Genomic DNA, 55,104 nt, shown 5'->3' with positions numbered 1-55,104 from the left:
ACCTCGTACAGCAGTTGCTCCTTCACGCTGGCCAGGTTCACCAGGCCGCCGGTGCCCTCGGCCTTGCCGATGATGCAGCCGCCGCGGGCATCAATCTCCGCCACCGGAAAGCCCACCTGGGCCAGCTCCGGCACGTCCTTGTAGCCGGGGTCGGCAAAGTAGCCGCCGCAGACCTGGGCGCCGCACTCCAGCAGGTGGCCGGCCATGGTGGCGCCGGCGATGGCATCCCAGTCGTCAGCGCGCCAGCCGTAGTGCGCCAGTGCCGGCCCCAGGGCCAGCGATGGGTCGGCCACGCGCCCGGCCACCACGATCTGTGCGCCGGCACGCAGCGCGGCGGCAATCGGCTCGGCGCCGATGTAGGCGTTGGCGCTTACCACCTGGAGGGCATCAACCGCTTCGCCCAGGTGCGTGCGCAGCAGGGCGCGCTGGGCCGGGGCCGACAGGTCGTCGCCGTGGACCACGGCGATCCGGGGCGTCGGTAACCCGAGCTCCTGCGCCATGCGCTGGATGTGCCGGGCGGCGGCGGCCGGGTTGGCGGCGCCGAAGTTGCTCACGATGCGGATGCCGTGCTGCAGGCAACGCGCCAGCACCGAGCGCAGCATCAAGTCCAGCAGCGGCTCGTAGCCGGCCTGCGGGTCGGCGCGGCGGCGCAGCTGGGCCAGCGCCAGCGTGCGCTCCGCCAGCGTCTCGAAGATCAGGCAGGCACTGCCGCCACACTCGGCCAGGCGGGCGATGAGCGTGTCCACCACCGGGCCGGCGGCGTCCACGCGGTCGCCAGAGAAGCCGGCGGCACAGCCGATGAAGAGCGGGGCAGGGGTGGGCGTTGTCATGCGTTCGGGTGGTTCTGGCTTGCACTGTAGGTCAGGGCTTTTGATTTGTGAAATTGAAAATTAGAATCAATTGATCTGTAAAACAAATCAATTGCCCGAATTCATTCCCATGAGCCAACCCGACCTTTCCACCCGCCAGCTGCGCGCCTTCCTGGCGCTGGCCGAGCAGCGCAGCTTCACGCGCGCGGCGCAGCAGGTGCATCTGTCGCAGCCGGCCTTCAGCGCGCTCATTCGTGCGCTGGAGGCGGCACTGGACGCGCGCCTGTTCGACCGCAGCACGCGCAGCGTGGAACTCACCGCCGAGGGCCGGCTGTTCGAGACCTCAGCGCGCCAGCTGCTGGGAGACTTCGGTGCCGCCGTCGGCCACCTGCGCGATCACCTGCAGTTGCGTACCGGCCGTGTGAGCTTGGCCGCACTGCCCTCGCTCGCCGCCGGCTGGCTGCCAGCGATCCTGGCCGAGTACAAGGCGCAGTGGCCGGGGGTGGAGCTAAGCCTGCATGACAGCCTGTCGGACGACTGTCTCGACCTGCTGCGCGGTGGTGTGGTCGAGTTCGCGCTGGCCTCCACCGGGGCCCAAAGTGTCGGCCTGTTGACCGAGGTGCTGTGCTCGGATGGTTTTCACCTGGTGTGCCGCAAGGACCACCCGCTGGCCAAACGCAAGGCGGCGGAACTCAAGCTGAAAGACCTGACGCCCTACCCCTTCGTGCACCTGGCGCGCAACAGCAGCGTGCGCCAGCGGCTCGACGCCGCGCTGCACCCGATGCAACTGAACACGGTGTTGGAGGTGGAGCACCTGGCTACCGTGGCCGGCATGGTGGAAGCCGGGCTGGGCATCAGCGTGGTGCCGGCGCTCACGCTGTTTCATTTCCAGCGTCCGGCGCTGGTGACGCGTGCGCTCAAGCTGGCGGGGCTGAAGCGTAGGATTTACGTGGTGCAACGCGAGGGAGAGAGCCTGTCGGTGGCGACGCAGGCGCTAAGGCAGTTGATTGTCAAGCGGTTGAAACAGAGTACCTGATGTGTTGACATGCAGGTGCATCTGGTCAATGACGGACCGGTGACGCCGCCGATGCGGACTACCTCGGAGTGATGACCGAGAGCTATAAATAGACGCTGGTGTCGGTTAGTCAGGGCATGCTTAGCCAGCGCAGCAGAATCCGCCATGGCACTTGGTCGTTTGCCAGCAGAAGGAGTGCGGCGATTGCTACATAACGTAGGTCTCTGGAAATCAGAGCCTTGAGACGATGACCGTCGTCTTTGAAAACTGAGTACGGGTCCGAGGGTGGGAGTTTCGTCGCCATAGCTGCCTAGCCGTAAATTTGGTATCCCAATCCTAGGTGAGCGTCAACGCGTCAAGGGTACGGGGGCAGCAGACCAGCCATACATTTGTGGATAACCCGCTCAATGGAAGACGAATATTCCAATGCAATCAATGACTTGGCGATGATGTTGTCGAAGGGCTACATCGTTTTTGGCGTCGTACAGGATGTCGTCGACTTGACGTACTCGACAGGCGATCTTGCCGATGTCTTTGGGGTGCTCTTCGGTGCTTCTATTCGTACGGATTCCCGTACCCCAGCGACTCCATCAACAGCACTTCCAGCGACTCCATCTCCAGCGCATCGCGCTCGTTCGTCTCATGCTCGTAGCCCTGCGCGTGCAGGGTGCCGTGCACCAGCAGGTGGGCGTAGTGCTCTTCCAGCGTCTTGCCCTGTTCTTTCGCTTCGCGTTCCACCACCGGGGCGCACAGCACCAGGTCGGCCAGCACCACGGGTTCCTGCGCGTAGTCGAAGGTCAGCACGTTGGTGGCGTAGTCCTTGTGGCGGTAGCTGCGGTTCAGGGCCTGGCCTTCTTCGGCGTCGACGATGCGCACCGTGAGTTCGGCGTCGCGCAGCAGGGCGTGGCGGATCCAGCGCGCTACCTTGGCGCGCGTCAGCACGGCACGGTGGCGCGCCATGCCGGAGGGGCTGCCGAACTGCAGCGAGAGTGAGAGTGAATTAGTGGTCATTTTGGTCTCTGGACCTTGTCAAATATGCGCCAACAGCTATTCTTTTGATAGCGTCCGGCTGGTGCGCGGCTTGTCGTAGGCGTCGACAATGCGGGCCACCAGCGGGTGGCGCACCACGTCGGCGCTGGTGAAGCGGCAGATGGCAATGCCTTTCACGCGCTTGAGCACGCGCTCGGCGTCGATCAGGCCGCTCAGCTGCGTCTTGGGCAGGTCGATCTGGCTCACGTCGCCGGTCACCACGGCGCGCGAGCCGAAGCCGATGCGGGTGAGGAACATCTTCATCTGTTCGGGTGTGGTGTTCTGCGCTTCGTCCAGGATGACAAAGGCGTTGTTCAGCGTGCGCCCGCGCATGAAGGCCAGCGGCGCGATCTCCAGCGCATTGCGTTCGAAGGCCTTCTGCACCTTCTCGAAGCCCATCAGGTCGTACAGCGCGTCGTACAGCGGGCGCAGGTAGGGGTCGACCTTCTGCGTCAGGTCGCCGGGCAGGAAACCCAGGCGCTCGCCGGCTTCCACCGCCGGGCGCGTGAGCACGATGCGTTGCACCACGCTGCGCTCCAGCGCGTCCACCGCGGCGGCCACGGCCAGGTAGGTCTTGCCGGTGCCGGCCGGGCCGATGCCGATGGTGATGTCGTGGCTGGCAATGCTGTCCAGGTAGAGGGCCTGGTTGGGGGTGCGTGCGCGCAGGTTGCTGCGCCGGGTCTGCAGGGTCTCGGCGTCTTCGGTCGCCATGGCCGAGTCGCCGGCCAGCATCAGTTGCACGGTGGCGGCGTCGATCGGGCGCGCCGCCATTTCGTACAGCGCCTGCAGCACTTCCATGCCGCGCTTGGCCTTGACCTTGGGGCCGTCGACCTTGAACTGCTCGTGACGGTGGGCGATCTTGACCTGCAGCGCGGTCTCGATGGTGCGCAGGTGCTCGTCCATGGGGCCGCACAGATGGGCCAGGCGGGTGTTGTTGGGCGGAGAGAAGAGGTGGCGGAGAATCAAGCTGATAATTCCTGTAAGCGGGCCGCCATGACGGCGGGCCCAAACCGCAATCATAGTCACTGACAACAAAACGGATACCCCATGATCGGCAGGCTCACCGGCACTCTTCTCGAAAAAAATCCACCCGAGGTGCTGGTGGACTGCCATGGCGTGGGCTACGAAGTCCAGGTGTCCATGAGCACCTTCTACAACCTGCCCAACCTGGGCGAGAAGGTCAGCCTGCTGACGCACTTCATCGTGCGCGAGGACGCGCAGCTGCTCTATGGCTTCGGCACGCCCACTGAACGTGAAGCGTTTCGCCAGCTCATCAAGATTTCAGGCGTCGGCCCGCGCACCGCGCTGGCCGTGCTGTCGGGCATGAGCGTGGCCGAACTGGCGCAGGCGGTGAGCCTGCAGGAGGCCGGCCGCCTGGTCAAGGTGCCGGGCATCGGCAAGAAGACTGCCGAGCGCCTGCTGCTGGAACTCAAGGGCAAGCTGGGCGCCGACATCGGTGCCGTGGGTGGCCCGGTCAACGACGCGCAGGGCGACATCCTGCAGGCGCTGCTGGCCCTAGGCTACAGCGACAAGGAAGCTGCCGCCGCGCTGAAGGCACTGCCGGCCGACGTCGGCGTGAGCGAGGGCATCAAGCTCGCGCTCAAGGCGTTGGCCAGGTAAGGGCGGCCCCGTGGCCTGGCTGGCTCGGCTCAAGCAGCGCGCCAAGGCGCTCAAGGGCGAGACCTATGTGCTGTACCTGGCGGCGCGCCACCCGGGCACGCCCTGGTATGCCAAGCTGCTGGTGGCCGTCATCGTGGCTTATGCTTTCAGCCCGATCGACCTCATTCCTGACTTCGTGCCGGTGCTGGGTTACCTGGACGACCTGGTGCTGATCCCGCTGGGCATTGCGCTGGCCATCAAGCTGGTGCCGCAGGCGGTGCTGGACGAGTGCCATGCCAAGGTGCGAGCCGCCCGGCAGGGCAGCAAACCGACCAGCCGCACGGCGGCGGTCGTCATCGTACTGATCTGGCTGGCCATCGCCGCCTTGGGCGTGGCCTGGGGCTGGCGCCTTGTGGCTGGCTAGACCAGTGCCCTGGCCGGTTTTTACTGTGCGTCGCGGATCGGGCGGTTGTTGACCGGCTGCACCGGGCGTGCATTGTTGGGGTAGAGCTGGCTGAAGAGCTTGAGCTGCTCCGCACTGACCGTGCTGGGCTGTTTGAGCACCAGCCACAGCACACCTTCGGTGCAGGGTGGTGTGGTGAGCGAGCCGAGGAACTGGTAATAACGCTGGTCTTTCGGCAGCAGTTCGTTCAGGTCCAGCAGGCCGTCGGGCATGCGCACGCTGTCACCACTGTCGAGCGGCATGTAGGTCCAGACCTTGTTGATCAGGCTGTTGGCGGCACCCGGGTCGAGCAGCACGGCTACCACGGCGAGCTGGCCTTCGGCATTGCGGTGCACCAAGTGCGCCACCATGGAATACACCTTGTGGTTGATGCGCTCTTCCGACGGATGGTGGAAGTGGAACTGCAGCAACCGGTAGCTGGAGCCGCGCACCGTGATGCTGTTGTTGCCAATCACATCCACCTGGATGGTGTGGCCGTTGTTCACCACCGTGCCCTGGCTGGGCTGGTAGCTGAACTGGATCGCCTCGGCCGGGCCTTGCAGCGTGTTCGATTCCTGGATGTGAATCGGCGACTGGCGTTTGCCCACGGCGCAGGTCTTGAATTCCGATTTCAGCTGGCCCCAGGCTTCAGGGCCGCCTTCGCCTTCGTAGGCCCAGTGCACGTCATGGCCATGGCCGTCTTTTTTCGGGGTTGCGGTCGGGGCGGTGTGGCCGGTCAGGGCTGCGGTGCGGGCGCGCTGGTACTGCGAGACGGGGGCCGGCTTGTGGGCCTGCACCGCGGGGGCGGCTGGTTCTGCGGGCTCGGCTTCGGCGGTGGCCTTGCTGGCCCCGGCCGGTTTGGTGGGCGCCACCGGCTTGGCCGGTTTGGGGATGGTCGTGATGCCGGTGCTTTTGGCCTCGGTGCCGTTGACGATCACGGTGAGCTGTTTTTGCGACAGGTTGCCCTTGGCTGCCTGGCGCAGCTGCTCGGCAATGTCCTTGCCGACGGCGGTGTCGGGTGTCGGTTTGGCAGCGGGCTCGGCCGCGCGCAAGGGCGGAACAGACAGCAGGCAGGCCAAGCCAAGCCCTGTCATGGCGACAAGGCGGGAGCGGGACATCCAGGGGGTGAGCAGCAGGCGATCAGACATGGTTTCTAAGGTATCGGCACGGGTGGTGCCTGGCTTGAGAAGATGAAGAAAGAGGCCGGGCCCGCGAGGAAGCCCAGGGGGTATAGTCGTGCATCATGGCGTAAAACGCCAGCGTTTTGTGTGACATCTCCCCCGATTTTTGCCGTGAGCATCCAGACCGACGATTTCGCCCCCTCTCCTGCCACCCGTGTGGTTTCCGCCGCGCCAACTTCGCCCGGCGAGGAGGCGATCGAGCGCGCGTTGCGGCCCAAGCTGCTGGACGAGTACGTCGGCCAGGCCAAGGTGCGCGAGCAGCTGGAGATCTTCATTGGCGCGGCGCGCAAGCGCGAGGAGGCGCTCGACCACGTGCTGCTGTTCGGCCCGCCTGGTCTGGGCAAGACCACGCTGTCGCACATCATCGCGGCCGAGCTGGGCGTCAACCTGCGCCAGACCAGCGGCCCGGTGCTGGAAAAGCCGAAAGACCTGGCGGCGCTGCTGACCAACCTCGAGAAGAACGACGTGCTCTTCATCGACGAGATCCATCGCCTGTCGCCGGTGGTGGAGGAAATCCTCTACCCGGCGCTGGAGGACTACCAGATCGATATCATGATCGGCGAAGGGCCGGCGGCGCGCAGCATCAAGCTCGACCTGCAGCCCTTCACACTGGTGGGCGCCACCACCCGCGCCGGCATGCTGACCAACCCGCTGCGCGACCGTTTCGGCATCGTGGCGCGGCTGGAGTTCTATTCGGCCGAAGAACTGGGCCGCATCGTCACGCGCAGTGCCGGACTGCTCAATGCGCCGATGGACGAGGAGGGCGGTTTCGAGATCGCGCGCCGCTCGCGCGGCACACCGCGCATTGCCAACCGCCTGCTGCGCCGCGTGCGCGACTATGCCGAGGTCAAGGGTACTGGCCGCATCACAAAAGACATTGCGCAAAAGGCGCTGGCCATGCTGGACGTCGACCCGCAGGGCTTCGACCTGATGGACCGCAAGCTGCTGGAAGCGGTGATTCACCGCTTCGATGGCGGCCCGGTGGGACTGGACAACATCGCCGCCAGCATTGGCGAAGAACGCGACACCATCGAGGACGTGATCGAGCCGTACCTCATCCAGCAGGGCTTTTTGCAGCGCACGCCGCGCGGACGCATCGCCACGCTGGCGGCCTACCGCCACTTGGGCGTGACGCCGCCCAAGACCGAGGGCGGCCTGTTCGAGGGATGACATGAAACACCCCCAGGCTTCGCGCACTTCGTGTCGCCCCGCCACCCCCCTTGCAGGGGGCAACGCCAGTGGCCCGGCAAAGCCGGTTCCACGGCGTTCCCCGTTTAACTCGTTCCATGTGTCGCTGGTGGAGCAACCGAGATGATCAAACTTTCTGCCGGCAAAACCCGTTGGATCGTTATCGCCGTGTTGCTCGCGCTGGCACTGGCCGGCCTGGCGGCTTTTGCCTTGCGCGCACCGCGCGCCGAGGCGCTGCTGGTGCAGTCCGGGCCGCTGGTGCGCACCCTGCAGTTTTCCGCCCGCGTGGCCACGCTGTCGCGCGTTGATGTCGGCAGCACTTTGACCGGCCGCGTGGCACAGGTGCTGGTGCGCGAAGGGGCGCAGGTGCGTGCCGACGAGGTGCTGATCCGGCTCGAAACCGATGAATTGAATGCTGCACTGGCGCAGGCAGTGGCCGCCGAGCGCCAAGCCGACGCCACCCTGCAGGCGGCCCAGGCCACGCTGCAGCGCGGGCGGCAACTGGTGGCGCAGGGTTTTTACAGTGCGGCGCAACTTGACGAGGCGCAGCGTGCGGTCGACGTGGCGGTGGCGCAGCGCGGCTCGGCCCGTGCCGCCGTGGCCGCAGCCCGGGCCCGGCTGACGCAGGCGGTGCTGGTGGCGCCGGCCGATGCGCGCGTGCTGTCACGCCAGGTCGAGCCGGGTCAGATCGTGCAGCCGGGCAAGGCCCTGTTGAGCCTGGCCTTGAGCGGTCCTTTGCTGCTGGTGGCGCAGGTGGACGAGCGCTTTTTGGACCAGTTGCAGACGGGCCAGCAGGCCGCAGTGGTGGCCGATGCCTTTGCCGGCCAGCGCTTCGCAGCGAAGATCCTGTCCATTGCGCCGGTGGTAGACGCCCAGCGCGGTGCCATCGAGATCAAGTTCACCCTGCTGCAGGAGCCGCCCGCGTTTCTGCGTGAAGACATGACGCTGTCGGTTGAAGTTGAAACCGGCCGCCGCGAACAGGCGCTGGCCTTGCCCCTGAGCGCGCTGCGGCAGGCCCAGGGTGACACGGCCCAGGTGCTGGTCGCCGTGGACGGCCTCGCACAGGAACGCAAGCTGCGGCTGGGCCTGCGCACCCTGGCGGCGGTGGAAGTGCTCGACGGACTGCGCGCAGGTGATGCCGTGCTGACCGGCAGCACGCTGAAGGCCGGCCAGCGTGTCAGCGCCACGCCCGTGGCCTGGCAGCCGGGCGCTGCCACAGCGCCATCGGCGCAGCGCGCCGATGGCGCGGGCAGTGCCGGCTCGGCGCTGAGCAACGCCATGGGGCGCTGAGCGGAGTCGCCATGCGAGGCTGGCTCGGCTTCGAACTTCGCGTGGCGCTGCGCTTCCTGCGCGAAGGCCGCATGCAGACCCTGCTCATCATCGTCGGTGTGGCGGCCGGGGTGGCGGTGGTGGCCTATATCTCCGCGTTGATTTCCGGCCTGCAGGGCAGCACCCTGACCAAGACCCTGGGTGCCCAGGCCCACATCAGCCTGCGCGCGCTCGACGATGCCGTGACGCCGGCGCGCGCTGTCGACGAGGCGCTGGCGCTGACCGAAACCCAGCCACGCGTGCAGCGCCTGCGTTCGGTCGCCAACTGGCAGGCCTTGCTGCCGCTGCTGGAGCAGATGGGGCCGATTGCGGCCGTGTCGCCCATGGTCTCGGGCTCGGGCCTGGCGCTGCGCGGCGAGGCGACACAGGCCATTGCGCTCATGGGCGTGGAGCTGGACCGCTACGACCGCATCGTCGGTCTGCGCAGCAAGGTGGTGAGTGGCGTGGCGCGGCTGGATCCGGGCGAAGCCATCCTGGGCCGCGACCTTGCGGCCGACCTCGGCGTACGCGTGGGCGACCGCGTCACGCTGCAGACCACGGTAGGCAGCCGCAGCGTGAGTGACGCCGTGCGTGTGACCGCGCTGGTGGACCTGGGCGTGCGCGACCTGAACCGCCGCACCGTCATCGTGCCCCTGCGCGCGGCGCAAAGCCTGCTCGGCCTGCCCGGTGGTGCCACCGTGCTGGACATGACACTCAAGGATGTGTGGACCGCCAACGAACTGGCGCAGGCGCTGCGGCAGCGCTACCCCTACAAGGTAGAGAGCTGGCAGGAGAACAATGCGCAACTGGTGTCGGCCCTCAATGCCCAGTCGGTCAGCACCGCGCTGATCCGCGGCGTGGTGATGATCGTGGTGGTGCTGGGTATCGCCAGCGTGCTGGTGGTGTCGGTGGTGCAGAAGCGACGCGAGATCGGCATCCTGCGCGCCATGGGCGCCACGCGCGGCCAGGTGCTGCGCGTATTCCTGGTGCAGGGCGCGGTGGTTGGCGCACTCGGGTCGGCGCTGGGCATCGTGCTGGCGGTGGCGCTGATCTGGGCCTTCACGCACTTCGTCAAAGGCTCCGACGGTTTGCCCCTGTTTGCCATCACCCTGCCGCTGGCAACCGCCTTGAAAGTGGCCGGCATCGCCACGGTCTGCGGTGTGCTGGCGGCCATCGCCCCCGCGCGCCGCGCTGCCGCCATGGACCCAGCACAGGCAATACGGATATGAGCGCCAGCGACTACCTGATCGAGCTGGACAACGTCCGCAAGCGCTACAACCTGGGCCAGCCCAACGAGGCCGAGGTGCTGCACGGTGTGGACCTGAACGTGGCGCGTGGCGACTTCATGGCGTTGATCGGGCCTTCCGGTTCGGGCAAGAGCACGCTGCTCAACATCATCGGCCTGCTGGAGCGCATGACCACGGGCCGTTATCTGCTGCAGGGCGAGGAGGTGCAGGCGCTGGACGATGGCGAGCTGACGCTGCGCCGGCGCAGCACGCTGGGTTTCGTGTTCCAGTTCCACCACCTGCTGCCGGCCTTCAGCGCGGTGGAAAACGTCACGCTGCCGGTGCTGATGGCCGAGGGCCGGGTGAGTCGCCAGCACGAACAGCATGCCCGCGAACTGCTGGCGGCGGTCGGCCTGAGCCATGCCATGGACAAACGGCCTTCCGAGTTGTCGGGCGGCATGCAGCAGCGCGTGGCGATTGCGCGCGCGCTGGTGATGTCCCCGGCGCTGGTGTTGGCCGATGAGCCGACCGGCAACCTCGACACCGCTTCGTCCGACGAGGTGTTCGCGCTGTTGCGCCGCATGCATGCCGAGCGCGGCATTTCCTTTGTGGTGGTGACGCACGACCCGCGCCTGGCGGCGCGCTGCGACCGCATCGTGGAACTGGTGGACGGCCGCATCGCGCGCGACGAGGCGCAGGCACACCCGGTGCCGGCCTGATGTCTCGTCAGGTCGGGCGCGCGTGGCGCACGATCAGGAGCTGTGCCGCGTAGTAGGTGGACAGCACCCACAGCGGCGCCAGCGGCAGCGGGGCGACGAACCTGTTGAGCGCCAGCAGCGTGTCGCTGAGCATGAAGAAGACGGCACCGATGGCCACGCCCCAGGCCGCTTTGTCACGCAGCACCGTGGCACGGCCGATGGCCTGTGCGGCCATCAGCGTGATCACCAGCACATAAGCGGCCACCGGCGCGCGCAGCGCGGGCGGCAAGCCGCCAACCCAGAGCACGGCATACATGACAGCGCCAAAGCCCAGCGTGGCAAGGAGGGCACGCCGGCTCGCAAACCAAGCCTGGCCCTGCTTCAGCAGGGCGATGTAACTCAGGTGGGCCAGCAGGAAGGCCACCAGGCCGGGGATGAAATAACCCGGAAACATCAGGGCCACGTCACCGGCCAGCGAGCAGGCCAGGGCAATCAGCAGCCAAGTCTTGAATCGTGATTCAAATCGGCCTCTGAGGTTTGATTGATCTACGCGAGAAGCTATGAAAATAATAGCAAAAACCATGGCCAACGGTTTGGCAAGGCGGTGCAATTCGACCAGTCCGGCTGCGGCCGTGCCGGTGGATGCGGCAGCGGCCGCGATCAGCAGCAGAAAAAGCGGGCCGGAAGGCGCGCTGGTCGAGTGGGATGTCATGCACGCATTGTCGCCACGGGCGGGCCGGTGCGCTCCTCGCATTAACCCGCATGCCGCGCGCGCAGTGGCGTGGCGCCGCTCAGCTGGTGATTTCGTCGAGCGATTCGTCGTCGAGGTGGGTGGTGTCGGCCCAGCCGACGAGGGACAGGCCTTGCGGCGTCCACAGCAGGCGGTTGACGGCGGTGTTGGTCAGCTGCCAGGTGCGCGGGGCCTGCAGGTCCTGCCCTGTGGCGGCGCGGTAGAGCTGGTCCATCACGCCGCCGTGGGCCACCAGCACGATCTGTTCGCCGGGATGGCGCGAGGCCAGTTCGTGCAGCGTGCGTGTGATGCGCTCGCGTACCTGCAGCAGCGATTCGCCGCCGCCCAGCGGTGTCCAGTGCGGGTCGCGTTTGCGCCAGCGCTCGGACTCTTCCGGCCAGGTCTGCTCGATCTCGACGTAGGTCTTGCCTTCGAAGAGGCCGAAGCCGCGTTCGCGCAGGCCGGTGTGTGTGGTCAGCGGTGCCCCGGTGGCCTCGGCAATGGCGCGTGCGGTTTCATGGGCGCGCGACAGGTCGCTGCTGTAGATGGCCTGCAGGCTGTCGCGTGTTGCCAGCGCGCGGGCCAGCCGTTGGGCTTGCCAGCGGCCGCGTTCGTTGAGTGGAATGTCGAGGTGGCCTTGGATGCGGGTGTCGACGTTCCAGGCGGTTTCACCGTGCCGGATGGCCAGAATGCGGGTGGCGTCCATCAATGTTTGTGCGCGACTCAGCGCGGAATTTCGATATTGACCTGGCGTGTGCCGGCCGGGGGGTGGGGGAAGTCCTTCAGCGCTGCTTCGAACAGGGCAGGCAGGATGTTGGCGTTGTCGGCCCAGGGGCCGTTGTGCGTGGCGCGTGTTTCATAGACCACCTGGCCGCTTTGCAGGTCGCGCAGCAGCAGGCTGATCTCGTAGCGGTAGTAGGTGGGCGGTGGGAAGCGCATGCCCCAGCCGACCATGCTGCCGGCGCTGCCGGTACCGATCACGACCTGGCCGTAAGGTCCGCCCCCGGGAGAGCGGCCCCATGGGTCGCCCCAGTAGTCGGCCGTGTAGGGCTGAACGCGTGCGCCCGGCAGCACGCTGTAGCGTGCGGCGCTGTCGTTGCGCACCAGGCCCACCTGGGCCAGGGCCACCTGGGTGATGGCCTCGACCTGCGCGGTCAGGGGCTGGTCGGCCTGCGAAGGCAGGCGTTCGAAGCGGTAACGCCCGCCTTTGTCGATCGTGGCGTTGGTGGCGGTGGCCTGCACCTGCGCGTCCACCAGCCGCATGCCGCCGCAGCCGGACAGCAGCAGGGTCAGGGTGAACAGGGCAAGCAGGCGTTTCATGGGCGTGTGGCCTACAGCGATACCACCTGCACGCCCGGCAGGGCCGGCGTGGTGGGGAATTCCTCTTCGTCGAACACGATGTCGCCGTTTTCGTCCGGCACGCCGTTGGCCTTGAGGTTCTTGAAGTCGTGCAGTTTGGCGTCCATCAGGTGCGAGGGCACGACGTTCTGCAGCGCGGTGAACATGGTCTCCAGCCGGCCGGGGAATTTTTTGTCCCACTCGCGCAGCAGGTTGCCGATCTGCTTGCGCTGCAGGTTCTCCTGGCTGCCGCACAGGGTGCAGGGGATGATGGGGAACTGCTTGTGCTCGGCCCAGCGGATCAGGTCCTTCTCGGCCACATTGGCCAGCGGGCGGATGACGATGAATTCGCCGTTGTCGCTGGTGAGCTTGGGCGGCATGCCCTTCAGCTTGCCGCCAAAGAACATGTTGAGGAAGAAGGTCTGCAGCATGTCGTCGCGGTGGTGGCCCAGCGCCAGCTTGTTGCACTTGAGTTCGCGTGCCACCTTGTACAGGATGCCGCGGCGCAGCCGGCTGCACAGGCTGCACATGGTCTTGCCTTCGGGGACCTTCTCCTTGACGATGGAGTAGGTGTCCTGCGTCTCGATGTGGAACTCGATGCCCAGGTTCTTCAGGTACTCAGGCAGGATGTGGTCGGGGAAACCGGGCTGCTTCTGGTCGAGGTTGACGGCCACCAGCGTGAAGTCAATCGGCGCGCGGGCCTTCAGCTTCATCAGGATGTCGAGCATGCCGTAGCTGTCCTTGCCGCCCGACAGGCAGACCATGACGCGGTCGCCTTCTTCGATCATGTTGTAGTCGACGATGGCCTGGCCGACCTGGCGGCACAGGCGCTTTTCGAGCTTGTGCGTTTCGCGCTCGATCTTCAGCGACTTGGCGTCGCTGACCGCAGGTTCGTTGTCAATCCAGACTGCACTCATGTTGCTTCTCAATTCATTTCAATCAGTGAGGATCAGAGCCCCGTTTCACGGCGGGGTTCCCGCCCCGGCCAATGAGCCGTCCTGTGGGGATGGCACTCTTCAATTGTTCATTACCACTGGCCGGTTTCGGCGCGGATGGCGACTTCGCAGTCGTCAAAGATTTCCAGCTTGACGATCTTCACGCGCACACCCACCACGCCGGGCAGCAGCAGCAGACGGTTGGCCAGTTTGCCGATCATGCTTTCTAGCAGGTTCACGTGCTCGGCCGTGCATTCGTTGATGATGATCTGGCGCACCTTGCGGTAGTCCAGCACATGGTTGATGTCATCGTCGTGCGGCAGCAGCGCCTGCGGGCCGAGGTTGAGCTCGGCATCCACCTGGATCGGCTGCGGCGCGGTTTTCTCATGGTCGAGGATGCCCAGGTTGGCATCGAAGCGCAAGCCGGTGAGCGTGAGGATCTGGGTACTTGTGTTGTTGGACATCTAGGGCCTGCCAATACCGATTTCGCAAGTGCGAACATGGATAAAACCGCGCCAATCTAGGCGCGCGACGACGCCCAGGCTGACTGCCTGGGCTAGGAGTGCAACAACGAGTGGCTCGGTTTTATCCATGTTCCCTCCGGGTTGCGGCCAGAAAAACCATGCGGGGTGTTGCGTCGTCTTGCCGGAGATTACTCCGGCTGCGACGACGCGCCTACCGCATGACTTTTCTGATCCGCAACGCATTTTGTGAAATCGGTGTTGTCAGGCCCTGGCCTCACATCATCGAAAAATCACGCTCGAAGCGCATCAGGTGCTGGCCGCCGTCCACCAGCAACGTGGTGCCGGTGATGGAGGAATTCTCCAGCGCAAACTTCACCGCCGCGGCCACGTCGTCCGGTGTGGACGAGCGGCCCAGCGGCGACAGCTTGTGCAGCGCCTCGAACTTTTCCGGCGTCAGGAATTCACTGGTCAGGGTCAGGCCGGGGGCCACGCCCACCACCCGCACATCGGGGGCCAGTGCCTGGGCCAGCATGGTGTTGGCGGCCTCCAGCGCCGCCTTGGACAGGGTGTAGCTGATGAAGTCCGGGTTCTGGTTCCACAGCTTCTGGTCCAGCAGGTTGACCACCACGCCGTCACCGGCACGTTCATGCACATGGGCATGCAGTGCCTGGGCCAGGAGGATGGCGGCACCGGTGTTGCAGCGCAGGTGCCGCTCCATGGCTGCAAAGCTGAAACTCTGCGCGCTGTCGTGCTCGAAAATGGCTGCACAGTTGACCACGGCATCCACCTGGCCGAAGTGGGCGATCACCCGCGGCAGCAGGGCGCGCACTGCCGCCTCGTCCGCCAAGTCGGCATCAAAAGCGGCTGCAGCCCCCGTGAATTGTTCGCAATCAGCTACTGTTTTGATAGCGTCTTCATCCGAGTCGCGGTAATGGATGGCCACCTGCCAGCCGGCGCGGGCCAGGGTGAGCGCGATCTCGCGGCCCAGCCGTTTGGCCGAGCCGGTGACGAGAACCGTGCGTTCAGGATGGGAGGGCGACATTCGGGGACAATCCGGGGGCGATGACAACACCCGACAGTTTAACGACCGCCCTGACATCCCGCATTGTGCAAGCCATCCAGGCGGCCGGCGGCTGGCTCGGTTTTGACGACTTCATGGCCCAGGCCCTGTACACCCCGGGCCTGGGCTATTACGCCAACGACTTGCGCAAACTCGGCCTCATGCCCGGCTCCGGCAGCGACTTCGTGACCGCACCCGAGCTGTCGCCGCTGTTCGGCCGCGCGCTGGCGGCGCAGGTCGGTCAGGCGCTGCAGCAGACGCAGACACACGAGCTGTGGGAGTTCGGCGCCGGCTCCGGCGCGCTGGCGCAGCAGCTGCTTGACACCCTGGGCGAGCAGGTGACGCGTTACACCATTGTCGACCTCTCGGGCGCCCTGCGCGCGCGCCAACAACAGACCTTGCAGAAATTCGGTGACAAGGTGCACTGGGCCAGCGAGCTGCCGACAGAGATGCAGGGTGTGGTGGTGGGCAACGAGGTGCTGGACGCCATGCCGGTCAAGCTGCTGGCGCGGCTGGGCGGCGTCTGGCATGAGCGCGGCGTGGCCGTTGATGCCGCGACGCAGGCTTTCGCCTGGCAGGACCGCGCCACCGACCTGCGCCCGCCGCTCGAGGTGGACGGGGCACACGACTACCTGACCGAAATCCACCCGCAGGCCGAGGCCTTTATGCGCACGCTGGCCGACCGTCTCAAGGTCGGCGCCGCCTTCTTTCTCGACTACGGCTTTCCCGAGCGCGAGTACTACCACCCGCAGCGCCACATGGGCACCGTGATGTGCCACCGCGCCCACCAGGCCGACCCCGACCCCTTGTGCGATGTGGGGCTGAAGGACATCACGGCCCACGTCAACTTCACCGGTGTGGCGCTGGCGGCACAGGAAGCCGGGCTGGCGGTGCTGGGCTATGGCTCGCAGGCGCGCTTCCTGCTGAACTGCGGCCTGGCCCAGCTGATGGAGCAGACCGACCTGGCCGCACGCGCCCAGGCCAGCAAGCTCATCATGGAACATGAAATGGGCGAACTGTTCAAGGTCATCGGCTTCACCATCGGCGAGCCTTGGGCGGCGCTGGGTTTCACCGCGGGTGACCGCACCCATACCCTGTAAACAAGGCCCGATCCATGTTCCGCTGGCTCATTGTCATCTTCATCGCGCTGCTGATCATCAACGCCTTCACACCCTGGTTCAAGAAGATCGGCTTCGGCCGCCTGCCGGGTGACCTGAACTTCACCCTCTTCGGGCGCGAGTTCAACCTGCCGGTCACCACCACCATCATCCTGAGCCTGGTGGCGGCCGGTGTGGCCAAGGTGCTCTGAGTGCCCTCTTGAACTGACATACCCCTGCCCCCATTCTGGGAGGTAGAAGAAAGGGTTCACCATGAGCGATACGCGCCACATCGTCTGTCCGCACTGCCACACCACCAACCGGGTCCAGGTGGCCGACCTGGGGCATGCGCCCGATTGCGGCAAGTGCCACCAGCCGCTGTTCACCGGGCATCCGCTGGAGCTGGATGACGCCTCGTTCGAGCGCCACATCGGCCGCAACGAGATCCCGGTGCTGGTGGACTTCTGGGCCCCCTGGTGCGGGCCGTGCCGCATGATGGCGCCGGCCTACGAACAGGCAGCCGGCCAGCTTGAGCCGCAAGTGCGCGTGGCCAAGGTGAATACCGAAGCGGCACAGAGTCTGGCGGCACGCTTCAACATCCGCAGCATCCCGACGTTGGCGCTGTTTGTCGGCGGGCGTGAGGTGGCGCGCCAGCCGGGCGCCATGACCTCGCCGGCGCAGATTGCCGCCTGGGTGCGCAGCCAGCTGCGCTGAGCCGGGCTGCTCAGCGGCTGGTGTCGTAGGGCAGCTGCGGCGCGCTGCCGGCCGGCAGGGCCTCGCCGGCGACCGCAGTCACGGCTGCCACCTCCAGCTTGAAGGTGCGCACCACCTGTTCCAGGTGGCCGGCCTGCTCCTGCAGCGAACGTGCATTGAAGGCCGCTTGCTCCACCATGGCGGCGTTCTGCTGTGTGGCGCTGTTCATGCCGTCGATGTCCTGGTTGACGCGCGCGATGCCCGAGATCTGCTCGGCACTGGCGGTGGCAATGCCGCTCATGATCTGCGTTACGTGCTGGATGCTCTCGACGATTTCCTTCATCGTGGCGCCGGCCTGGTGCACCAGGGCACTGCCGGTCTGCACGCGCGCGGCTGAATCGTCGATCAGCGTCTTGATTTCCTTGGCCGCTTCGGCCGAGCGCTGGGCCAGGCTGCGTACCTCGGCCGCCACGACGGCAAAACCGCGTCCCTGCTCACCGGCCCGCGCGGCTTCCACCGCGGCGTTCAGGGCCAGGATATTGGTCTGGAAGGCGATGCCGTCGATGACACCGATGATGTCCACGATGCGCTTGGAGGAACTGTCGATCGACTCCATGGTCTTCACCACCTGTGTCACCACACCGCCGCCGCGGGTGGCCACCTCGGAGGCGTCGAGCACCAGCCGGTTGGCGCGCTGCGCGTCCTCGGCATTGCGGGTGACCATGGTGGTGAACTGGTGCATGGACTGGGCGGTGCGTTCCAGCGTGCCTACCTGCTCTTCGGTGCGGCCGGCCAGGTCGGCATTGCGCTGCGAGATTTCGTTCGAGGCGGCGTAGATCTCGTCGGTGACCGAGCGTACCTGGCCGACGATGCGGATCAGGCTGTCGTTCATGTCGCGCAGCGACTGCTGCAGGTCGCCCACCTCGTTGCTGGAGGTGACTTCGATCTTCTGCGTCAGGTCGCCGGTGGCGATGGCGCGCGCCGCCGTCACGCCGCCGGCCAGCGGGGCCGTGACGACGCGGCGGATGAAGGGGTAGATCAGCAGCAGCACCGGAATGCTGGTGAGGAAGGCCGCCAGGATGGACTTGTAGCGCTGCTCCACCAGGCCCTGGTTCACATGGTCAAGCGAGACCTTCATGCTCACGGCGCCCAGTACCGTGCCTTCAGGCACCTGGTGGCACACCGTGCAGTCCTTGCCAAGGTAGTTCTTGCTGGCGATGGCCGGGCGGATGGCGCGCATGTACTCGCCCTTGTCGTCGCTCTCGGTCCAGATCTGTTCCTTGCCGCTTTGCAGTACCTGGTTTTCGCGCGCATCGGGCTGGGCATCGTCCTTGCCGCTGCCGGGGCCGAAGATCTTGCTCACCGCCTCGGCGCGCAGCACGCGCACATCGCGGATGGTGCCCAGCTGCTTGATCTGGTCGAGCAGGATGTTGCGCTGCGCCACCGTGCCGGTGACCATCATGCCGGTCAGGCCGGCCATGGTGGCGTCGTGCATGCTGAGGGAGAAGTCCTGCGCCTGGGCCAGGGCAGCCTGGCGCGACACATAACTTTGCCAGACGATCACCCCCGACCAGACGACCAGCAGTGCCACGCCGATGGTGGCCAGCAACTGGGTCCAAATTTTCAATTTCGAACTTGACCGCACACGGCCCTCCCAATACGACTACTTCGAGTAGGGGGAATTCTGCCGAAGGACGCTTGTTGGAAACCTGATGTGCATCAAGGAAAGTAGGACTACACCCCATCCCGAGCTGCCATGCATCAAGCTGCCACGGCATGGCCCGAAGGTGGTTGGCAATGGAAGTCAGGCGGCGCTTACTTCCACCAGGCAGTCATAGAACACGGGGCCATGGCCGAGGTCGGTCAGTTTCTGGCTGGTCAGTTCGTTGACGTTGGTGCCGTTCAGGCCCAGCTTGCGCCACCAGATGCCCAGGCTGTTGACCACGCCCTCGCGCGCGCGGCCGTTGATGCGCAGCACGCAGTGGTAGCTGCCGCGGTCATTGAAGACGCGCACCGTCTGGCCGTCGCGCAGGCCGCGTGCGGTGGCATCGCTGGCGTGCATCTCCAGCACCGGCTCGCCTTCGATGTTGCGCAGGCTCCGTACGTTGACGAAGGTCGAGTTGAGGAAGTTGCGCGCCGGCGGCGAGATCATCGCCAGCGGGTAGCGGGCGTCACTGCCGGCTGTTTCGTGGTTGGGCACATGGTCCGGCAGGCCGTCACCCTGGCTGCGCTGCAGCGCTACGCTGTAGAACTCGCAGCGGCCCGAGGGCGTAGGGAAATGGCCTTGTGCAAAGGGTGCTTCCGGCAGCGGCAGGCTGGCAAAGCCGTCGCGCAGCAACACCTCGAAGTCGAGTACGCCGTCGAAGGCGGTGCGGCACAACGTTTCGTCGCTGTCGGCAAAACAGGGGTCATCGAAACCCATGGCCTGCGCCAGGTCGCGGAAGATCTGCGTGTTGCTGCGCGCCTCGCCCAGGGGGGCAATGGCGGGGCGGTTCAGCAGCACATCGGTGTGACCGTAGGACGTGTGGATGTCCCAGTGCTCCAGCTGCGTGGTGGCCGGCAGCACGATGTCGGCGTAATCGGCGGTGTCGGTCATGAAATGCTCCAGCACCACGGTGAACAGGTCGTCGCGCGCAAAGCCGCGCACCACGGCCCCCGATTCGGGCGCCACCGCCACCGGGTTGCTGTTGTAGACCAGCAGTGCTTCCACCTTCGGCCCCCAGGCTGTATCACCCGGGTGCTGCAGGATGTCGCCGATGGTGCTCATGTTGAGCAGGCGCGGGCGCCGCGGTCCCAGCAGGTCGGGGCGCTGCAGGGCGGCGTGGCGCGTGGGAAACGCACCGGAGCTGCTCAGCAGCACGCCGCCGGCGCGGTGGCGCCAGGCGCCAATGAGCGCAGGCAGGCAGGCCACGGCGCGGGCCGCGTTGCCGCCGCCGTGCACGCGCTGCATGCCGTAGTTAAGCCGGATGGCGGCCGGCTCGCCGCGTACCAAGCACTGGCCGTAGTCGTGCGCCAGGTCGCGAATCTGTTGCACGGCCAGGCCGCAGACCTCGGCGGCGCGTTCGGGTGGCCATTGCAGCGCGCGTTCGCGCAATGCGGCCCAGCCTACGGTGTGGTGCTCAATGTAGTCATGGTCCAGCCAATCGTGCCGGATCAGCTCATGCATGAGTGCCAGCGCCAGCGCCGCATCGGTGCCCGGACGCAAGGCCAGGTGCACATGGCACTTTTCGGCCGTTTCGCTGCGGCGCGGGTCGATGCAGACCAGCTTGGCGCCACGTCGTTTGGCTTCCTGCGCCAAGCGCCAGAAGTGCAGGTTGCTGCCGATCGAGTTGCTGCCCCAGATCAGGATCAGTTTCGCTTCGGCGAAGAACTCCACCCGCATGCCGAGTTTGCCGCCCAGCGTGTGCGTCAGGCCCGCGCCACCGGCGGCCGCGCAGATGGTGCGCTCCAGCAGCGAGGCACCGAGCCGGTGGAAGAAGCGCCCCGCCATCGCTTCGCCCTGCACCAGGCCCATGGTGCCGGCGTAGCTGTAGGGCAGGATGGCCTCGGGGTTGCGCTGCGCGATGGAGCCCAGCCGCGCCGCGATCTCGCGCAGCGCCTCGTCCCAGCTGATGCGCTCGAACTGCCCGCTGCCCTTGGGGCCCACGCGGCGCAGCGGGTGCAGCAGGCGTTCGGGGTGGTAGGTGCGTTCGGTGTACTTCGACACCTTGGCGCACAGCACGCCGTCGGTGTGGCGGTGCGCCGGGTTGCCGCTGACCTTGACGGCCACACCGTTCTCCACCTGCGTCAGCAGGGCGCAGGTGTCGGGGCAGTCGTGCGGGCAGGCGCCCCGAACCAGAGTGGATGAGGTGGCGGTGTCAGGCATGGCAGATAGGTGAGTTCACGGTTCGAGCGTGGCTAGATGGCGGGCCACGGCGTCGGTGCGCGCGGCGTGGATCAGTTCGCCGACTTTCTTGCCCTTGTGTCCTTGCGCCATGGCGTGTTCGGCGACGGTGTGGGTGGCCACGCCCAGCACCACGTCGAGCACGCCCTGCAGCCGACGGGCCTGCGGGTAGTCCTCGTCCGCGCGTCCCAGGCGGCCGCGTGCGTCGCAGGCGCAGGCCTGCAGGATCTCGGCAAAGCGCTGCGGCTTGCGGATGGCGTCGCAGCGTTCCAGCAGGCGCACCAGCGCCGCTGCCCCCAGGTCGCCGCTACGGTGGATGTTGCCGTGCTCGCGCGCCACCACGTCGGCCAGCTCGCGGCAGTCCACCGGCACGCGCAGGCGTTCGCACAGGTCTTTGAGCAAACGTGCACTGCGCCCCTCGTGGCCGATGTGGCGTGGCAGCGCCTCGGGGTCGGTGGTGCCCTTGCCGAGGTCATGCCCCAGGCAGGCGAAGCGCACGGCCAGCGACGCGCCCAGATGCGCGGCCGAGTCCAGCACCATCATCAGGTGCACGCCGGTGTCGATCTCGGGGTGATGCTGCTCCGGTTGCGGCACGCCCCACAGGCGGTCCACCTCCGGCAGCAGGCGTTTGAGGGCGCCGCAGGCACGCAGCACCTCGAACATGCGCGAGGGCTTGGCTTCCATCAGGCCGCGGCTGAGCTCCTGCCAGACGCGCTCGGCCACCAGGTGGTCGGCCTCGCCGTCCTCCACCATGTGGCGCATCAGCGTCAGGGTTTCGGGCGCCACGGTGAAGTCGGTGAAACGCGCTGACAGGCGGGCCACGCGCAGGATGCGCACCGGGTCCTCGCGGAAGGCCGGTGTCACGTGGCGGAACACCTTGTCGGCCACGTCCTGCCGACCGTTGAAGGGGTCGGTCAGGTGTTCAAGGTCGAAAGTGCCATCTGGCCTTGTATTGTCTGCGCGGACAGCTATCGAATTGATAGTGAGATCGCGCCGTGCCAGATCTTCCTCCAGCGTCACCTCGGGCGAGGTGTGGATGGCGAAACCCTTGTAACCACGCGCCGTCTTGCGCTCGGTGCGCGCCAGCGCGTATTCCTGCTTGGTCTCGGGGTGCAGGAACACCGGGAAGTCCTTACCCACCGGCACAAAACCGCGCGCCGTCATCTCCTCGGGCGTGGCCCCCACCACAACCCAGTCGTGATCCTTCACGGGCAAGCCAAGCAAGGCATCACGGACCGCTCCACCCACCATGTAAATTTCCATGGATGGCAGTTTAGCTTTGCGCGGCAGCGAGGGTGTGCGGCCGTTGCCCCGGGATGGCGTGAGGGGGCTGGTTCATGCCCCAGGGCCTTGTTGGCGCCGGGGCTCGCTGGCCGCGGTCAACGGGTCAGCAGCGCGGGTGCGGCGTATCCGAGCGAGTGAGAACCTCGGCTGTCTGCCAGCCTGAAAATCGCCACGGATTTCACCAGCTCGTGTGCCTTGGCGTACATGTTGGCGGCAGAAGCCGCCATCTCTTCCACCATGGCGGCATTCTGCTGGGTGGACTGGTCCATGTGGCTGACCGCCTCGCCAACCTGGGTGACACCCTGGCTTTGCTCACGGCTGGCGACCGAGATTTCGCCGATGATTTCCGCGACGTTCCGGATACCCGAAACGATATCGGCCATGGTTCTGCCCGCATCGTCGACCAGCACCGCCCCCTGCTCCACGCGCGTCACGCTATCCGTGATCAGCGCCTTGATCTCCCGCGCCGCCTCGGAGCTGCGGCCCGCCAGACTGCGCACTTCGCTGGCGACCACCGCGAAACCCCGGCCTTGTTCCCCGGCGCGCGCGGCTTCCACCGCTGCATTCAGGGCGAGGATGTTGGTCTGAAAGGCGATGCCGTCGATCACGCTGATGATGTCGGCAATCTTGCGTGAGCTGTCATTGATGCCCCGCATCGTGTCCACGACCTTGCCCACAACCTCTCCGCCATGTTCGGCAACGGCGCTGGCACTTTGTGCCAGTTCATTCGCCTGACGTGCGTTGTCGGCGTTTTGCTTGACGGTAGAGCTGAATTGCTCCATCGACGCCGCGGTCTGTTCCAGGGAACTGGCCTGGCTTTCGGTGCGCGCCGACAACTCGGCGTTGCCGCTGGAAATCTGTTCCGATGCGCTGGAGACTTCTTCTGCGCCTTGGCGGACCGAGGACACAATCTGCGTGAGCGATGCCTGCATGCGGCCGACGGCGGCCAGCACGCTCCCTTCGTCACCCGCACGAACCTGAACCGCCGTCGTCAGATCGCCATCGGCCACCTGATTGACGACACGGCGCAACTCAGTGGGTTCGGCCCCCAGATCACGCGACAGATTCCGTGTGATCAGCATGCCCGCGACAACGGCCAAGACCACGGCCAGCAAGCAGACCGCCACCAGGCGATTGCGCTGGGACGCGTATTCCTCCATGGCCTTCTTGATCTGGTCTCCTGCCCGGGCTTCCGTGAATTCGGCATAGTTGTCGGTCGCTTTGATGAGTGCTGCCAGCAGTGGGCGACATTCGTTGTTCATCTTCTCGATCGCGGCCTCGTGCTTGCGGTTCAGTGCAAGGTCCACAATGTTGAGCGCCACCGGTGCATAAGCCTGCTCGACTCGAGAAATCTCATCGATCATCTTTCGGGCATCGGCAGGGGCCTCGCCGGTGTCAGCGAGCTGTTTCAGCTGGGTCAGGTTCTGGGTGGCATCCGCATGGGCCTTCTGCACAATCTGTTTTTCAAGCGCCAGGTCTTCGGCTTTGGTGACGAGCACCAGATTGCGTGCCGCAATCGCGCGCAGATCAATCGCGGCGCGAACCCGTGCAGCAGCACTTGCTTGCGCATTGATGCCGTTGACGTAATTTTCAAAACGCGCATTGGCATCCGCAAGGCCGGTGACGGCAAAACCGGCAATCGACAGGACCATCAAGATGAGGCCCCCAAATGCCAGAGACAGCTTGGCACGAACAGTCAGATTCTTCATGGATGGTCCTGGTAACGGTTTCCGGAACGGCTTGGTGGTGCAGCAAAGGAACTGCATCATTCAGTGCACGGATCGTACTCATTTTCAGTTTTGTCTAGGACAAACTGAAAAATGAACCTGCGGGACGTGTGGGTATATGCGTCTGCACTTATGCGGTGCATGAGCGCTGTCTTCTGAGGCCTGTTGCGCGGTTGAGGGCCGCCCGCCATCTTTCCAACTGACCCTGCGCCAGCAAGGGTCAGCGTGATGAAACGGGAAAGACCGAAGGATCGACGGCTGCCGTGGCACGAAATGCCGGTTTGGCTAACAGGTAGCCTTGCATCAGATGGATGCCGGCGTCGTAGAGGAAGTCCCGCTCCGCCAGGGTTTCAATGCCCTCGGCAACCACCTGGATCTTCATCTCTTCGCACAGGCGGACCAGGTTCCGCACAATGGCCTGACGTGCCGGATTGGTGTCCACGTTCCGGATCAGATCCATGTCGATCTTGATGATGTCGGGCTGAAAGTCCGCCAGCAGCTTCATTCCGGCATAACCGGCCCCAAAGTCGTCGATGGCGGTTTTGAAACCGCAACGCTTGTACTCCCGCAGAATCTCGGCAAACCAGGGACCGTCCTCAATCCGCTCCCCTTCGGTCACCTCGAAGATGATGCGCTCCAGCGGAAAAGCATGGGTCCTCGCCGCCTCCAGCGTGGTGCGGATGCACATCTCCGGTTTGTAGATCGCGTTCGGCAGGAAATTGATGGAGATGTGCTCCTGGATCTGCAGCAGGCTGGCGCCTTTGATGGCCTTGACCCGGCAGGCCTGGTCGAAGCGGTAGCGGTTCTGTTCGTTGACTTGCGACAGCACGGACATCGCACCTTCGCCGTTGGGTCCGCGAACCAAAGCCTCGTGCGCAAACACCGTTCTGCGATCGACATCCACAATGGGCTGGTAGGCATAATCAAACTGGAACCCCACCCGCTCGGCTTTGCCGCAATCCTCGCAGTCACGGGGTGTGCCGGCCAGCGGCACAAAATCGATGGGGAAAGAGGGATTGGTTCTTGGCGTATTCGGGGCACTCATGCTGACATTTTGGCAGCTTGATCACGACCGGGCCATTTTCTTGCCGCAACGTTGTCTGGCTATCTTCTGAAACGGGCCACCCGTCAGCTTTTCAAGAAGGATGGTCATGTTCGCCGAAGGCGCTTACTCGCTGGCAGTCGCCAGATCGGCGCGAGACCGCGCCACCCACATCAAGCACCCGCCCGCCAGCAGCGCCAACACGCCCAGCGTCAGCAACTGCGGCAGCACGTCGGCCAGCGAGGCGCCCATCTGGTTCAGGCGCAGCGAAGCCTGGATGCCGGAGGTGCTGGGGATCAGCCAGCGCAGTGCCTGCAGGGGCGCTGGCAGTGTCTCGGCCGGCCATGAGAAACCGGAGAGAAATGCCATCGGCAGGGCGGTGAGCAGCAGCACCTGCATGGCGCGCTCGCGGTCGCGGAACCAGACGCCCAGCAGCAGGCCCAATGCGCTGATGGCCGGCGCATAAAGCGCCAGCAGCGCCACCGCACCCCACGGGTTGCCGCCGCGCGGAAAGTCCTGCCACTCGAACACCCAGCCGACATAAAACAGGCCCGACAGCATGCCCAGCGTCGAGAGGCCGAGGAGGCGGCCCAGCCAGGTGCGTGCATCGGCGCGGTGGGCGCCGGTCTCGGCCCAGGTGCCGGCCAGCAGGGCCGCGCCCATGAGCAGCGTCTGCTGGATGATGAGCAGGGCCACGGCCGGCACCACGTAGCTGCCGTAGCCTTCGGTCGGGTTGAAGAGCGGCACCATCTGGGTGTTGATGGGGCTGCGGCTGGCCATGGCCTGGCGCGCGCCCTGGCCGGCGGCCTGCAACTTCTTGATCTCGACCCCGGCGGACACCGTGCCCACCGCTTCAGCAAAACCGTACAGCACCGCCTTGTTCAGCAGGGCGTAGGCGCCGTCGCCTTCGACCGTCACGGTGGCCGGACTGCCGCGCACCACCTGGCGTTTCAGGTCGGCCGGCAGGATGGCAAAGCCTTCGATCTCGCCGCGCCACAGCGCCTGCTGTGCCTGCTGCAGGTCGCCGGTGACCCAGCGCACATCGATGCGCGGGTTGGCCGAGGCAAAGCGGGTGATCTGGCGCGACAGGCTGCTGTGGTCCAGGTCCACCACCGCCACCGGCACGCGCGTGACGGCCTGCTGCGAGTAGGGCCAGGGGTAGAAGAAGCCGTAGAGCACCGGCGCACCGACCAGCAGCAAGAGCACGCCGGTGTCGCGCAGCACCGCTGCCAGCGTGGCCTGCCAGGCCTGGAGGATGGTGCGCAGCATCTAGCGTTTCCCCCAGCTGGCCGGTTGTGCCGCTGCGGCACGCAGCAAGGGCACGCAGGCGGCCAGCAGCACGGCAGTGGCCAGCGTCATCCACAGCGGGGTGGCGACGGAAACGCTGAGCGGCGCGCCCATCTGCAACTGCTCCATCTGCAGCCGGATGTAATGCGTGTAGGGCAGCGCCAGGGCCCAGAGCCGGGCCGCCCAGGGCATGGCCAGCAGCGGGAAACCGACACCGCTGAAGGCAAATGCCGGTGCCGTGATGAAGCCGGTGGCGGACAAGGCGGTGCGAAGGGAGCGCGTGGCGGCAGACGCCAGCGCCCCCAAGGCAATGGACAGCGCCAGAAACACCCACAGCGCCACCAGTGTCCACAGCACCGAGCCCGGTGGGTACCAGCCGCGGCCCCAGGTGATCCAGAGCAGGGCGAGCGTGGCCACCCCGCCCAGACCGAGCCAGGGCCACAGCAGCTTGCCGAGCAGTGCACCGGCCGTCTGGCCCAGGGCCGGCGTCGGGCCGAGCCAGTCGCCGAGGGTGCGGTCGCGCAGCTCGCGCCCCACGGTCCAGGCGCCGGCTGTCATGGCCAGGATGTGCAGCAGCGCGGGGATCAGTGCCGCAGCCAGGAACTGCTCGTAGTCGAGCGAGGTGTTGAACAGTGTCACCATGCCGGCGCGCACCGGCTCCATGCTGGTGCGCACGCCTTGGGCCGCTTCGCCGCGCTTGTTGCGTGCCGTCATTTCCACGCCGGCAGACAGCGTGCCGTTGGCGGTGCGCACGTCGCGCTGGATCAGCCCGGAGTGCGTGCCCAGTTGCGCGTTGTGCAGCAGCGTGACCTGCGCGCTGCGGCCCTGCTTCACGTCGCGTGAGAAATCGCGAGGAATGCTGACCACGGCGTAGACATCAATGCGGCGCAGCGCGTGCTCGGCTTCGGCCGGGTTGTCATAACGCCGGGCCACGACCAGGCCGGGCGTGGCGTCGAGAAAGCGGACCAGCTGGCGCGAGAGGGAGGAATGGTCGTCATCGAGCACGCCGATGGGCAGACGCGTGGGCAGGCCGGCCGAGAAGATCCACCACAGCAACGCGGCGGCTAGCAGCGGCACCCAGCTGATCATGGCCAGGTCCCATGGGCGCTGGCGCAGCAGGGCGGCTTCGCGTCGGATGCTGGATGCTATCGAACCCACAGCATGCACTCGTTGGGCGGCCAGTGATGGGCGATGTGTTTATTGCACCAGCACGCTCATGCCGGGACGTGCGCCTTCGATCGGCGTCAGCGGCCGGGCCCGCACTTCAAAGGTCCGGGCGTCGAAGCCCTGGCCGCTGCGCGTGGCGCGCCAGGTAGCAAAGTCGGGCAGCGCCGCGCTATGGAACACCTTGAAGCGCACGACCTTGCTGGTGCCCGGTGTTGACAGGGCCGGCAGCACGGCATCGAACTCGGTACCGATGGCAAAGCGTTGCAAGCGGTCCTCGCGCACATTGAGCACCACCCACTGGTCCTTCAGGTCCACCACGCTGACCACGGCCACGCCTTGCGGCGAGAGTTCGCCGGCCTTGGCCAGCACCTTGGCCACTTCGCCGGCCACCGGGCTCTTGAGTTCGGTCTCGGCCTTGGCGGCTTCCACCTCGGCCACCACGCCGGCCACCTGGCGCGCCTGTGCGTTGGCGGCGGCCTTGTCCTCGGGGCGGGCACCGATGCGTGCCATGTCGTACTGCGCCTTGGCGGCAGCGGCGGCATCGCGCGAGGCCTTGTTGTTGGCTTCGGCCTCGTCACGCTTCTGGGCGGCGATCAGGCCGTCGCGTGCCAGTCCGTCCACGCGCTTGAACGAGGTGGCGGCCAGTTCGGCCGCGGCCTCGGCGCGCTGCCATTGCAGGCGCGCCATCTCGATTTCCTGCGGGCGGGCGCCGCGTTCCGCCTTGGCGGCAACGGCCTTGGCCGCTTCCTGCGCGGCACTGGCCTGCGCCAGCTTGGCATTGACTTCGGGGCTGTCCATGCGGATGAGCGGGGTGCCGGGCTGCACTGTATCCCCCTCTTTCACCAGCACCTGCGCAATACGGCCCGGCACCTTGGGCGCGATGTCGGTTTCACGCGCTTCCATCTGGCCCTGGAAGACGTCGGGCGCCGGTTGCGCGGCGCGCCAGACGCCCAGGCCCAACAAGACCAGCACGGCGCTGCCGGCGGCGATCAGGGTGATGTTTTTCTTGTTCATGTTCACTCCACGCGCACGTCGGCGCGTGCCATGTAGGCGCTGAATTCTTCGGACAGGCCGCAGCTTTCCAGCAGGTTGGCCAAGGCCATGACGTACTCGTAAGCGGCCTGGGCGCGCTCGGTCTGCACCTTGGCCCTGTTGGTTTCGGCATCGATCAGCTCAAGCGCCGTGCCTGTGCCTTCACGCAAGGCAGCGGTGCGCAGGCGCAGCACCTCGGCAGCCAGCTCGGCCGAGGTCTGCTGTCCCAGGAACTGGCGCCGCGCGTTTTCCAGGGCACGCCAGTTCTTCTCGACCAGCAACGCGATGTCATTGCGTGCCTGGGCGTCGGTACGCTCGGCCTGTTCGATCTGCTTGAGCGAGGCGGCGGCCAGGGTGTCGCGGTTCACCGCATCCCACAAGGTCCAGCGCACACCGATGCCGGCGACCCAGTCCGGGTTGTCGTTTTTGATCTGGTGCTGGCCGAAGGCAAAGACTTGCGGGCGTCGCATGGCTTCCTCGCCTTCGTGCAATTGCTCAGCCTGTGCCTTCTTGGCCGCCACCTTGTCGAGGCCGGGGTGGCGCCGCAGTGCGGCCTCGGTGAAATGCGGCAGCGGCTCCAGCGGCTGCGAGATGACGAACAACGGCGACAGCGCCTCGACCGGACCGCTCACCTTGATGGTGCGTGCCAGCGCGAGCATGGCCATGTCGGCATCATCCTGCGCCTTCAAGGCATTGCGTTTGGCCTCTTCGTAGGCACTCTGGGCCTGCAGCCGCTCGATGCGCGAGATCAGGCCCGCTGCCAGCAGGCGTTCGGCAGTGCTGTCGTGTCGCGCCACGTTGTCGCGGGCCGCCGCGCGCAGGCGGGCCGCACGGGAGGCGAGCTGGGCGCCGAAGTAACGCTGCGCGAGCAGCGTCGCGAGCTCTTGGTTGGTGCGTGCCGCGTCGGCTTGGGCTTCGTCGCCTTGGGCCTTGACGAAGCCGCGCATGCTGTCGGCCGCCCCGCCCGTATAGATCGGCCAGACGGCGGAGACCGAGGCGTTGGTGGCTGATTCATGCCGGTTGTAGATGTATTGCGATGGCAGCGGCGAGACGGTGATGGGCACGTTCTTCAACGGTGCCGGCAATGACTGCGTAGCCTGCGCAATGCCCTGGTTCACAGGGTCGAGGTTGATGTTAAGGTTGGCGTTGTAGACGTAACTGGCGCCGGTGACGCTGACCACCGGACCGCCCAGGCCCTTGAGCCCTTCGCCTTGCAGGCGCTTGCTGTCGACAGCCGATTGCGCGGCGGCCAGTTTGTCCGAGTTACTGAGCAGGCGCTGCCACGCCGATTCGAAGCTCAAGGGCTGGGCCTGCGAAGCAGCCGCATGGGCCAATGCCATGACCAAGGCGGCCTGGGCCAGCAAGTGCTTGTTTTTCTTTTTCATCAATGGAGGAGCAACATGAGCCTCCATTATGGAGAAAAGCGGGGAGGCCGAGCGTGTGCAGCCAGACCTCAGCGCTGCAGGCGGTAGGGTTCCTCGAAGGCGCGGAAGTCCTGTTCGGCGCGCGCTTGCGCAAGCCAGGCGGCCACGCCGGGCAATGCCGCCACGCGCTCGATGTAGTCAGCCACGGCCGGCGGTACCGGCAGGGCATAGGTTTTCAGGCGCATGCAGACCGGGGCGAAGTAAGCGTCGGCAATCGTGAAATCGCCGAACAGCAGTGGCCCGCCCTGCTGTGCCAGCAGCTCTTCCCACATGGCCATCAGCCGGGCCACATCGGCGCGCACGGCGGGCTGGTCGCGCCAGATCAGGGCGCCGACGTCAGGCAGTGAGGCCTCGATGTTCTGCGGGCAGTGGCTGCGCAGCGCGGTGAAACCGGCGTGCATCTCGGCGCAGATGCTGCGGGCCCGCGCCCGCGCGGCCACGCCCTGTGGCCAGAGAGTTTTCTCGGGAAATGCCTCGGCCAGGTACTCGGCAATCGCCAGCGTGTCCCAGATGATCAGTTCGCCATCCTGCAGCACCGGTACCTTGCCGGTGGGGCTGAGGCCGGCCAGCGTTTGCTTGAACTGCGAACCGGCATCAAACGAGTCGAAGCGCACCGGCACCTCTTCGAACGGGATACCGGTCTGGCGCATCAGAACCCAGGGCCGCATGGACCAGGACGAGTAGTTTTTGTTGCCGATGAAGAGCTTGAGCATGGGGACCTCCGTCAGACGGCCTCATGGTAGCGCGCGGCAGCGTTGCGCGCAGCAGCTCAAGAACGCCGGTACTGGCCGCGCAGTGTCACGTAACGGTCGTTCTGGCCCAGGTAGCTGGGCGCGATGGCGCCCAGGGCCGACGGCGTGATGCCCAGCGCGGCCAGGCCGGGCAGCCGGCCGCTGGCGACGTTATCGGTGCGCATCGAATCGACGTTGTCCCGGCTCATCAGCGGCTGGCCTGGCAGCAGTTCCATCAAGCCGGCCTGTAGCCGCCCCAGTGCCATGGGCAGAGGGATGACCGGTCGGGCGTGACGCAAGCCGCTGCAGCGGCCCGCCAGCTGGACCAGTTGCTTGAGTGTGACGATGTCCGGGCCGCAAGCCTCGAAGGTCTGGCCGATGGTGGCCGGGTCTTGCAGACAGCACGCGATCGCCTGTGCGACGTCTTCCACCCAGACCGGCTGGAAGCGCGCCTGTGCGCCGGCCAAGGGCATGACAGGGAACACGCGCTGCAGGCGGGCGAACAGGTTGAGGAACTGGTCGTCGGCACCGAAGATGACGCTGGGGCGCAGCACCGTGAGCTGCAGGCCGTCATGGGCGGCGGCTTGCAGAACGGCTTCGCCCCGACTCTTGCTGCGCAGGTAAAACGAGGGGGCCGTGTCGGCCGCGGCGGGTTCGGCCCCCAGGGCGCTGACATGCACCAGCCGTGGCACGCCGTTCGTCAGGCAGGCACGTGCCAGCTTGGCCGGCAGCTCGACATGCGTGCGCTCGAACGTCGCTGCGGTGCCGTGCAGGATGGCCACCAGGTTGACAACGGCATCGTGGCCGCTGACCAGTTGCCTCAGCGTCGCTTCGTCATGCACATCGGCCGCGACCACCTCCAGCAGCGGCAGATGCTGCAGGTGTTGTGCCTGGCTGGTGCGCCGCGTCGGCACGGTGATGCGCCAGCCCAGCCGTGCCAGCTTCTCGCAGACGTGGCGGCCGACGAAACCGGTACCGCCGAGCAGCAGCACCTTTGTCATGGCAGGTCTTCGTAGGCGTCGCTCTTGCCCGGGCGTTGCGGGCCGACCTGGCCCAGCCGGGCCTTGAGCGACTGCGGCCGACCGGTGATGAGCGCGGCGTAGTTGGTGGTGTTGGACAGCACTTTTTTCACGTAATCGCGCGTCTCGTTGAAGGGCACGTTCTCGGCCCAGATGGCGGCTTCCAGCATCGGGTCGCCGTCCTGGCCGCGCCAGGCGCGTGAGCGGCTCGGGCCGGCGTTGTAGGCAGCGGCGGCCAGCGGCATGGAGCCGTCAAAGCTGTCCAGTACCAGCTTGAGGTAGCCGGTGCCGATGGCGATATTGGTGTCGCGGTCGGTGATCTGGTGCGGCTTGAAGTCGGCGAGGCCGATGCGTTTGGCCGTCCAGCGTGCTGTGGCTGGCATGACCTGCATCAGACCGGAAGCGCCAACGCTGGATTGCGCATCCATGATGAAGCGGCTTTCCTGCCGGATCAGGCCATAGACGTAGGCCGGGTCAAGCTCGATCTGGCCGGCGCGCTGCACCACGGCACTCTTGAACGGCATCGGGAAACGCTGCTCGAAGTCGATGACGGTCCTGGTGCGTTCGCTGGTGTTGATGCAGCGATCCCAGACCTGTTGGTCGCAGGCCAGCTGGGCGGCAGCCAGCAGTTCACGGTCGGACAGGCCGCCGCGCTGGTGCGCACCGACGGTGTAGTTCCACTCGCGCACGCCCTCGGCACGCAGCCCGGCCTGAATGGCATACAGCGCGCGGCGCAGGCCAGGGTTGGCCTGTGCGGCCTCTTTCTCGGCGGCTGTCAGCGGTTCGGGCTTGGGCGGCACGGTGATCGGTCGGCCCAGTTCCTCCTGCGCCAGCTGTTCGTAGAAGCCGCGCGGCGAGGCGATCGACTCGAACAGGGCTCGGGCCTGGGCCGGTGCGTCCGGTTTGCCGGCCAGCGCCAGCAGGGCGCGCCCGCGCCAGTAGATCCAGGCGGGGTCCTGGCGTTGTGCGTCCGGCATGGCGGCCGTGGCATTCAGTACCTCCTGCCAGGCACCGGCGCGCAAGGCGGCACGTACCTTCCAGGTCAGGTGGTCGCCGTTGAGGTACTGGTCTTGTGCATGGGCGAACTGGTTGATGGCACCGTCTTGCAGACGGCGCGCGGCGCGTTTGCCGATCACGCCCCAGACCCAGCTGCGTTCTTCCTGCGTGAGCTGGGTGCGCCAGCGCACCTTGTTCATCTCGTCCATGGCGGCCGTGGTGTCGGTGCTGGCCAGCCGGATCAGCGCCAGTGTCACCAGTTCCTTGGTGCGCGGGCGCAGGGCGGTGATCTTGTCGTCGAGGAAACGCACCGGGTTTGCATAAATGGCGTTGACGCTGGTCACCCAGTCATCATTGAGCAGGCCCACTGCCTGCGCGGCGACACGGGGGCGTTCGTTCTCGAAGCCCAGGCGGGCGCGCAGCCAAGCCGCATGGGGCTTGAGCTTGCCGGCTTCCAGTTGCTGAGCGGCGGCCGCGGCGCAGCCTTCGTCGGTGTCCTTCTGTGCCAGCCACAAGTCCTGCACCTGGGCGGCCACGTCGGCACCGCTGGTCTGGGCCTCATTCAGCAGCGCATAACAGCGCACGGCACGGTCGTCGTTCATGCGGAACTTGGGGTACTCGGCGGCGAAGGTGGCCCAGTCGCGCCGTTTGCCCAGCAGGAGCAGCCAGTCGTTGCGCAGGCGGTCTTCCTGGTAGGTTCCGGCATAGCGGCTCAGGAAGGCCCGTATTTCTGTCGGGCCGGCCTCATCCAGCCGAGCGGCCAGTTCCCAGTAGGCGCCCCAGGGCTCCAGCACATGGCCCTGCACTTGCGGCAGCAGCGCGGAGAGGCGCTTGCGGTCGCCTTTCTTGAAGGCCTGGTTCATGTCCAGGATGACGGCATCGTCGACGGTTTGCGGACGGGGTTTGGCCTTGGGAGCGGCAACGGCGCTGGCGTGTGGCAACATCAGACCTGCCACCAAGGCGATCGATGTCAGAATGGCTTGAAACTGCATGTGGGAATTATGGACACATCTGAGGAAAAAAGGGCGCTGGAAAAGAAGGCTCTGCGTCAGCAACTCATTACCCAACGCCTGAACCTGCCCGATCGCCGACAACGCGCAACCTTGTTGCAGCAGGTCATGCGCATCTGGCTGGTGGGTCGCACGGATGCCGTGATCGGTGCCTACTGGCCGATCAAAGGCGAATTCGACCCGCTGCCGGCGCTGCACCGCTGGAAGGAGGACGGCGAGTTGATCGACCAGCCGCAGCCGCGCCGTATCGGCCTGCCGGTGATCGACAAGGTGCACAAGACGCTCACCTTCCACGCCTGGTACCCCGGTTGCCCCATGGAGGAGGACGCCTATGGCATCCCGAAGCCGAAGGACACCAAGCTGATCGTGCCCACGCTGCTGTTCGTGCCCTGCGTTGGCTACGGCCCCGGCGGCTACCGCCTGGGTTACGGCGGCGGTTTCTACGACCGTACGCTGGCCGCGCTCCAGCCCAAGCCGTTCACCGTGGGACTGGGTTTCACCCAGGGTTTCCTGTCCGACTTCGAGCCCGAGCCGCACGATGTGCCGCTCGACGCCATCCTGAACGACAACGGCGTGGTCTGGCCGGTCTAGCTGCACGCATCCCGCCATGGCTCGCCCCAAATCCGCGTCCCACGAGCTCAAGCGCGACGAGATCCTCGACATCGCGGCGCAGTGCTTTGCCGACAAGAGCTATCCCGCGGCCAGCATGAACGACATTGCCACCGCCTGCGGCACGTCCAAGGCGCGGCTGTACCACTACTACGGCAGCAAGGAGTCCATCCTCTTTGACTTGCTGGACCGCTATACCCAGCAACTGCTGGCCCTTGTCGGCCAAGTGCAGGCCACGGCGCAGCGGCGCAACCTGGACGACCGTGCCACACTGCATGAGCTGGTGCGCTGTTTCCTGCAGGAGTACGAGACCTCGGCCACCCGCCATGTGGCGCTGTTGCATGACACCAAGTTTCTGGGCGAGGTGCAGCGCGAGCAGATCTTCAACCGTCAGCGCGACGTGGTGGCCGCTGTCACGCACATGCTCAAACGTGCCTATCCGGGGCGGCTGAATGCACGCAACCAGACCGCCATCACCATGATGCTGTTCGGCATGATCAACTGGACCTTCACCTGGCTGCGTCCGGGCGGCACCCTGAGCTACACGGCCTTTGCCGATGAGGTGATTGCCATGCTGGAGCGCGGTCTGGCCAAGTGACGGTGGACCCGGCGGCTCGGGTTTTAGGTTTCACCATCCGTAATGCGTTACGCTTAAATAAAATCGGGGCCGTACCCCGATGCCCCCTGATCCAGACCCTACCGGAGACACCATGAGCAAAGCCTTTGCCTCGCAAGCCGACCTGACCGACAAGAAAATCACCTTTGAGCAACTCAGCAAGCACTGCTGGGCCTACACCACCGAAGGCGACCCGAATTCGGGCGTCATCATCGGCGACAACTGCATCCTGGTGAGCGACGCCACCGCCACACCGGCCATGGCGCAGGACCTCATCAAGAAGATCCGGACCATCAGCGACAAGCCGATCAAGTACGTGCTGCTGACGCACTACCACGCGGTGCGCGTGCTGGGCGCCAGCGCCTTTGTGGCCGAGGGCGCCACAGAGATCATTGCCAGCCAGGGCACGCTGGAGCTGATCCGCGAGCGCGGCGCACAGGACATGAAAAGCGAGATGGAGCGTTTCCCACGCCTGTTCCGCAATGCTGAAACGGTGCCGGGGCTGACTTGGCCGAGCATGGTGATCGGCGGTGGCAACCCGATGAAGGGCGAGGTGCCAGGCAAGCTGTCGATCAACCTGGGCGGCGTGGTGGTGCAGATCTGGAGCCCGGGCCCGGGCCACACGCGTGGCGACACCATCGCCTGGGTGGAAGACGAGAAGGTGCTGTATTCGGGTGACCTGGTGGAGTACGAGGCCGGCGTCTACACTGGTGATGCGCAGCTCGAAGAGTGGCCGGCCACGCTGGAAGCGCTGCGCGCCCTCAAAGCCGAAGCCATCGTGCCGGGCCGCGGCGAGGCGATGAAAGGGCAGACAGAAGTCAACAAGGCGCTGGACTACACCAAGCGCTGGGTCGAGACGCTGTACACGGCGGGCAAGGAAGCCGTGGCGCAGAAGATGGACCTGAAGGCCGCCATGGCGCACACGCGCAAGAGCATGGACCCGGTGTTTGGCAAGGTCTTCATCTACGAGCACTGCCTGCCGTTCGACGTGACCCGTGCCTACGACGAGGCCAGCGGCATCAAGAACCCGCGCATCTGGACAGCTGAGCGTGACAAGGAAATGTGGGCGGCGCTGCAGGGCTGAACGCTGCCGGCTGACCTGTGCGGGGCCTGCGAAAGCAGGCCCTTTTATTTGTCTGCCGCCAGGGCGCGTGCATCGGCCTCGTAGGCCTGCAGCTTCTCCAGCAGCTGGCGCCGTTGCGCCGCATTGGTGCTGTTGTGCAGGGCGGCCAGCGTGCGGCAGCTTTCAGACAGCATCTGTTCAAACTGGTCGCGATAGGCTGCCTCGGGCGAGTTCAGGTTGCGCTGCAGCAGTGCCAGCATCTCGGCCTTGACGTGCGCGGTTCGGTCGCCGTTGCCATGCTCCTTGAAGACCCTCAGCACATCCTGCTGGCGACTCAGCCGCCATTGCCAGCTCAACCGGGGGTCGAAGCTTGATCGGCTCAAGCTCTGGCGCAGGGCACTCAGTTGAGGTTCTTCCAGCCGGCCATAAAAGTTCTCTGCCCTCTCGACAGCCTTTTTCAGCCGGCGTGCCGACAGCTCGGCCGGGGTGCCGTCCAGCCATTCTTCGCGCCATGTCTTGTTGTGCTTGTCAAACTGCAGCGCCAGGTGGCGCAGCTGCTCCGGCTGGAGCGTGGGCACCACGCGGCTCATGCCCTCGGCCGCCTGTTCGCCCAGGCGCTGCACGTGCAGGCGGATCCGGTCGCTGAACTCGCACACCTGCTGCGGCGTGACCGGCCCGCTGGCCGCGCCCTGCATCTGGCGTAGCAGTTCGGCGTAGGCCGGCAGCTCGGTCTTGCGGTGCCAGGCCTGCAGCGTGTTCAGGCTGTCGCGCACCTGCGCCGCCTGGGCATCGTTGAAGTCGATGTAGCTGTCCAGCCACCAGTAGGCCAGGGCCGGGGCGTTGTTGTAGCCAATTCGGACGGCGCTGCAGCCGCCCAGAAAAACCAGCAGCAGCCCGGCGCCGATAATGTGGGGCAGGAGCGCCGGCAGGCGTCTGAAATTCAACATGACAGAAGCAAACGAGAAAAGCATGGTTCAGTCCCAACAGGCAGTGGATGTGGTCATCATGGCCGCCGGCAAGGGCACCCGCATGAAAAGCAAACTGCCCAAAGTGTTGCACCGATTGGCCGGGCGTGCACTGCTGCAGCATGTGGTGGACACCGCGGCAGGCCTGGATGCGCGCCGCGTGGTCGTGATCACCGGGCACGGTGCTATGGAAGTTGAAGCAGGACTCGCACAGCCAGCAAGGGCTAGGGCCGGATTTGGCATGGAATTCGTGCGGCAGGAGCCGCAGCTCGGCACCGGCCATGCGGTGCAGCAGGCGGTGCCTGTTCTGCCGGATGACGGTGTGGTGGTGGTGCTGTCGGGCGATGTTCCTTTGACGCAAGTTGACACGCTGCAGGCGCTCATCAGTGCGTGCGGCGGGAACAAGCTGGCGCTGCTGACGATCGAGTTTGCCGACCCCACGGGTTATGGCCGCATCGAGCGCACCGGTTCGGGGGCAGTGCAGGCCATCGTCGAGCACAAGGACGCCAGTGATGCGCAGCGCCAGATCAAGGAAATCTACAGCGGCATCATGGCCGTGCCGGCCAGGCTGCTTAAGCCCTGGCTGGCTAGGCTGGACAACAAGAATGCGCAAGGCGAGTACTACCTGACCGATGTGGTGAAGTTCGCCGTGGCGGAGGGCGTGCCGGTAGTGGCGCACAAGATCAGTGACGCGCTGCAGGTGGCGGGCATCAACAGCCCGGTGCAGCTGGCCGAGCTGGAGCGTGCCCATCAACTGCGGCAGGCCCAAGCCTTCATGGAGCAAGGCGTGCGGCTGGCTGACCCGGCGCGTTTCGATGTGCGTGGGCAACTGCAGTGCGCGCAGGACGTGGAGATCGACGTCAACTGCATCTTCTCGGGCAGTGTCCAGTTGGGGGAAGGCGTGCGCATCGGTGCCAACTGCGTGATTTCGAATGCCCGTATCGGCGCCGGTGCCGTGATCCACCCCTACACCCATATCGAGGGTGGTCACGGTGACAAGGAGATGGTTGAGGTCGGCCCCGGTGCGCTGGTGGGCCCCTTTGCCCGCCTGCGCCCCGGTGCCAAGCTGGGCCAGGAGGTGCACATCGGCAACTTCGTCGAGGTCAAGAATGCCACCATGGCCGCCGGTGCCAAAGCCAATCACCTCGCCTATGTGGGTGATGCCAGCCTGGGTGAGCGTGTCAACTACGGGGCGGGCAGCATCACGGCCAACTATGACGGTGCCAACAAGCACCAGACCGTGATCGAGGCCGATGTGCACATCGGCAGCAACTGCGTGCTGGTGGCTCCGGTCACCATCGGCGCCGGCGGCACGGTCGGCGGCGGCTCCACCATCACCAAGGACACCGCGCCCGGCGCGCTGACGGTGGCACGCGCCACGCAGGTGAGCGTGGCCAACTGGACGCGGCCGGTGAAACAGAAGAAATAAGGCCGAGCCCATGAGTGCGCCTGTTTCCCCGCAAGAGCAAGAGTTGATCCGCTTGCAAGCCGAACTGCAGCTGGCCCGGCAGACACAGCAGCAACTGGCACGGCAACTGGCGGCAGCGCAGGCAGCGCTGGGGGACTTCGCCTACACGGTGTCGCACGACCTGCGTGCCAACCTGCGCCACATCAATGCCTATGCGGCCCTGGTGCGCGAGGAATTGGAGGGCACGCCGACGAACGATGCCGTGACCTATCTTGCCACGGTGACGAATGCGGCCAAGCTCATGGGCCAGCAGATTGACGGGCTGATGGCCTGGGCGCAGCTGGACCGGGTGGCACTGGACGCGACAACGCTGAACCTGTGCGTGCTGATCGAGGAGGTGCGCCAGCAGTTGGCACGTGAGGCCGCCGGGCGGCAGATTGACTGGCAGGTGGCGACTGATGTGCCGCCGCTGCGTGGTGATGCGGCGCTGGTGCGGCAGCTGTTGGGCCACCTGCTGTCCAACGCGCTCAAGTTCACGCGGCCGCGCACACCGGCGGTGATCAACATCGGCTGGCAAGCCGCGGCCGAAGACGGCTTATGCCTGCTGTACGTGCGAGACAACGGCGTGGGCTTCAACCCTCAGCAGCAGGACAAGCTGTTTCATGTCTTTCAGCGGTTGCACAGTGCCAACGAGTTCGAAGGTCAGGGCCTGGGCCTGGCGCTGGCACGCAAGATTGTCGAGCGCCATGGCGGCAGCATCCGCGCCGAGGGCGCGCCGGACGCCGGTTGCTGCATCCGCTTCACGCTGCCGCTGGCAGTGTGAGCGGCCCGCTCAGGGCATGCGCTTGGGCAGTGGCACCTGCGTGCCGAATTTGCTGCGTTTCACGCTGAAGAAGGCTTTGACATTGCGTACATTGGCATCGCCGGTGAACAGGCGATGCGCCAGGGCCAGGTAGTCCGGCATGTCGCGTGCATGCACCACCAGCACAAAGTCCGGCCCGGGCGAGACGCGATAGCACTGCTGCACGGCATCGTCGGCGGCCACGCGCTGCTCGAAGGCATCGAGCGCTTCCGCCCCTTGGCGGTCCAGTGTGATCTCCACAATGGCTTGCAAGCCGTGGCCAATCAAGGGGGCCAACCGGTCGCCGCTCAGCACTGCCACCTGTTTTTCAATCAACCCGGCATCAGTCAGGCGCTTGACGCGGCGCAGGCAGGTGGGCGGTGAAATGTGGGCCTGCGCCGCCAGGTACTGATTGCTCTGGCTGGTGTCACGCTGCAGGATGTCCAGCAAGAGCAGGTCGGTGTTATCTAAGAATATTTGTTCCATTTATTGATAATATGAGAAATATTATTTCAATCAACATAATGTTTGAAATTTAAGTTCAAAAATCGACAAAAATCAATCAGATATTTTTCATTGGGCGCTCTACCATCGGCCATCCATTTGAGGAGATATCCAGCATGTGTGGCATCGTCGGCGCCGTTTCCAATCGCAACATCGTTCCTGTTCTGGTGCAAGGCCTGCAGCGGCTGGAATACCGCGGTTATGACTCCTGCGGCGTGGCTGTGCATGCCGACGGTGGCCTGAAGCGTGCGCGCAGCACCTCGCGTGTGGCCGAATTGGCCGAGCAGGTGGCCAAGGCGCCGCTGGAAGGCTTCATCGGCATTGCGCACACGCGCTGGGCCACGCACGGCGCACCGGCGGTGCACAACGCGCACCCGCACTTCAGCCATGGCCCTGGGGCCGATGCGGCGCAGCGTCCGGGTCGTGTGGCGCTGGTGCACAACGGCATCATCGAGAACCACGACGAACTGCGCGCGGCACTCCAGAAGCGCGGCTACGTGTTCGACAGCCAGACCGACACCGAGGTGATCGCCCACCTGGTGGACTCGCTCTATGACGGCGATCTGTTTGAGACGGTGAAAGCCGTTGTCAAACAGTTGCACGGCGCCTATGCCATTGCGGTTTTCCATAAGGATGAACCGCAGCGCGTGATCGGCGCGCGTGCCGGCTCACCGCTGATCCTGGGTGTGGGCCAGGACGGGGTGAGCAACTACCTGGCAAGCGATGCCATGGCCCTGGCGGGCGTCACCGACCAGATCGTCTACCTGGAAGAGGGCGACGTGGTCGATGTGCAGCTTGGCAAGTACTGGGTGGTGGATCGCCATCACAAGCCCGTGCAGCGCGAGGTCAAGACCGTGCAGGCGCACAGCGGCGCGGCCGAGCTCGGCCCCTATCGCCACTACATGCAGAAAGAGATCTTCGAGCAGCCGCGAGCCATCGCCGACACCCTGGAAGGTGTGGAAGGCATCGTGCCCGAGCTGTTCGGTGATGGCGCCTACCGCGTGTTCAAGGAGATCGACAACGTCCTCATCCTGGCCTGCGGCACCAGCTACTACAGTGGTTGCGCTGCCAAGTACTGGCTGGAAAGCATGGCCAAGATCCCGACCCAGGTGGAGGTGGCGAGCGAATACCGTTACCGCGACTCCGTGCCCAACCCGCGCACGCTGGTGGTCACCATCAGCCAGTCGGGTGAGACGGCCGACACACTGGCGGCGCTGCGTCACGCGCAGAGCTTGGGCATGCAGCAGACGCTGACCATCTGCAATGTGGCCACCAGCGCCATGGTGCGCGAGTGCAAGCTGGCCTACATCACGCGTGCCGGTGTGGAGATCGGCGTGGCCTCCACCAAGGCCTTTACCACCCAGCTGGCCGGCCTTTTCCTGCTCACGCTGGCGCTGGCCCAGGTGCGTGGCCACTTGAGCGAGGAAGAGGAAGCGCAACACCTGAAGGCCATGCGCCACCTGCCGGTGGCCTTGCAGGCTGTGCTGGCGCTGGAGCCGCAGATCATCAGCTGGGCCGAGGACTTTGCCCGCATGGAAAACGCACTCTTCCTTGGCCGTGGTCTGCATTACCCGATTGCGCTGGAAGGGGCACTCAAGCTGAAGGAAATCAGCTACATCCACGCTGAAGCCTACCCGGCCGGCGAGCTCAAACACGGCCCGCTGGCGCTGGTGACCAGCGAAATGCCGGTGGTGACGGTGGCGCCCAATGATGCGTTGCTGGAAAAGCTCAAGAGCAACCTGCATGAGGTGCGCGCCCGCGGCGGCGTGCTCTATGTGCTGGCCGACAGCGACACCCACATTGAAAGCAGCGAGGGCCTGCACGTCATCCGCATGCCCGAGCACTACGGCGCCTTGTCACCATTGCTGCACGTGGTGCCGCTGCAGTTGCTGGCGTATCACACGGCATGCGCGCGAGGCACGGATGTGGACAAACCTAGGAACCTGGCCAAAAGCGTGACGGTGGAATAAAGATCACATGGCTATTTGGCGCAACTCATCAGAGAGCGTCGCGATAGCAGAATGCACGGATTCGCCGTCTGGGGTGGAGCGATCGACTCTCTCTGCGGCAACGTAAATTTCAACAACTGCGTTGAGAAGAGTTGCCGCATCAGAATTTTCAGCATTGTCTTGCGACAGCGATTGAAATTCTTCGTAAAGAATAGCGAGACTGATTTGTTCGGCATTGATCTCAAGACTTTGAATCTGTTGGCGCACCTTCTTCATGCTTTCGAGGCGAGTGGTTGCAAGTTTCGTCTTCATTTCTCGTCGAATTCGGCGCAGAGGCAGGATGACAGTGCTCCTCCAGTCCCTTAGTCTCTCATCGCATTGATGCAATTTCTGTTGTGAGATGAATCGTTTTGTGTGTGCGCAATACAGAGAAAAAAGTAAAACGCAAACGTCAACGCCTGCAATATCTTGCAGTGTCAAACAGGCGGGGGGTACTCGGGGGCGCGAATAGAACTTGAGCGAAAAGTGCCACAGCGGGGAATCTAGAAATTGGTCTTGCTGCATAAAAGATGCCATGCACGTATTGGAGTGACGTCGCTAGGTGGTAGCCCGTTCTGCCGGATGTCGATTATTCATGGTGTGCTTCACCAGAAAAGCTATTAGCGCGGATGCGGCTGGGGAGGGGGGACGACGGGGATGGGTTACACATACGACTTGTCGCGTCAATGACGGATCAACGATCTTGTGCACCTTTAGCCTCCCTGTCGCCGCAGGGCCTCGGGCGACGATCCGCGGCAGTATTGTTGCAATGGCTGTCGTCTCTACAAGCTGAAGAATTGCATTTATGGAGTCAATCTCGATTGCAGGATTAAGCTCGAGCCCTTCGGCAAGCGCAAAGCTGTCAAGAATGTCTCTCTGTCCATGATAGCGAGTGGGAAGAACCAGCTTCAGTTTTGCGACCTGGCGTAGGCTGATCGATTCGCCAATCCTCTTATGCAGTGGACCTGTCGCAAGGACAAAGTCTTCGCTTAACACGGGATGGATATCTAGAGACAAGCGACGGCGTGGCTGATTGATGATCGCCGCATCCAATTCGCCTTCGGTGACTGCTTGGCATAGCGCTGGTGTATAGCCATCACTCACCGATAGCGTGACGCGTGGATGATGGGTTGAGTAATCGGCAATGACATTTGCCATGACGCCCTGCGCAACGCTTGCGATGACCCCTATTGCCAGATGTCCAGAAAGCTCTCCATCGGTCTGGTGGATCAACGCCCGAGCCCTTGAAAAGTCAGCCATGATCGGTCGGAAGAGTTGGTACATCTGCCTTCCGGCGGGTGTTGGTGTCATGCCGCGTGTTGACCTTGTGAATAGCTTTTGGTCGACTTCATCCTCTAGCTTCGCGACTTGCATGCTGATCGCTGGCTGAACCACGTTCAGGCGACTGGCCGCCTTGGTCATAGAGCCTTCTTCGTAGAGGGTCAAAAAGTACTGCAACTGCCGGAAGTCCATGCGAGAGTCCTCATGCAATAAATATCATGAATTGTGATTATGGCAATCATTATTTATTAGTTGACGTGATTTATTGATATTCCTAGACTTGCCGTCAAACAAGTTCGCCGACAAAAGAGGCGAGCAATATTGAGGAGATTTCAGCGTGATGGTGGCATCTAGAGGCTTGCGGCAGAAATTGCCGGGCGTTGTTCATCGGGTCATTGGTTCGGGCTGTTTGTTCGCAGTGGCTTTATGCGCCTGGCTGGCGTTGCCAGCAAACGCACAAAATGATTCGAGTTCATCCACCGTGGCAGGGGCCTTTCCGTCGCGACCGGTGCGCATCGTTGTACCTTATCCACCTGGTGGATTCAACGACACACTCGGGCGGCTAATTGCTGTCCATCTGAGCAAGACATGGAAACAGCCGGTGGTTGTCGACAATAAACCTGGCGGCGGGACGGTGATTGGCACCCAAGTCGTTGCGACGGCACTGGCCGATGGACACACGCTTCTGGTGGTGCAGTTTCCGTTCGCGGCGAATCCTTGGCTTTACAAGTCGCTGCCTTATGACACGGAAAAATCTTTTGCGCCGGTGGTGCTTGCTGGGCGTTCGCCGATGCTCCTTGTTGCAAATGCGCGCTCCGATCTGCGAAACGTTGGAGACGTCATAAGCCGGGCAAAGTCGAAACCTAAGGCATTCGACTACGGTTCATCCGGTTCGGGGTCTTCGAACCACTTGGCTATGGCCTACTTCGAGGCACTTGCCGGGATCGATCTGAATCAGGTGCCATATCGCGGAAGCACGCCAATGCTCACCGATCTGGCGGGAGGGCAGATCGACTTGGCATTCGACGCCTTGCCACATGTTCTTCCATTCATTCAGTCGGGCAAGGTTCGGGCGCTGGCGATTGCATCTTCGAGGCGCTCATCTCTGATGCCGCATTTGCCAACCGTGGGTGAATCCGGTGTCTCTGGCTACGAAGTTTCATCTTGGCACGGCTTTGTCGTTCCCGCAGGGACGCCTCGCGTGGTGATCGAGAAGATCAATCGAGACATCAACGACGCGCTTTCCTCTGCCGAAGTAAGAAAAGTCTTTGAGCAACAGGGAGTCATTCCAGACGGAGGAACGCCTGCCCAATTCAAAGCGTTCGTCGAAAGCCAATTGACGCTCTGGAAGAGGGTCATTTCCCAGAAAAACATTACCGCTGATTGATGGCCGGATCGTGATTGACACGACGCGGCAGATTTCCACTTTTCATGAGCTACAGCGGACGCTCTGCTGCGGCACAGGCGCGAAAGACTTATCGGAACAGATGATGGATACAAAAAAAGCTTCCAGTAAAGAATATCCAGCTATTGAGGAGTCGGCGACATACGCCGCCCTCATGAATGAACCTTCGCGAGAAAGCCGACATCCGGGGGCAAGTCTTCGCCAGTGGCTGGCCAGGCTGGAAAGTACTAATCGCTTGGTTGTCGCGCGCAAGGGTATTTCTCTGAAGCATCAACTCGCCGCTATCTCCAAGCATTTTGATGGAGCCCAAGCCACCTATTTTCCGAGTCCCGAAGGACATGAAATACCCGTTGTTTCTGGTTTCATGTCGCAGCGCTCCTGGATTGCCGAGGCGATGGGAGTTGGCGAGAAGGATTTGTTGAAGCGATTCAGGGAGGCTGCGGATCAGCCCTTAAAGTGTCAAGAGGTTGAAGCCTCGCAAGCGCCGTGTCAGGAGGTCATTCTGAAGCAGGCGGACGTTCTGCGACTATTGCCGATCCCAACGCATAGCGAGCACGATAACGGACCATACATCACGGCAGGGCTGGTCATAGCGCGTAATCCGACCACTGGAATCCAGAATGTGTCCATCAACCGGATTCAGGTACACAGCGGCAATCGTATGGCCATACTGATGCTGCCCCGCCATCTGCTGGCCTTCTACAAGGAAGCCGAATCGAGGCAGCAAGCCCTAGACGTAGCCGTGGTGATCGGCGTGGATCCCTTGACGCTGCTGGCTTCACAGGCGGTGGTCCCGATTGACCACGACGAACTGGAAATTGCAGGCGCCTTGCATGGTCGGCCTTTGCCCGTGGTGAAGTGTCAGACCAACGAGGTGCGTGTGCCAGCATCCAGCGAGATTGTCATTGAGGGACGCCTGCTGCCGAGTGTGCGCGAGCTGGAAGGACCATTTGGAGAGTTTCCCCGGTACTACAGTGCGCGTGAGCATCGCGAAGTGATCCAGGTCGATGCAATCACTCATCGCAAGAGTCCGATTTATCACACCATCGTGCCCGCCGAAATGGAGCATTTGTTGCTGGGCTCCATTCCGCGCGAGGCCACCATATTGGCGCATCTACAGCGCAGTTTCTCTAATGTGATCGATGTGCATCTGTCAATTGGTGGCGTCGGGCGTTATCACCTGTTTGTCAAGATCCGCAAGATTCACGAGGGACAGCCCAAGAACGTGATTTGCGCAGCGTTCGGTGCACATTACGATATTAAGCAAGTTGTCGTGGTGGACGATGACGTCGAGGTTCACGACCCCAGACAGGTAGAGTGGGCGGTGGCTACCCGCTTCCAGGCCGACCGTGACTTGGTGATCATCCAAGGGGCACAAGGTTCGGTGCTCGACCCTTCGACCACCGTAGGACAGGACTTCGGCCCCGGCGTCGTGCCGCCGGCTCACATGCAGGGCATTAGCGCCAAGATGGGGCTGGATGCGACGCGACCGGTGGTCTATCACGAGCACGTATTCACACGCGTACGCGTCCCGGGTGAGCTGGAAGTGGACCCGGAGACGGTCGTGCAAAGCAATGCACGTATCGACTGGCATACCGGAGCCGTGAGCGCATGAGTCCGATTCGGCCCCAGCGCTTGATCGTGGCTATTACCGGCGCCAGTGGCGTCATCTACGGCGTACGCCTGCTGGAGCAACTGCGGGCCCTGCCAGGGTGGGAGACCCACTTGGTGCTCTCCAATGCTGGTGTTCTGACCGCCTCGGAGGAGCTGGGGCTCAAGCGCGCCGATATAGAGGCCCTGGCCGACGTCGTGCACAGCGTCAAGGACATCGGCGCGGCGGTCTCCAGTGGATCGTTTCGCACCGCCGGCATGGTGATCGCCCCTTGCTCGATGAAGACTCTGGCCGGGATCGCACACGGCATGGCCGACAACCTAGTCAGCCGCGCCGCCGACGTGGTGCTTAAGGAGCGCCGCCGCCTAGTACTGCTGGCACGCGAGACCCCGCTGAACCTGGCTCATCTGCGCAACATGACCGCCGTGACCGAGATGGGCGGCATCGTCTTCCCGCCAGTACCGGCCTTCTATACCCGCCCAGGGTCGCTCGACGAAGTGGTCAACCACACCGTGGGACGGGTGCTCGACCTCTTTGACATCGAGCACAGAGACTTGGTGCAGCGCTGGCAGGGTCTGAGCGGACCGACACCCTGAGACTGCGCCGGCTTAGGCGCACTTACCGATTTCCGCTTCCCGGGATTCCCCTATCCATTCAACAACGAGGAGACATGCAATGAAGAAACTCAGTCATCTAATAGCCGCTGGCGCCGCGGCGCTGACCACCGGATTGGCCGCGTTGCCCGCTCAGGCCGCCCAAGGCTCGTGCAGCGAGCCCATCGTGTTTGGAACCACGATCTCCGAGACTGGCCCGTTTTCCACGCTGGCTGACCGCTGGCGCAAGATGACCGAGGTGTTCGCCGAGGAGGTGAACAAAGCTGGTGGCATTGCGGTCAAAGCCTGCAACAAAAAGCTTCCTCTGAAATTCGTGGTCTATGACGACCAGAGCGTGCCGGCCACCGCCGTAGCCCTATTCGAGAAGATGGCCTCCGTGGACAAGGTGGACTTCTTCGTCGGACCCGACTGGTCCTCTCTGGGTGGCCCGGTCCCCCCCGTGGCCGAGAAGCACAAGATTCCGATGGTAATGGCGAACGTGGCCACGCCCTCGGTTTATGACCGCGGCCTGAAATACGTCTGGGGCACGCCGTTCCCGGTGGTTCCCAACTGGTCGGCGCGCTACTTTGACATGCTGAGCAAGGTCAGTCCCAAGCCGCAAACCATCTTCTTCATCACCCACGACAACCCAGTGATGAAGGGAATAACTGCCACCTGGAGTAAGAAGGCCGAGGGGCAGGGCCTGAAGGTGCTGGGCAATGAAACCTTCTCATCAGAACTGAAGGACTTCACCGCCCTGATTGCCAAGGTGCGGGCCGCCAAGGCCGATGTGATCTACATCAGCTCCTATGACAACGCCTCGGTTCCGCTCGTACAGCAGATGCGCCAACTCAAGGTGCGCGCGATGGACGTTCACCACACCATGCTGACCGGTGCGCTCAGCCGCCAAGTGGGCAAGGACATCGATGGCATGACCGGCGAGCTGAGTTGGTACCCCGGTGTGAAGGGCGCGTACAGCGATCTGGTTGAAACCGTGATGAAGCGTTCCGACGTCTCGATGTTCGACTACATCTGGACTCTGGGTCGTCTCACCTCTTACCTGGCCATGATCCAGGGTATCGAGAAGGCCGGCGTGGTCGACCGCGAGAAGGTCAAGGAAGCACTGTTCAAGGCCACCATCAAGTCGCCCGCTGGTGACGTAACCTTTGATGAGCGCGGCTTCCCTGACACCAGTGCTTTCACCGTGCAGATGAGCGGTGGCAAGGTCAACGTGGTGTGGCCGCCCGAGGTATCTACGGCCAAGCTGGTCTGGCCCTCGCCGAGCTGGAAGTAAGCAGGCGGTACCACGATGGAAGTCCTGCTCCAGGTCCTGATCGGCGGCACCCTGCTGGGTGGTCTGTACGCACTGGTTGCGTTCGGGCTGTCACTGATCTACGGGGTCGTGCGTATTCTCAACTTCGCGCATGGCACGCTCTTGGCTGTCAGCGGGGTGCTGGCCAGCCTGGCCTATTCAGGCTGGCAGATGCACCCGCTGCTGATCGTTGCACTGCTCGCGCCGCTACTGTTTGTCTGTGCCTACGGCTACTACCACGTTCTGCTGCGGCCGCTGGCGCGGCGCAGCCACTTCGAGGCCACCGTGGGCACGGTGCTGGTCACGGTGGGCACACTGATGATCCTGTCGGATCTGACTGCGGTGGCCGCTGGTGCCACCCAGCGCAACATCCCGCTGCGGCTCGAGGCCTTGGAGTTCGGCGACATCGTGGTTTCCACCACCCAGTTGCTGATCTTGCTGGGCATCGCGGTACTCACCGTGGTGATGCACCTGATCCTCAAGCGCACCTGGTTCGGCCGCGCGGTGCGCGCCGTCACCCAGGACCCTGTAGGCGCGCAGATCTGCGGCGTGCAGAGCACCCGCATGAAGGCACTGACTTTCGCCTTCGGCTCGGCCACCGTGGCCATCGCCGCGGTACTGTACGTGCTGTCCTTCCCCGTGGACCCTTACATGGGCTTCGGATTGACGGTCAAGGCCTTCACCATCATCGTGGTCGGTGGCGTCGGAAACCTGCCCGGGGCACTCTTGGCCGGCATCTTCCTCGGCGTCGCCGAGGGCCTTACCGGCCTTTACTGGAAACCCGAATGGGCACCCGCGCTCAGCGTCATCCTAATGCTGCTGATCCTGGTGGCCTACCCCAAGGGCGTGGGAGCAAAGACATGAGTAAGAGCCTGAACACAGGCACTGGCTGGCTACTAGGTGCAGCCGGCGTGGCAGCGCTGGCCAGTCTGCCGTTCCTGGGCAATGCCTATCTCACCACCATCGGCTTCACGATGCTAATCGCCTTTATCCTGGGCCAGAGCTGGGACTGGGTGGCCGGCGAGATGGGCTACGTGAACCTGGGGCACTATTGCTTTTACGGCATCGGGGCCTATGCCTTCGCCATCTTGCTGGTGGGCCACTGGCCGCTGTGGGTAGCCATCGGGTTTGCGGTGGTGGTCACCGCGCTCGCCGCGCTGCTGATCTCCGTGCCGCTGTTTCGCCTGCATGGCGACTACTTTGCCTTCGCCACGCTGGCCCTGTTGCCGCTGGTGGAGGTGCTGGCCTACAACCTCACACCCATCACCAACGGCGCCGACGGTATCGTACTGCCGGTGGCCCAGGTGTTGCAGCCGGCCTACCTGATCGCGCTGGGCGTGTGCGTGTTGACCTTTGTGGTCACCCTGCGCATCAATACCTCACGTTTCGGCTACGCCCTCAAGAGTATCCGAAACGACGAGCAGGTGGCCGAGACCGTGGGCGTGCGCATCGCACCGGTGAAGCGCAGCGTGCTGGTGCTCAGCGCCGCCTTTGGCGCGGCGGCAGGTGCGGTGCAGGCTTGGCAGATGAGCTACATTGACCCGGCCACCGTGTTCGGTCTGAACGTGGCCCTGGTGCCGGTGGCCATGGTGCTGTTCGCCGGCTCCGGTTTGCGCTGGGGCCCGCTGGTGGGCGTGCTGGTGCTGGCAACGCTGCAGCAGTGGCTGCTGGTGAGCGTCAAGGGTTTTCAGGCCACGCTTTACGGACTTATTGTGCTGCTGATTGGGCGCTTCATGCCCGGCGGCTTCCTGCGCGCGCGCTGGGTGCAGAATGTGCCGCTGCTGCGCGCGCTGGCCCGTGAGCACCATGAGTACATGGGCGAGTCCGACGCCGGCACGCCTGCGGCCGCCCCGGCGCACGACCTGCCGTTGCCTCGTCATGGCAACTTGGGCGGCGCCCCGTTGATCCAGCTGGAGCAGGTTCGCATGCAGTTTGGCGGCAACGTGGCGGTCAATGATGTGAGCCTGCGCATCCAGCCGGGCGAGATCGTCGGCCTGATCGGCCCCAACGGATCTGGCAAGACCACCCTGTTCAACTGCATATCGCGGGTCTACACCCCCACCGCCGGGCGAGTGCTGTTTGCTGGTCAGGACCTCAAGCATTGCAGCCGTGACCAGATCGCCCGCCTGGGCGTAGGCCGCACTTACCAGATCCCGCGTCCTTTCGGTGACCTCACGGTGCAGGAGAACATCGCCATTCCGCTGATGTTCAACGAGCAGCCGCTTTCGCCGCGCGACGCGATGCGCGAGGCCCGCGCTTTCATCGAGTACGCCGAGCTCGGCCACCGCCTGCGCGAACGCGCCGACAGCCTGTCGATGCAGGAGAAGAAAGCGTTGGAATTCGCCCGCGCGCTGGCTTGCAAGCCACGTCTGTTGCTGGTCGACGAGGTGGCCTCGGGCCTGACGCCGGCCGAGGTGCAGCGTTTTGTCGAACACATCCGCCATGTGCGCGATCGCTATGGCATGACGGTGATCTGGGTCGAGCACATCTTCTCCGCGCTGGAGAAGGTGGTAGACCGCGTGATTGCTCTGGAACAAGGCAGCCTTATTGCCGACGGCCCGCTGGCCGAGGTGGTGCGCAATGAGCGTGTGCTCAGCACCTACCTGGGCTCGGCTGCGCCAACGGCAAAGACAGGAGGACAGGGATGCTGAGCTTGAAGAACCTGAGCGTGGATCACGGTCCGCTGCGAGCGCTGTGGGATGTGTCGCTGGAGGTCGGGCGTGGCGAGAAAGTAGGCCTGCTGGGCGCCAATGGCGCGGGCAAATCCACCACCATGGGCGCCATTGCTGGCTTGTATCCCAAGGCCAGCGGCACTATCACCTACGACGGCCAGTTGTTGGAGCGTGTCTCGACCGCGCAGACCGTCGCTGGCGGTATCGCGCTGGTGCCCGAGGGCCGCCGCCTGTTCCCCACGATGAGTGTGCTCGAGAACCTGGAGATGGGGGTGTATGCCGCTGCCAACCGCAGGGACATGGACGCTTCGCTGGCGCGTGTCTACGCGCTGTTCCCGATCCTGCGCGAGAAGGCCGCCCAGAACGCCGGCGAGCTCAGCGGCGGGCAACAGCAGATGGTGGCCATCGGCCGCGCACTGATGTCTCGCCCTCGCCTGCTTCTGCTGGACGAGCCCTTCATTGGCGTGGCGCCCAAGTTGATCGACGAAATCCTCGCCGCGCTGCACCAAATCGCCGCCGAGGGCGTGACCATGATCCTGGTCGAGCAAAACACCCACCGAGCGCTTGACTTTGTCGAGCGCGCCTATGTGATCGAGAACGGTCGCACTGTGCTGGAGGGTGGTCGTGAGCAGTTGCTTGGCGACTCGACGTTTGCCGGGAAATTTTTGGGGCTGGAATGAAAGGATGCCTGCCATGAACCGAGAGCAAGAAATTGTCGCCCGTTCCAATGCCTTCCGAGAGGAATACAGAGAGACCACACCGGGTTGGTACCGAGGAGAGATACATTTGGCGTTCACGCTGTGTTTCACGGTGGGAACTATTGTGTACTGTGCCAGCCAGCTAGCGTCCTCCCGCTGGCAGGAATGGGTGTTTGTGATGCTGCCAATGTTCCTATTCGGTAATTGGGCCGAGTGGGCTGCGCATCGTTATTTGCTGCACAGCCCAAAAAGCGTCCTGAAGTCAGCCTACAAGCGGCATGTGGGGACTCACCACCAGTTTTTCTCGCACAAGACGCTGGACTATCACGGTCAGCGCGATTGGCGGGCCCTGCTGTTCCCGCCATTTGCCCCCGTGCTGTTCGTTATGGCTGCCTTGCCGCCCGCGCTGGTGCTGGCGGCACTGTGGACGGCCAACGCCGGCTACATCGCAATGATCAGCATGGCAGGCTATTTCCTGATGTACGAGGGGTTGCACACGCTGTCCCACATTGAGCATCCACTGCTGGATCGCATGCCACTGGTCAACACCGTTCGGCGCATGCATGTTCTGCACCATAACCCCGATTTCATGCATACCCGGAACTTCAACCTGACCTTCCCGGTCTGCGATGCGCTATTTGGCACCAGCGACCTCGACCGTGGCGTGTTCGGAACCCTGTTCAATGGCATGTCGGATGCCCATCGCAAGGAAGAAGATCGTCGCAAGTTAGAGGTGCAGCAGTTGGAACGCAGCAACTCCCATTCATGAGGATTTCGAGATGACCCAGACATTCAATCAGGATGCCGCCCGTCTAGTTGGGCGGGTTGCCATCGTCACCGGTGCCGCTCAGGGCATAGGTGCGCGATATGCGCAGGCGCTAGCGGCCGAAGGTGCAGCCGTGGTCTGCGCTGACGTGGTGGACAGCCAGGCCACGGTGGAGGCGATCATCGCAGCAGGCGGGAAGGCTCTGGATGTGCGCGTGGATGTGACTTCGCCCGAATCCACCCACGCCATGGCCGAGGCCGCGATCCGGGCCTACGGGCGTATCGATATCTTGGTTAACAACGCAGGCATCTTCACCAACCTGGCGCTCAAGCCCTTTGAGCAGATAGAGAGCGCCGAATGGGACAAGGTGATGGCTGTCAACGTGCGCGGTCCCTTTGAGTGCAGCAAGGCAGTGCTGCCGGCCATGCGGGCGCAAGGCTACGGAAAGATCATTAACATTGCCTCGGGCACCGTCTTCAAGGGCGCGCCCATGCTGCTGCACTATGTCAGCTCCAAGGGCGCGGTGGTGGCCATGACCCGCAGCCTGGCGCGTGAGCTGGGTGATGCCGGCATCCGGGTCAACACCCTGGCGCCAGGCCTGACGGCCAGCGAAAACACCATGGCCAACCCGGCCTGGAAGGGTGCGATGAGCGCCAACAACATCGCCACCCGCGCCATCAAGCGCGAGGTGACACCCGAGGACCTGTGCGGCACCCTGCTGTACCTGGCCAGCCCCGCCAGCGACTTCGTGACCGGTCAGGTCGTGGTGGTCGATGGCGGCTCCGTGATGCATTGAGGAAAAGAGATGTCCCAGCAAGCGCTTAACCTTATTGACGGCCAATGGCAGCCCTCCCATGGCGGCCAGTTCGAGGCCAGTGTGAACCCATCCGATGGCAGCGTGATCGGCCGCTACGCTGCCGGTGAATTGGTGGACGCCGAAGCGGCGATTGCCGCTGCCCGTCGCGCCTTCGATCGGCCGGACTGGGCCCAGTCACCCCGGTTGCGCCAGATGGTGATGCTCAAGTGGGCCGACCGGCTGGAAGCCCGCAGCGATGAGCTGGCGCGCCTGTTGACACTGGAGAACGGCAAAGTGCTGGCGCAGTCGCGCGGGGAGATAGGAGGGGCCATCTCCGAGATCCGCTACTACGCTGGCCTGACGCGTTACATCCCCGGCCACGTGTTCGAGGTAGAGCCCGGTGTCTACTCCACCCTGCTCAAGGAGCCAGCCGGCGTGGCCGGCATCATCGTGCCGTGGAATGCGCCGGTGGTGCTGCTGATCCGTTCGCTCACGCCGGCCCTGGCCGTGGGCTGCACCACGGTCATCAAGCCGGCGCCGCAGACCGCGCTTATCACTGCGGCCGTGCTGGCCGAGCTACACGCGGTGGCCGAGCTGCCACGCGGTGTGCTCAACCTGGTGAGCGAGCGCGGCCATGCGGTGGCGCAGGTGCTGACCACCTCGCCCGACGTGGATGTGATCAGCTTCACCGGCTCGAACGCCACCGGCCAGCGCATCATGGCCGCGGCTGCGCCGACGATGAAGAAGCTTTCTCTGGAACTGGGCGGCAAGTCCTGCTGCCTGGTGTTCGACGATGTGGATGTGGCGCGCATTGCTCCGCAGCTTGCGGCGGCCGCCACCATCATCTCCGGCCAGCAGTGCACAGCGGCGCGCCGGGTGCTGGTGCATGCCTCACGCTATGCCGAGATGAAGGTTGCGCTCAGCCAGGCGCTGCAGGCGCTGGTGGTGGCTCCTGGCGAGGCGGAGGGAGCCCAGGTTGGTCCGCTGATCGATGCGCCTTCGCATCAGCGGGTGAGCCAGGAGATTGCCCGGGCTACCGAGTTGGCCGACGAGGTCATCCTGCGCGGCGGTCGCCCCGCCGGCCTGCCCTCCAGCGGCCATTTCATGACCCCCACGCTGGTAGCACATCGCGACACCGGCGCCTTCTTCGTGCAGGATGAGATCTTCGGTCCCTTCGTCGTGCTGGAGCAGTTCGAGGACGAGCAGGACGCGGTGCGGCGCGCCAACCACACCGAGTACGGCCTGTCGGCCAGCGTCTGGACCCGGGATGGAGCGCGCCAGATGCGCGTGGCCCGCGCGCTGCGCAACGGCACAATCTGGCTCAATGACCACAACAAACTGTTTGCTGAAGCTGAGACCGGCGGCTACCGACGCAGTGGCCTGGGCCGCCTGCACGGTTATGACGCCCTGATCGACTTTTTGGAAATCAAGCACATCTATCAGAACGCCGGCGTGGTCGCCTCCTGAACCCAAGGCATTGGGACCCGGGCGCACCGACGGGGCCCGGTCCTTAGGGTTATCCGGCTTGCCGAACTTGGGCGCAGCCCGCTATGCTGTCCAGGTTCGCTTATCCGGGTTGTCATTTAACGTGTCCTCTGCCGTCAAGATTTTCCAGGGCCGCTTCGGTCGTGTCGCCTTGCTCGACATGAATGCGCCGCTGGTGGGACACGCCCATCATCATTGCCACATCCTGATCAAGGCTGGTGGCGCAGACAGCGCTTTTCGGGTGCGAGGACAGCTCGCACCGCTGACCGACGATCTGGCAGTGCTGGTCAACGCCTGGGAACACCATGCCTACGAGCACACAGCGCCCGAGCGCACAATGATCCTGGCGCTCTACATTGAGCCGGGCTGGCTGGCTGAGATCCAGCGCTCGCTGGCCCAGTCCGGACATCCACATTTTTTCTCCCAGTCCACGGTACAACTCAATGCGCGCACCCGAAAAAACATTGAAGAGTTCGTGCTCGAGCTGTGGTGGGCCGATGAAGTTTCCCCGATGCGCCTGGAACAACTGCTGTTCGATCTGATTATCGAGGTGATCGAGAGCTGCTCGGGCTGGCGCGATTTGGCCAGCCTACTGCGCAGCCGCCCGCCGGCGGCTATGGACCCGCGCGTCCGTCGCGCCATCGCACAGATGCGTCAGGACGTGGGGCAGGACTTTGATGCCGATGCGCTGGCCAGCCAAGCCGGCTTGTCGCGCGCCCACTTCTTCAGCCTCTTCCAGCGCGACACCCAGGTCACTCCGCTAGTCTATGCAAATGTGCTGCGCTTCGAGGCTGCGGTGCAACGTCTCACGCACGGAGCGGACACAGTGGGTGACATCGCCTACGACCTAGGCTTTTCTGCACCCAGTCATTTTGCGCGCTTTTTCCGTTCCCATCTGGGCATTACGCCCACCGACTATCGGCGTAAGGTCAACCTCTTCGAGCCCCCAATGGAAGCTCGCGATCCACAGCTGTGACAAAAATCATCAGACTATTTGGATAGCTTCCTGACTCCTCGGTTCAAGACCGGACTCTAGTGTTCGGCTGGCGGCCGTTCCCTGGCGACACTTGCATGCA

At 64.4% G+C, this 55,104-nt stretch carries 53 protein-coding genes (1 of these 53 only partly in view); 27 read left to right on the top strand and 26 right to left on the bottom strand.

Annotation, left to right across the window (positions count from 1 at the left end; genetic code table 11):
• Positions 1-830, bottom strand: the 5' portion of a protein-coding gene (locus CDE01S_RS03945; protein WP_066704051.1) for an acyclic terpene utilization AtuA family protein. Its footprint begins 544 nt before the window's first position; the window shows 830 of its 1,374 coding nt (coding positions 1-830); it begins with the start codon at positions 828-830; the stop codon falls past the left edge of the window.
• A gap of 109 nt (positions 831-939) precedes the next feature.
• Between CDE01S_RS03945 and CDE01S_RS03940 the strand changes: the two genes are divergently transcribed.
• Positions 940-1,845: a LysR family transcriptional regulator gene (locus tag CDE01S_RS03940; RefSeq protein WP_066704320.1), complete on the top strand. Its 906-nt coding sequence runs from the start codon at positions 940-942 to the stop codon at positions 1,843-1,845.
• 534 nt (positions 1,846-2,379) lie between these two features.
• Here the strand turns inward: CDE01S_RS03940 and ybeY are convergent.
• Positions 2,380-2,835, bottom strand: a complete 456-nt coding sequence (ybeY, locus tag CDE01S_RS03935) for an rRNA maturation RNase YbeY (RefSeq protein ID WP_066704048.1) — start codon at positions 2,833-2,835, stop codon at positions 2,380-2,382.
• 36 nt (positions 2,836-2,871) lie between these two features.
• Entirely contained in the window at positions 2,872-3,819 is a 948-nt protein-coding gene (locus CDE01S_RS03930; protein WP_066704045.1) for a PhoH family protein, read from the bottom strand.
• An 81-nt stretch (positions 3,820-3,900) separates the two neighbouring features.
• On the opposite strand from CDE01S_RS03930, the gene ruvA reads away from it, so the two are divergent.
• Positions 3,901-4,473: a Holliday junction branch migration protein RuvA gene (gene ruvA, locus CDE01S_RS03925; protein WP_066704042.1), complete on the top strand. Its 573-nt coding sequence runs from the start codon at positions 3,901-3,903 to the stop codon at positions 4,471-4,473.
• 10 nt (positions 4,474-4,483) lie between these two features.
• Entirely contained in the window at positions 4,484-4,876 is a 393-nt protein-coding gene (locus tag CDE01S_RS03920) for a YkvA family protein (protein ID WP_066704040.1), read from the top strand.
• Positions 4,877-4,896: 20 nt separating this feature from the next.
• Here the strand turns inward: CDE01S_RS03920 and CDE01S_RS03915 are convergent, their stop codons facing one another.
• Positions 4,897-6,042: a carbonic anhydrase gene (locus CDE01S_RS03915; protein ID WP_084382694.1), complete on the bottom strand. Its 1,146-nt coding sequence runs from the start codon at positions 6,040-6,042 to the stop codon at positions 4,897-4,899.
• A 144-nt stretch (positions 6,043-6,186) separates the two neighbouring features.
• On the opposite strand from CDE01S_RS03915, the gene ruvB reads away from it, so the two are divergent.
• From ruvB to CDE01S_RS03895, 4 genes are all read left to right on the top strand, one after another.
• Positions 6,187-7,245, top strand: a complete 1,059-nt coding sequence (gene ruvB, locus CDE01S_RS03910) for a Holliday junction branch migration DNA helicase RuvB (RefSeq protein WP_066704035.1) — start codon at positions 6,187-6,189, stop codon at positions 7,243-7,245.
• A 141-nt stretch (positions 7,246-7,386) separates the two neighbouring features.
• A complete protein-coding gene (locus CDE01S_RS03905) occupies positions 7,387-8,553 on the top strand; it encodes an efflux RND transporter periplasmic adaptor subunit (RefSeq protein WP_066704031.1) in 1,167 nt (388 codons plus the stop codon).
• A gap of 11 nt (positions 8,554-8,564) precedes the next feature.
• Positions 8,565-9,800, top strand: coding sequence for an ABC transporter permease (locus CDE01S_RS03900; protein ID WP_066704028.1), 1,236 nt, complete (start codon positions 8,565-8,567; stop codon positions 9,798-9,800).
• Positions 9,797-10,516, top strand: a complete 720-nt coding sequence (locus tag CDE01S_RS03895) for an ABC transporter ATP-binding protein (RefSeq protein WP_066704023.1) — start codon at positions 9,797-9,799, stop codon at positions 10,514-10,516. Before CDE01S_RS03900 ends, CDE01S_RS03895 begins: the two co-directional genes overlap by 4 nt.
• 7 nt (positions 10,517-10,523) lie before the next feature.
• Here the strand turns inward: CDE01S_RS03895 and CDE01S_RS03890 are convergent, their stop codons facing one another.
• From CDE01S_RS03890 to CDE01S_RS03865, 6 genes are all read right to left on the bottom strand, one after another.
• Positions 10,524-11,207 carry a lysoplasmalogenase gene (locus CDE01S_RS03890; RefSeq protein WP_066704020.1) on the bottom strand — a complete coding sequence of 228 codons (684 nt, stop codon included), beginning with the start codon at positions 11,205-11,207 and terminating at the stop codon, positions 10,524-10,526.
• 79 nt (positions 11,208-11,286) lie between these two features.
• Complete coding sequence (locus tag CDE01S_RS03885; protein ID WP_066704018.1) at positions 11,287-11,931, bottom strand: histidine phosphatase family protein; 645 nt, start codon at positions 11,929-11,931, stop codon at positions 11,287-11,289.
• 17 nt (positions 11,932-11,948) lie between these two features.
• Positions 11,949-12,545, bottom strand: coding sequence for a DUF4136 domain-containing protein (locus tag CDE01S_RS03880; protein WP_066704015.1), 597 nt, complete (start codon positions 12,543-12,545; stop codon positions 11,949-11,951).
• Positions 12,546-12,556: 11 nt separating this feature from the next.
• Positions 12,557-13,480, bottom strand: coding sequence for a tRNA 2-thiocytidine(32) synthetase TtcA (ttcA, locus tag CDE01S_RS03875; protein WP_066704012.1), 924 nt, complete (start codon positions 13,478-13,480; stop codon positions 12,557-12,559).
• A gap of 110 nt (positions 13,481-13,590) precedes the next feature.
• Complete coding sequence (locus CDE01S_RS03870) at positions 13,591-13,962, bottom strand: dihydroneopterin aldolase (protein WP_066704009.1); 372 nt, start codon at positions 13,960-13,962, stop codon at positions 13,591-13,593.
• A gap of 274 nt (positions 13,963-14,236) precedes the next feature.
• The gene (locus tag CDE01S_RS03865) at positions 14,237-15,004 is read right to left on the bottom strand and encodes an SDR family oxidoreductase (RefSeq protein ID WP_066704006.1); all 768 of its coding nucleotides are present in this window, start codon (positions 15,002-15,004) and stop codon (positions 14,237-14,239) included.
• Between the two features lie 20 nt (positions 15,005-15,024).
• On the opposite strand from CDE01S_RS03865, the gene CDE01S_RS03860 reads away from it, so the two are divergent.
• From CDE01S_RS03860 to trxC, 3 genes are all read left to right on the top strand, one after another.
• Positions 15,025-16,122: a class I SAM-dependent methyltransferase gene (locus CDE01S_RS03860; protein WP_066704002.1), complete on the top strand. Its 1,098-nt coding sequence runs from the start codon at positions 15,025-15,027 to the stop codon at positions 16,120-16,122.
• Between the two features lie 14 nt (positions 16,123-16,136).
• Positions 16,137-16,331, top strand: a complete 195-nt coding sequence (locus CDE01S_RS03855; protein WP_066703999.1) for a DUF2905 domain-containing protein — start codon at positions 16,137-16,139, stop codon at positions 16,329-16,331.
• A 61-nt stretch (positions 16,332-16,392) separates the two neighbouring features.
• Positions 16,393-16,833 carry a thioredoxin TrxC gene (gene trxC / locus CDE01S_RS03850; RefSeq protein WP_066703995.1) on the top strand — a complete coding sequence of 147 codons (441 nt, stop codon included), beginning with the start codon at positions 16,393-16,395 and terminating at the stop codon, positions 16,831-16,833.
• Between the two features lie 10 nt (positions 16,834-16,843).
• Here trxC and CDE01S_RS03845 read toward each other — a convergent pair whose 3' ends face one another.
• From CDE01S_RS03845 to CDE01S_RS03790, 12 genes are all read right to left on the bottom strand, one after another.
• Positions 16,844-18,439, bottom strand: a complete 1,596-nt coding sequence (locus CDE01S_RS03845; RefSeq protein ID WP_245636103.1) for a methyl-accepting chemotaxis protein — start codon at positions 18,437-18,439, stop codon at positions 16,844-16,846.
• A gap of 177 nt (positions 18,440-18,616) precedes the next feature.
• Positions 18,617-20,677 (bottom strand): molybdopterin-containing oxidoreductase family protein, encoded by a 2,061-nt coding sequence (locus CDE01S_RS03840; RefSeq protein ID WP_066703990.1) that lies wholly within the window; start codon positions 20,675-20,677, stop codon positions 18,617-18,619.
• 15 nt (positions 20,678-20,692) lie between these two features.
• Positions 20,693-21,958, bottom strand: coding sequence for a multifunctional CCA addition/repair protein (locus CDE01S_RS03835; RefSeq protein WP_066703987.1), 1,266 nt, complete (start codon positions 21,956-21,958; stop codon positions 20,693-20,695).
• 116 nt (positions 21,959-22,074) lie between these two features.
• A complete protein-coding gene (locus CDE01S_RS19140) occupies positions 22,075-23,688 on the bottom strand; it encodes a methyl-accepting chemotaxis protein (RefSeq protein WP_281179343.1) in 1,614 nt (537 codons plus the stop codon).
• Between the two features lie 238 nt (positions 23,689-23,926).
• Entirely contained in the window at positions 23,927-24,751 is an 825-nt protein-coding gene (locus tag CDE01S_RS03825) for an EAL domain-containing protein (protein ID WP_084382691.1), read from the bottom strand.
• A 123-nt stretch (positions 24,752-24,874) separates the two neighbouring features.
• Positions 24,875-26,017: an ABC transporter permease gene (locus tag CDE01S_RS03820; RefSeq protein WP_066703985.1), complete on the bottom strand. Its 1,143-nt coding sequence runs from the start codon at positions 26,015-26,017 to the stop codon at positions 24,875-24,877.
• Positions 26,018-27,193, bottom strand: coding sequence for an ABC transporter permease (locus tag CDE01S_RS03815; RefSeq protein ID WP_066704310.1), 1,176 nt, complete (start codon positions 27,191-27,193; stop codon positions 26,018-26,020).
• Positions 27,194-27,232: 39 nt separating this feature from the next.
• Positions 27,233-28,216, bottom strand: coding sequence for an HlyD family secretion protein (locus tag CDE01S_RS03810; protein ID WP_066703982.1), 984 nt, complete (start codon positions 28,214-28,216; stop codon positions 27,233-27,235).
• 2 nt (positions 28,217-28,218) lie between these two features.
• The gene (locus CDE01S_RS03805; protein WP_157077032.1) at positions 28,219-29,619 is read right to left on the bottom strand and encodes a TolC family protein; all 1,401 of its coding nucleotides are present in this window, start codon (positions 29,617-29,619) and stop codon (positions 28,219-28,221) included.
• 68 nt (positions 29,620-29,687) lie between these two features.
• On the bottom strand, positions 29,688-30,371 hold the full coding sequence (locus CDE01S_RS03800; RefSeq protein ID WP_066703973.1) for a glutathione S-transferase family protein: 684 nt from the start codon (positions 30,369-30,371) through the stop codon (positions 29,688-29,690).
• A gap of 56 nt (positions 30,372-30,427) precedes the next feature.
• Positions 30,428-31,390: a complex I NDUFA9 subunit family protein gene (locus CDE01S_RS03795; RefSeq protein ID WP_066703971.1), complete on the bottom strand. Its 963-nt coding sequence runs from the start codon at positions 31,388-31,390 to the stop codon at positions 30,428-30,430.
• Positions 31,387-33,396 (bottom strand): lytic transglycosylase domain-containing protein, encoded by a 2,010-nt coding sequence (locus tag CDE01S_RS03790; RefSeq protein WP_066703970.1) that lies wholly within the window; start codon positions 33,394-33,396, stop codon positions 31,387-31,389. The genes CDE01S_RS03795 and CDE01S_RS03790 overlap by 4 nt, the downstream gene beginning before the upstream one ends.
• A 36-nt stretch (positions 33,397-33,432) precedes the next feature.
• Between CDE01S_RS03790 and CDE01S_RS03785 the strand changes: the two genes are divergently transcribed.
• The 3 genes from CDE01S_RS03785 to CDE01S_RS03775 all read left to right on the top strand — a co-directional run bounded on the left by CDE01S_RS03785 (position 33,433) and on the right by CDE01S_RS03775 (position 35,723).
• A complete protein-coding gene (locus CDE01S_RS03785; RefSeq protein WP_066704300.1) occupies positions 33,433-34,005 on the top strand; it encodes a 5-formyltetrahydrofolate cyclo-ligase in 573 nt (190 codons plus the stop codon).
• Between the two features lie 16 nt (positions 34,006-34,021).
• Positions 34,022-34,621, top strand: coding sequence for a TetR/AcrR family transcriptional regulator (locus CDE01S_RS03780; RefSeq protein ID WP_066703967.1), 600 nt, complete (start codon positions 34,022-34,024; stop codon positions 34,619-34,621).
• 112 nt (positions 34,622-34,733) lie between these two features.
• On the top strand, positions 34,734-35,723 hold the full coding sequence (locus tag CDE01S_RS03775) for an MBL fold metallo-hydrolase (RefSeq protein WP_066703964.1): 990 nt from the start codon (positions 34,734-34,736) through the stop codon (positions 35,721-35,723).
• A 44-nt stretch (positions 35,724-35,767) separates the two neighbouring features.
• On the opposite strand, the gene CDE01S_RS03770 is transcribed toward CDE01S_RS03775, so the two are convergent.
• A complete protein-coding gene (locus CDE01S_RS03770; RefSeq protein ID WP_066703961.1) occupies positions 35,768-36,649 on the bottom strand; it encodes a DUF6279 family lipoprotein in 882 nt (293 codons plus the stop codon).
• Between the two features lie 22 nt (positions 36,650-36,671).
• Between CDE01S_RS03770 and glmU the strand changes: the two genes are divergently transcribed.
• Positions 36,672-38,096: a bifunctional UDP-N-acetylglucosamine diphosphorylase/glucosamine-1-phosphate N-acetyltransferase GlmU gene (glmU, locus tag CDE01S_RS03765; RefSeq protein ID WP_066704298.1), complete on the top strand. Its 1,425-nt coding sequence runs from the start codon at positions 36,672-36,674 to the stop codon at positions 38,094-38,096.
• A gap of 10 nt (positions 38,097-38,106) precedes the next feature.
• On the top strand, positions 38,107-38,898 hold the full coding sequence (locus CDE01S_RS03760; protein ID WP_084382687.1) for a sensor histidine kinase: 792 nt from the start codon (positions 38,107-38,109) through the stop codon (positions 38,896-38,898).
• Positions 38,899-38,907: 9 nt separating this feature from the next.
• On the opposite strand, the gene CDE01S_RS03755 is transcribed toward CDE01S_RS03760, so the two are convergent.
• A complete protein-coding gene (locus CDE01S_RS03755) occupies positions 38,908-39,402 on the bottom strand; it encodes an Lrp/AsnC family transcriptional regulator (RefSeq protein WP_066703956.1) in 495 nt (164 codons plus the stop codon).
• Between the two features lie 134 nt (positions 39,403-39,536).
• Between CDE01S_RS03755 and glmS the strand changes: the two genes are divergently transcribed.
• Complete coding sequence (gene glmS / locus CDE01S_RS03750; protein ID WP_066703954.1) at positions 39,537-41,390, top strand: glutamine--fructose-6-phosphate transaminase (isomerizing); 1,854 nt, start codon at positions 39,537-39,539, stop codon at positions 41,388-41,390.
• 3 nt (positions 41,391-41,393) lie between these two features.
• On the opposite strand, the gene CDE01S_RS18075 is transcribed toward glmS, so the two are convergent.
• Together CDE01S_RS18075 and CDE01S_RS03740 are read right to left on the bottom strand one after the other, a co-directional pair.
• Positions 41,394-41,933: a TIGR02444 family protein gene (locus CDE01S_RS18075; protein WP_169802237.1), complete on the bottom strand. Its 540-nt coding sequence runs from the start codon at positions 41,931-41,933 to the stop codon at positions 41,394-41,396.
• Between the two features lie 33 nt (positions 41,934-41,966).
• Positions 41,967-42,881: a LysR family transcriptional regulator gene (locus CDE01S_RS03740; RefSeq protein ID WP_066703949.1), complete on the bottom strand. Its 915-nt coding sequence runs from the start codon at positions 42,879-42,881 to the stop codon at positions 41,967-41,969.
• A 148-nt stretch (positions 42,882-43,029) separates the two neighbouring features.
• Here CDE01S_RS03740 and CDE01S_RS03735 point away from each other — a divergent pair, with 148 nt between their 5' ends.
• The 11 genes from CDE01S_RS03735 to CDE01S_RS03685 all read left to right on the top strand — a co-directional run bounded on the left by CDE01S_RS03735 (position 43,030) and on the right by CDE01S_RS03685 (position 55,004).
• Positions 43,030-44,076, top strand: a complete 1,047-nt coding sequence (locus CDE01S_RS03735) for a tripartite tricarboxylate transporter substrate binding protein (protein WP_084382684.1) — start codon at positions 43,030-43,032, stop codon at positions 44,074-44,076.
• A gap of 172 nt (positions 44,077-44,248) precedes the next feature.
• Positions 44,249-45,709, top strand: coding sequence for a UbiD family decarboxylase (locus CDE01S_RS03730; protein ID WP_157077038.1), 1,461 nt, complete (start codon positions 44,249-44,251; stop codon positions 45,707-45,709).
• Entirely contained in the window at positions 45,706-46,302 is a 597-nt protein-coding gene (locus tag CDE01S_RS03725) for a UbiX family flavin prenyltransferase (protein ID WP_066703947.1), read from the top strand. Before CDE01S_RS03730 ends, CDE01S_RS03725 begins: the two co-directional genes overlap by 4 nt.
• 79 nt (positions 46,303-46,381) lie before the next feature.
• Positions 46,382-47,593 (top strand): amino acid ABC transporter substrate-binding protein, encoded by a 1,212-nt coding sequence (locus CDE01S_RS03720; RefSeq protein WP_066703945.1) that lies wholly within the window; start codon positions 46,382-46,384, stop codon positions 47,591-47,593.
• 15 nt (positions 47,594-47,608) lie between these two features.
• Positions 47,609-48,475 carry a branched-chain amino acid ABC transporter permease gene (locus CDE01S_RS03715; protein WP_066703942.1) on the top strand — a complete coding sequence of 289 codons (867 nt, stop codon included), beginning with the start codon at positions 47,609-47,611 and terminating at the stop codon, positions 48,473-48,475.
• Positions 48,472-50,262 (top strand): branched-chain amino acid ABC transporter ATP-binding protein/permease, encoded by a 1,791-nt coding sequence (locus CDE01S_RS03710; protein WP_066703938.1) that lies wholly within the window; start codon positions 48,472-48,474, stop codon positions 50,260-50,262. Before CDE01S_RS03715 ends, CDE01S_RS03710 begins: the two co-directional genes overlap by 4 nt.
• Positions 50,256-50,963, top strand: coding sequence for an ABC transporter ATP-binding protein (locus tag CDE01S_RS03705; protein ID WP_066703936.1), 708 nt, complete (start codon positions 50,256-50,258; stop codon positions 50,961-50,963). The genes CDE01S_RS03710 and CDE01S_RS03705 overlap by 7 nt, the downstream gene beginning before the upstream one ends.
• 13 nt (positions 50,964-50,976) lie before the next feature.
• On the top strand, positions 50,977-51,750 hold the full coding sequence (locus tag CDE01S_RS03700; RefSeq protein ID WP_066704289.1) for a sterol desaturase family protein: 774 nt from the start codon (positions 50,977-50,979) through the stop codon (positions 51,748-51,750).
• A 10-nt stretch (positions 51,751-51,760) separates the two neighbouring features.
• Positions 51,761-52,543 (top strand): SDR family NAD(P)-dependent oxidoreductase, encoded by a 783-nt coding sequence (locus CDE01S_RS03695; RefSeq protein WP_066703933.1) that lies wholly within the window; start codon positions 51,761-51,763, stop codon positions 52,541-52,543.
• A 9-nt stretch (positions 52,544-52,552) separates the two neighbouring features.
• Complete coding sequence (locus tag CDE01S_RS03690; protein WP_066703930.1) at positions 52,553-54,010, top strand: aldehyde dehydrogenase family protein; 1,458 nt, start codon at positions 52,553-52,555, stop codon at positions 54,008-54,010.
• 121 nt (positions 54,011-54,131) lie between these two features.
• Complete coding sequence (locus tag CDE01S_RS03685; RefSeq protein ID WP_066703927.1) at positions 54,132-55,004, top strand: AraC family transcriptional regulator; 873 nt, start codon at positions 54,132-54,134, stop codon at positions 55,002-55,004.
• Positions 55,005-55,104 lie beyond the last annotated feature (100 nt).

The organism is Curvibacter delicatus NBRC 14919 (assembly GCF_001592265.1).
Taxonomy (GTDB): Bacteria; Pseudomonadota; Gammaproteobacteria; order Burkholderiales; family Burkholderiaceae_C; genus Hylemonella; species Hylemonella delicata.
The sequence above is the reverse complement of the archived record's forward strand: the minus strand, read 5'-3'. Positions and strand labels throughout refer to the sequence as shown.

What these genes read in the sequence shown, in the direction of transcription:
- CDE01S_RS03940 (WP_066704320.1), top strand. Translation starts at nt 940, where the DNA reads ATGAGCCAACCCGACCTTTCCACCCGCCAGCTGCGCGCCTTCCTGGCG.
- ybeY (WP_066704048.1), bottom strand. Translation starts at nt 2,835, where the DNA reads ATGACCACTAATTCACTCTCACTCTCGCTGCAGTTCGGCAGCCCCTCC.
- ruvA (WP_066704042.1), top strand. Translation starts at nt 3,901, where the DNA reads ATGATCGGCAGGCTCACCGGCACTCTTCTCGAAAAAAATCCACCCGAG.
- CDE01S_RS03915 (WP_084382694.1), bottom strand. Translation starts at nt 6,042, where the DNA reads ATGTCTGATCGCCTGCTGCTCACCCCCTGGATGTCCCGCTCCCGCCTT.
- CDE01S_RS03905 (WP_066704031.1), top strand. Translation starts at nt 7,387, where the DNA reads ATGATCAAACTTTCTGCCGGCAAAACCCGTTGGATCGTTATCGCCGTG.
- CDE01S_RS03900 (WP_066704028.1), top strand. Translation starts at nt 8,565, where the DNA reads ATGCGAGGCTGGCTCGGCTTCGAACTTCGCGTGGCGCTGCGCTTCCTG.
- CDE01S_RS03895 (WP_066704023.1), top strand. Translation starts at nt 9,797, where the DNA reads ATGAGCGCCAGCGACTACCTGATCGAGCTGGACAACGTCCGCAAGCGC.
- CDE01S_RS03890 (WP_066704020.1), bottom strand. Translation starts at nt 11,207, where the DNA reads ATGACATCCCACTCGACCAGCGCGCCTTCCGGCCCGCTTTTTCTGCTG.
- CDE01S_RS03885 (WP_066704018.1), bottom strand. Translation starts at nt 11,931, where the DNA reads ATGGACGCCACCCGCATTCTGGCCATCCGGCACGGTGAAACCGCCTGG.
- CDE01S_RS03880 (WP_066704015.1), bottom strand. Translation starts at nt 12,545, where the DNA reads ATGAAACGCCTGCTTGCCCTGTTCACCCTGACCCTGCTGCTGTCCGGC.
- ttcA (WP_066704012.1), bottom strand. Translation starts at nt 13,480, where the DNA reads ATGAGTGCAGTCTGGATTGACAACGAACCTGCGGTCAGCGACGCCAAG.
- CDE01S_RS03870 (WP_066704009.1), bottom strand. Translation starts at nt 13,962, where the DNA reads ATGTCCAACAACACAAGTACCCAGATCCTCACGCTCACCGGCTTGCGC.
- CDE01S_RS03865 (WP_066704006.1), bottom strand. Translation starts at nt 15,004, where the DNA reads ATGTCGCCCTCCCATCCTGAACGCACGGTTCTCGTCACCGGCTCGGCC.
- CDE01S_RS03860 (WP_066704002.1), top strand. Translation starts at nt 15,025, where the DNA reads ATGACAACACCCGACAGTTTAACGACCGCCCTGACATCCCGCATTGTG.
- CDE01S_RS03855 (WP_066703999.1), top strand. Translation starts at nt 16,137, where the DNA reads ATGTTCCGCTGGCTCATTGTCATCTTCATCGCGCTGCTGATCATCAAC.
- trxC (WP_066703995.1), top strand. Translation starts at nt 16,393, where the DNA reads ATGAGCGATACGCGCCACATCGTCTGTCCGCACTGCCACACCACCAAC.
- CDE01S_RS03840 (WP_066703990.1), bottom strand. Translation starts at nt 20,677, where the DNA reads ATGCCTGACACCGCCACCTCATCCACTCTGGTTCGGGGCGCCTGCCCG.
- CDE01S_RS03835 (WP_066703987.1), bottom strand. Translation starts at nt 21,958, where the DNA reads ATGGAAATTTACATGGTGGGTGGAGCGGTCCGTGATGCCTTGCTTGGC.
- CDE01S_RS19140 (WP_281179343.1), bottom strand. Translation starts at nt 23,688, where the DNA reads ATGAAGAATCTGACTGTTCGTGCCAAGCTGTCTCTGGCATTTGGGGGC.
- CDE01S_RS03825 (WP_084382691.1), bottom strand. Translation starts at nt 24,751, where the DNA reads ATGAGTGCCCCGAATACGCCAAGAACCAATCCCTCTTTCCCCATCGAT.
- CDE01S_RS03820 (WP_066703985.1), bottom strand. Translation starts at nt 26,017, where the DNA reads ATGCTGCGCACCATCCTCCAGGCCTGGCAGGCCACGCTGGCAGCGGTG.
- CDE01S_RS03810 (WP_066703982.1), bottom strand. Translation starts at nt 28,216, where the DNA reads ATGAACAAGAAAAACATCACCCTGATCGCCGCCGGCAGCGCCGTGCTG.
- CDE01S_RS03805 (WP_157077032.1), bottom strand. Translation starts at nt 29,619, where the DNA reads ATGAAAAAGAAAAACAAGCACTTGCTGGCCCAGGCCGCCTTGGTCATG.
- CDE01S_RS03800 (WP_066703973.1), bottom strand. Translation starts at nt 30,371, where the DNA reads ATGCTCAAGCTCTTCATCGGCAACAAAAACTACTCGTCCTGGTCCATG.
- CDE01S_RS03795 (WP_066703971.1), bottom strand. Translation starts at nt 31,390, where the DNA reads ATGACAAAGGTGCTGCTGCTCGGCGGTACCGGTTTCGTCGGCCGCCAC.
- CDE01S_RS03790 (WP_066703970.1), bottom strand. Translation starts at nt 33,396, where the DNA reads ATGCAGTTTCAAGCCATTCTGACATCGATCGCCTTGGTGGCAGGTCTG.
- CDE01S_RS03780 (WP_066703967.1), top strand. Translation starts at nt 34,022, where the DNA reads ATGGCTCGCCCCAAATCCGCGTCCCACGAGCTCAAGCGCGACGAGATC.
- CDE01S_RS03775 (WP_066703964.1), top strand. Translation starts at nt 34,734, where the DNA reads ATGAGCAAAGCCTTTGCCTCGCAAGCCGACCTGACCGACAAGAAAATC.
- CDE01S_RS03770 (WP_066703961.1), bottom strand. Translation starts at nt 36,649, where the DNA reads ATGTTGAATTTCAGACGCCTGCCGGCGCTCCTGCCCCACATTATCGGC.
- glmU (WP_066704298.1), top strand. Translation starts at nt 36,672, where the DNA reads ATGGTTCAGTCCCAACAGGCAGTGGATGTGGTCATCATGGCCGCCGGC.
- CDE01S_RS03760 (WP_084382687.1), top strand. Translation starts at nt 38,107, where the DNA reads ATGAGTGCGCCTGTTTCCCCGCAAGAGCAAGAGTTGATCCGCTTGCAA.
- CDE01S_RS03755 (WP_066703956.1), bottom strand. Translation starts at nt 39,402, where the DNA reads ATGGAACAAATATTCTTAGATAACACCGACCTGCTCTTGCTGGACATC.
- glmS (WP_066703954.1), top strand. Translation starts at nt 39,537, where the DNA reads ATGTGTGGCATCGTCGGCGCCGTTTCCAATCGCAACATCGTTCCTGTT.
- CDE01S_RS18075 (WP_169802237.1), bottom strand. Translation starts at nt 41,933, where the DNA reads ATGCAGCAAGACCAATTTCTAGATTCCCCGCTGTGGCACTTTTCGCTC.
- CDE01S_RS03740 (WP_066703949.1), bottom strand. Translation starts at nt 42,881, where the DNA reads ATGGACTTCCGGCAGTTGCAGTACTTTTTGACCCTCTACGAAGAAGGC.
- CDE01S_RS03735 (WP_084382684.1), top strand. Translation starts at nt 43,030, where the DNA reads ATGGTGGCATCTAGAGGCTTGCGGCAGAAATTGCCGGGCGTTGTTCAT.
- CDE01S_RS03730 (WP_157077038.1), top strand. Translation starts at nt 44,249, where the DNA reads ATGAATGAACCTTCGCGAGAAAGCCGACATCCGGGGGCAAGTCTTCGC.
- CDE01S_RS03725 (WP_066703947.1), top strand. Translation starts at nt 45,706, where the DNA reads ATGAGTCCGATTCGGCCCCAGCGCTTGATCGTGGCTATTACCGGCGCC.
- CDE01S_RS03720 (WP_066703945.1), top strand. Translation starts at nt 46,382, where the DNA reads ATGAAGAAACTCAGTCATCTAATAGCCGCTGGCGCCGCGGCGCTGACC.
- CDE01S_RS03715 (WP_066703942.1), top strand. Translation starts at nt 47,609, where the DNA reads ATGGAAGTCCTGCTCCAGGTCCTGATCGGCGGCACCCTGCTGGGTGGT.
- CDE01S_RS03710 (WP_066703938.1), top strand. Translation starts at nt 48,472, where the DNA reads ATGAGTAAGAGCCTGAACACAGGCACTGGCTGGCTACTAGGTGCAGCC.
- CDE01S_RS03705 (WP_066703936.1), top strand. Translation starts at nt 50,256, where the DNA reads ATGCTGAGCTTGAAGAACCTGAGCGTGGATCACGGTCCGCTGCGAGCG.
- CDE01S_RS03700 (WP_066704289.1), top strand. Translation starts at nt 50,977, where the DNA reads ATGAACCGAGAGCAAGAAATTGTCGCCCGTTCCAATGCCTTCCGAGAG.
- CDE01S_RS03695 (WP_066703933.1), top strand. Translation starts at nt 51,761, where the DNA reads ATGACCCAGACATTCAATCAGGATGCCGCCCGTCTAGTTGGGCGGGTT.
- CDE01S_RS03690 (WP_066703930.1), top strand. Translation starts at nt 52,553, where the DNA reads ATGTCCCAGCAAGCGCTTAACCTTATTGACGGCCAATGGCAGCCCTCC.